General features: G+C 31.8%; 56 protein-coding genes, 1 pseudogene, 1 riboswitch and 1 other annotated feature. Of the genes and pseudogenes, 9 read left to right on the top strand and 48 right to left on the bottom strand.

Going from position 1 to position 57,671, the window contains the following annotated elements:
- Window positions 1-80 precede the first annotated feature (80 nt).
- From pyk (Q0K54_RS11375) to Q0K54_RS11360, 4 genes are all read right to left on the bottom strand, one after another.
- Entirely contained in the window at window positions 81-1,511 is a 1,431-nt protein-coding gene (gene pyk / locus Q0K54_RS11375; RefSeq protein WP_294581384.1) for a pyruvate kinase, read from the bottom strand.
- A 271-nt stretch (window positions 1,512-1,782) separates the two neighbouring features.
- Window positions 1,783-3,063, bottom strand: a complete 1,281-nt coding sequence (locus Q0K54_RS11370) for a galactokinase family protein (protein WP_294581382.1) — start codon at window positions 3,061-3,063, stop codon at window positions 1,783-1,785.
- Window positions 3,063-4,076 carry an aldose epimerase family protein gene (locus Q0K54_RS11365; RefSeq protein WP_294581381.1) on the bottom strand — a complete coding sequence of 338 codons (1,014 nt, stop codon included), beginning with the start codon at window positions 4,074-4,076 and terminating at the stop codon, window positions 3,063-3,065. Before Q0K54_RS11365 ends, Q0K54_RS11370 begins: the two co-directional genes overlap by 1 nt.
- The gene (locus Q0K54_RS11360; protein ID WP_308698947.1) at window positions 4,073-5,572 is read right to left on the bottom strand and encodes a UDP-glucose--hexose-1-phosphate uridylyltransferase; all 1,500 of its coding nucleotides are present in this window, start codon (window positions 5,570-5,572) and stop codon (window positions 4,073-4,075) included. The genes Q0K54_RS11365 and Q0K54_RS11360 overlap by 4 nt, the downstream gene beginning before the upstream one ends.
- A 512-nt stretch (window positions 5,573-6,084) precedes the next feature.
- On the opposite strand from Q0K54_RS11360, the gene Q0K54_RS11355 reads away from it, so the two are divergent.
- From Q0K54_RS11355 to Q0K54_RS11340, 4 genes are all read left to right on the top strand, one after another.
- Complete coding sequence (locus Q0K54_RS11355; protein ID WP_294581378.1) at window positions 6,085-7,083, top strand: LacI family DNA-binding transcriptional regulator; 999 nt, start codon at window positions 6,085-6,087, stop codon at window positions 7,081-7,083.
- Between the two features lie 142 nt (window positions 7,084-7,225).
- On the top strand, window positions 7,226-7,651 hold the full coding sequence (locus tag Q0K54_RS11350) for a DNA starvation/stationary phase protection protein (protein WP_294581377.1): 426 nt from the start codon (window positions 7,226-7,228) through the stop codon (window positions 7,649-7,651).
- Between the two features lie 30 nt (window positions 7,652-7,681).
- Window positions 7,682-8,245 (top strand): alkyl hydroperoxide reductase subunit C, encoded by a 564-nt coding sequence (gene ahpC / locus Q0K54_RS11345; protein ID WP_294581375.1) that lies wholly within the window; start codon window positions 7,682-7,684, stop codon window positions 8,243-8,245.
- Window positions 8,245-9,846 (top strand): FAD-dependent oxidoreductase, encoded by a 1,602-nt coding sequence (locus Q0K54_RS11340; protein WP_294581374.1) that lies wholly within the window; start codon window positions 8,245-8,247, stop codon window positions 9,844-9,846. The genes ahpC and Q0K54_RS11340 overlap by 1 nt, the downstream gene beginning before the upstream one ends.
- 49 nt (window positions 9,847-9,895) lie before the next feature.
- On the opposite strand, the gene Q0K54_RS11335 is transcribed toward Q0K54_RS11340, so the two are convergent.
- Both Q0K54_RS11335 and Q0K54_RS11330 read right to left on the bottom strand, forming a co-directional pair.
- Window positions 9,896-11,887: a penicillin-binding transpeptidase domain-containing protein gene (locus Q0K54_RS11335; protein WP_294581372.1), complete on the bottom strand. Its 1,992-nt coding sequence runs from the start codon at window positions 11,885-11,887 to the stop codon at window positions 9,896-9,898.
- Window positions 11,888-11,967: 80 nt separating this feature from the next.
- Entirely contained in the window at window positions 11,968-12,885 is a 918-nt protein-coding gene (locus Q0K54_RS11330) for a DUF1848 domain-containing protein (protein WP_294581371.1), read from the bottom strand.
- 197 nt (window positions 12,886-13,082) lie between these two features.
- Between Q0K54_RS11330 and Q0K54_RS11325 the strand changes: the two genes are divergently transcribed.
- The 3 genes from Q0K54_RS11325 to Q0K54_RS11315 are packed head-to-tail and all read left to right on the top strand — an operon-like array spanning window position 13,083 to window position 15,441.
- Complete coding sequence (locus Q0K54_RS11325; protein ID WP_294581370.1) at window positions 13,083-13,832, top strand: threonine/serine exporter ThrE family protein; 750 nt, start codon at window positions 13,083-13,085, stop codon at window positions 13,830-13,832.
- A 1-nt stretch (window position 13,833) separates the two neighbouring features.
- Window positions 13,834-14,277, top strand: a complete 444-nt coding sequence (locus Q0K54_RS11320; RefSeq protein WP_294581369.1) for a threonine/serine exporter family protein — start codon at window positions 13,834-13,836, stop codon at window positions 14,275-14,277.
- Window positions 14,278-14,292: 15 nt separating this feature from the next.
- Window positions 14,293-15,441 carry a nucleotidyltransferase gene (locus tag Q0K54_RS11315; RefSeq protein ID WP_294581367.1) on the top strand — a complete coding sequence of 383 codons (1,149 nt, stop codon included), beginning with the start codon at window positions 14,293-14,295 and terminating at the stop codon, window positions 15,439-15,441.
- Window positions 15,442-15,456: 15 nt separating this feature from the next.
- Here the strand turns inward: Q0K54_RS11315 and Q0K54_RS11310 are convergent, their stop codons facing one another.
- From Q0K54_RS11310 to Q0K54_RS11290, 5 genes are all read right to left on the bottom strand, one after another.
- Window positions 15,457-17,007: a hypothetical protein gene (locus Q0K54_RS11310; protein ID WP_294581366.1), complete on the bottom strand. Its 1,551-nt coding sequence runs from the start codon at window positions 17,005-17,007 to the stop codon at window positions 15,457-15,459.
- 30 nt (window positions 17,008-17,037) lie between these two features.
- Window positions 17,038-19,428, bottom strand: coding sequence for a phenylalanine--tRNA ligase subunit beta (gene pheT, locus Q0K54_RS11305; RefSeq protein ID WP_294581365.1), 2,391 nt, complete (start codon window positions 19,426-19,428; stop codon window positions 17,038-17,040).
- 4 nt (window positions 19,429-19,432) lie between these two features.
- Complete coding sequence (gene pheS, locus Q0K54_RS11300) at window positions 19,433-20,470, bottom strand: phenylalanine--tRNA ligase subunit alpha (protein ID WP_294581364.1); 1,038 nt, start codon at window positions 20,468-20,470, stop codon at window positions 19,433-19,435.
- Between the two features lie 31 nt (window positions 20,471-20,501).
- Window positions 20,502-20,704, bottom strand: a binding site (T-box leader).
- Window positions 20,705-20,776: 72 nt separating this feature from the next.
- The gene (locus Q0K54_RS11295; RefSeq protein ID WP_294581363.1) at window positions 20,777-21,493 is read right to left on the bottom strand and encodes an RNA methyltransferase; all 717 of its coding nucleotides are present in this window, start codon (window positions 21,491-21,493) and stop codon (window positions 20,777-20,779) included.
- Window positions 21,490-22,155 carry a M48 family metallopeptidase gene (locus tag Q0K54_RS11290; protein ID WP_294581362.1) on the bottom strand — a complete coding sequence of 222 codons (666 nt, stop codon included), beginning with the start codon at window positions 22,153-22,155 and terminating at the stop codon, window positions 21,490-21,492. The genes Q0K54_RS11295 and Q0K54_RS11290 overlap by 4 nt, the downstream gene beginning before the upstream one ends.
- A 59-nt stretch (window positions 22,156-22,214) precedes the next feature.
- Here Q0K54_RS11290 and sspI point away from each other — a divergent pair, with 59 nt between their 5' ends.
- A complete protein-coding gene (sspI, locus tag Q0K54_RS11285; RefSeq protein ID WP_294581361.1) occupies window positions 22,215-22,415 on the top strand; it encodes a small acid-soluble spore protein SspI in 201 nt (66 codons plus the stop codon).
- A gap of 11 nt (window positions 22,416-22,426) precedes the next feature.
- Here the strand turns inward: sspI and Q0K54_RS11280 are convergent, their stop codons facing one another.
- The 25 genes from Q0K54_RS11280 to Q0K54_RS11160 all read right to left on the bottom strand — a co-directional run bounded on the left by Q0K54_RS11280 (window position 22,427) and on the right by Q0K54_RS11160 (window position 48,763).
- Complete coding sequence (locus Q0K54_RS11280) at window positions 22,427-22,843, bottom strand: hypothetical protein (RefSeq protein ID WP_294581360.1); 417 nt, start codon at window positions 22,841-22,843, stop codon at window positions 22,427-22,429.
- On the bottom strand, window positions 22,836-23,678 hold the full coding sequence (locus tag Q0K54_RS11275) for a hypothetical protein (protein WP_294581359.1): 843 nt from the start codon (window positions 23,676-23,678) through the stop codon (window positions 22,836-22,838). The genes Q0K54_RS11280 and Q0K54_RS11275 overlap by 8 nt, the downstream gene beginning before the upstream one ends.
- 140 nt (window positions 23,679-23,818) lie before the next feature.
- Complete coding sequence (gene pyk / locus Q0K54_RS11270; protein WP_294581358.1) at window positions 23,819-25,255, bottom strand: pyruvate kinase; 1,437 nt, start codon at window positions 25,253-25,255, stop codon at window positions 23,819-23,821.
- A gap of 36 nt (window positions 25,256-25,291) precedes the next feature.
- Window positions 25,292-26,251: a 6-phosphofructokinase gene (gene pfkA / locus Q0K54_RS11265; RefSeq protein ID WP_294581357.1), complete on the bottom strand. Its 960-nt coding sequence runs from the start codon at window positions 26,249-26,251 to the stop codon at window positions 25,292-25,294.
- 97 nt (window positions 26,252-26,348) lie between these two features.
- A complete protein-coding gene (locus Q0K54_RS11260) occupies window positions 26,349-27,257 on the bottom strand; it encodes an ATP-binding protein (protein WP_294581355.1) in 909 nt (302 codons plus the stop codon).
- 9 nt (window positions 27,258-27,266) lie between these two features.
- On the bottom strand, window positions 27,267-28,514 hold the full coding sequence (locus Q0K54_RS11255; RefSeq protein ID WP_294581354.1) for a replication initiation and membrane attachment family protein: 1,248 nt from the start codon (window positions 28,512-28,514) through the stop codon (window positions 27,267-27,269).
- A complete protein-coding gene (gene coaE, locus Q0K54_RS11250; protein WP_294581353.1) occupies window positions 28,507-29,085 on the bottom strand; it encodes a dephospho-CoA kinase in 579 nt (192 codons plus the stop codon). Before coaE ends, Q0K54_RS11255 begins: the two co-directional genes overlap by 8 nt.
- A 109-nt stretch (window positions 29,086-29,194) precedes the next feature.
- Entirely contained in the window at window positions 29,195-30,007 is an 813-nt protein-coding gene (gene mutM, locus Q0K54_RS11245) for a DNA-formamidopyrimidine glycosylase (RefSeq protein ID WP_294581352.1), read from the bottom strand.
- A 3-nt stretch (window positions 30,008-30,010) separates the two neighbouring features.
- Window positions 30,011-32,623 carry a DNA polymerase I gene (polA, locus tag Q0K54_RS11240; protein ID WP_294581350.1) on the bottom strand — a complete coding sequence of 871 codons (2,613 nt, stop codon included), beginning with the start codon at window positions 32,621-32,623 and terminating at the stop codon, window positions 30,011-30,013.
- A gap of 12 nt (window positions 32,624-32,635) precedes the next feature.
- Window positions 32,636-35,689: a DNA polymerase III subunit alpha gene (gene dnaE / locus Q0K54_RS11235; RefSeq protein WP_374011461.1), complete on the bottom strand. Its 3,054-nt coding sequence runs from the start codon at window positions 35,687-35,689 to the stop codon at window positions 32,636-32,638.
- Window positions 35,690-35,750: 61 nt separating this feature from the next.
- Window positions 35,751-36,056, bottom strand: coding sequence for a hypothetical protein (locus Q0K54_RS11230; RefSeq protein ID WP_294581348.1), 306 nt, complete (start codon window positions 36,054-36,056; stop codon window positions 35,751-35,753).
- A gap of 68 nt (window positions 36,057-36,124) precedes the next feature.
- A complete protein-coding gene (locus tag Q0K54_RS11225) occupies window positions 36,125-36,370 on the bottom strand; it encodes a TIGR03905 family TSCPD domain-containing protein (protein ID WP_294581347.1) in 246 nt (81 codons plus the stop codon).
- Between the two features lie 11 nt (window positions 36,371-36,381).
- Entirely contained in the window at window positions 36,382-37,698 is a 1,317-nt protein-coding gene (gene rlmD / locus Q0K54_RS11220; RefSeq protein ID WP_294581346.1) for a 23S rRNA (uracil(1939)-C(5))-methyltransferase RlmD, read from the bottom strand.
- 103 nt (window positions 37,699-37,801) lie between these two features.
- Complete coding sequence (locus Q0K54_RS11215; RefSeq protein ID WP_294581345.1) at window positions 37,802-39,703, bottom strand: penicillin-binding transpeptidase domain-containing protein; 1,902 nt, start codon at window positions 39,701-39,703, stop codon at window positions 37,802-37,804.
- A 45-nt stretch (window positions 39,704-39,748) separates the two neighbouring features.
- Entirely contained in the window at window positions 39,749-41,887 is a 2,139-nt protein-coding gene (locus Q0K54_RS11210) for a penicillin-binding protein (RefSeq protein ID WP_294581344.1), read from the bottom strand.
- Complete coding sequence (locus tag Q0K54_RS11205; protein ID WP_294581343.1) at window positions 41,884-42,186, bottom strand: hypothetical protein; 303 nt, start codon at window positions 42,184-42,186, stop codon at window positions 41,884-41,886. Before Q0K54_RS11205 ends, Q0K54_RS11210 begins: the two co-directional genes overlap by 4 nt.
- On the bottom strand, window positions 42,179-43,123 hold the full coding sequence (gene rsmH / locus Q0K54_RS11200; protein WP_294581342.1) for a 16S rRNA (cytosine(1402)-N(4))-methyltransferase RsmH: 945 nt from the start codon (window positions 43,121-43,123) through the stop codon (window positions 42,179-42,181). Before rsmH ends, Q0K54_RS11205 begins: the two co-directional genes overlap by 8 nt.
- A gap of 9 nt (window positions 43,124-43,132) precedes the next feature.
- Window positions 43,133-43,564: a division/cell wall cluster transcriptional repressor MraZ gene (gene mraZ, locus Q0K54_RS11195; RefSeq protein WP_294581341.1), complete on the bottom strand. Its 432-nt coding sequence runs from the start codon at window positions 43,562-43,564 to the stop codon at window positions 43,133-43,135.
- A gap of 201 nt (window positions 43,565-43,765) precedes the next feature.
- A complete protein-coding gene (gene rpmF / locus Q0K54_RS11190) occupies window positions 43,766-43,933 on the bottom strand; it encodes a 50S ribosomal protein L32 (RefSeq protein ID WP_294581340.1) in 168 nt (55 codons plus the stop codon).
- Window positions 43,934-43,946: 13 nt separating this feature from the next.
- A complete protein-coding gene (locus Q0K54_RS11185; RefSeq protein WP_294581339.1) occupies window positions 43,947-44,465 on the bottom strand; it encodes a DUF177 domain-containing protein in 519 nt (172 codons plus the stop codon).
- A gap of 95 nt (window positions 44,466-44,560) precedes the next feature.
- Window positions 44,561-44,803, bottom strand: coding sequence for a stage VI sporulation protein F (locus Q0K54_RS11180; RefSeq protein ID WP_294581338.1), 243 nt, complete (start codon window positions 44,801-44,803; stop codon window positions 44,561-44,563).
- 40 nt (window positions 44,804-44,843) lie between these two features.
- Window positions 44,844-45,848 carry an NAD(P)H-dependent glycerol-3-phosphate dehydrogenase gene (locus Q0K54_RS11175; RefSeq protein WP_294581337.1) on the bottom strand — a complete coding sequence of 335 codons (1,005 nt, stop codon included), beginning with the start codon at window positions 45,846-45,848 and terminating at the stop codon, window positions 44,844-44,846.
- Window positions 45,849-45,859: 11 nt separating this feature from the next.
- Window positions 45,860-47,164, bottom strand: coding sequence for a ribosome biogenesis GTPase Der (gene der / locus Q0K54_RS11170; RefSeq protein WP_294581335.1), 1,305 nt, complete (start codon window positions 47,162-47,164; stop codon window positions 45,860-45,862).
- 1 nt (window position 47,165) lies between these two features.
- On the bottom strand, window positions 47,166-47,834 hold the full coding sequence (gene cmk, locus Q0K54_RS11165; RefSeq protein WP_294581333.1) for a (d)CMP kinase: 669 nt from the start codon (window positions 47,832-47,834) through the stop codon (window positions 47,166-47,168).
- Window positions 47,835-47,875: 41 nt separating this feature from the next.
- Window positions 47,876-48,763, bottom strand: coding sequence for a hypothetical protein (locus Q0K54_RS11160; protein WP_294581331.1), 888 nt, complete (start codon window positions 48,761-48,763; stop codon window positions 47,876-47,878).
- Between the two features lie 111 nt (window positions 48,764-48,874).
- Here Q0K54_RS11160 and Q0K54_RS11155 point away from each other — a divergent pair, with 111 nt between their 5' ends.
- Window positions 48,875-49,054, top strand: coding sequence for a ferredoxin (locus tag Q0K54_RS11155; RefSeq protein WP_294581329.1), 180 nt, complete (start codon window positions 48,875-48,877; stop codon window positions 49,052-49,054).
- A gap of 37 nt (window positions 49,055-49,091) precedes the next feature.
- Here the strand turns inward: Q0K54_RS11155 and Q0K54_RS11150 are convergent, their stop codons facing one another.
- The 12 genes and pseudogenes from Q0K54_RS11150 to Q0K54_RS11095 all read right to left on the bottom strand — a co-directional run.
- The gene (locus Q0K54_RS11150) at window positions 49,092-49,451 is read right to left on the bottom strand and encodes a methylglyoxal synthase (RefSeq protein WP_294581327.1); all 360 of its coding nucleotides are present in this window, start codon (window positions 49,449-49,451) and stop codon (window positions 49,092-49,094) included.
- Window positions 49,451-50,101, bottom strand: a complete 651-nt coding sequence (locus Q0K54_RS11145; RefSeq protein ID WP_294581325.1) for a Gx transporter family protein — start codon at window positions 50,099-50,101, stop codon at window positions 49,451-49,453. The genes Q0K54_RS11150 and Q0K54_RS11145 overlap by 1 nt, the downstream gene beginning before the upstream one ends.
- A gap of 64 nt (window positions 50,102-50,165) precedes the next feature.
- Window positions 50,166-50,279, bottom strand: a riboswitch (FMN riboswitch).
- Between the two features lie 55 nt (window positions 50,280-50,334).
- A complete protein-coding gene (locus Q0K54_RS11140; RefSeq protein WP_294581324.1) occupies window positions 50,335-50,952 on the bottom strand; it encodes a hypothetical protein in 618 nt (205 codons plus the stop codon).
- 74 nt (window positions 50,953-51,026) lie between these two features.
- A complete protein-coding gene (locus Q0K54_RS11135; protein WP_294581323.1) occupies window positions 51,027-51,521 on the bottom strand; it encodes a zinc ribbon domain-containing protein in 495 nt (164 codons plus the stop codon).
- A gap of 86 nt (window positions 51,522-51,607) precedes the next feature.
- A complete protein-coding gene (locus Q0K54_RS11130) occupies window positions 51,608-52,822 on the bottom strand; it encodes a S1C family serine protease (protein ID WP_294581321.1) in 1,215 nt (404 codons plus the stop codon).
- A gap of 102 nt (window positions 52,823-52,924) precedes the next feature.
- Window positions 52,925-54,148, bottom strand: a complete 1,224-nt coding sequence (locus tag Q0K54_RS11125) for a cell wall metabolism sensor histidine kinase WalK (protein WP_294581319.1) — start codon at window positions 54,146-54,148, stop codon at window positions 52,925-52,927.
- The gene (locus Q0K54_RS11120) at window positions 54,141-54,815 is read right to left on the bottom strand and encodes a response regulator transcription factor (RefSeq protein WP_294581317.1); all 675 of its coding nucleotides are present in this window, start codon (window positions 54,813-54,815) and stop codon (window positions 54,141-54,143) included. The genes Q0K54_RS11125 and Q0K54_RS11120 overlap by 8 nt, the downstream gene beginning before the upstream one ends.
- Window positions 54,808-55,764: a PhoH family protein gene (locus Q0K54_RS11115; protein ID WP_294581315.1), complete on the bottom strand. Its 957-nt coding sequence runs from the start codon at window positions 55,762-55,764 to the stop codon at window positions 54,808-54,810. The genes Q0K54_RS11120 and Q0K54_RS11115 overlap by 8 nt, the downstream gene beginning before the upstream one ends.
- The gene (locus Q0K54_RS11110; protein ID WP_294581312.1) at window positions 55,765-56,685 is read right to left on the bottom strand and encodes a sporulation protein YqfD; all 921 of its coding nucleotides are present in this window, start codon (window positions 56,683-56,685) and stop codon (window positions 55,765-55,767) included. It lies immediately after the preceding gene.
- Window positions 56,682-56,873 carry a YabP/YqfC family sporulation protein gene (locus Q0K54_RS11105; RefSeq protein WP_294581310.1) on the bottom strand — a complete coding sequence of 64 codons (192 nt, stop codon included), beginning with the start codon at window positions 56,871-56,873 and terminating at the stop codon, window positions 56,682-56,684. Before Q0K54_RS11105 ends, Q0K54_RS11110 begins: the two co-directional genes overlap by 4 nt.
- A 94-nt stretch (window positions 56,874-56,967) precedes the next feature.
- Window positions 56,968-57,153 carry a 30S ribosomal protein S21 gene (gene rpsU / locus Q0K54_RS11100; RefSeq protein WP_087302092.1) on the bottom strand — a complete coding sequence of 62 codons (186 nt, stop codon included), beginning with the start codon at window positions 57,151-57,153 and terminating at the stop codon, window positions 56,968-56,970.
- A 129-nt stretch (window positions 57,154-57,282) separates the two neighbouring features.
- Window positions 57,283-57,671: pseudogene (locus Q0K54_RS11095) on the bottom strand (3-deoxy-7-phosphoheptulonate synthase); the annotation flags it as partial.

Genomic DNA, 57,671 nt, shown 5'->3' with positions numbered 1-57,671 from the left:
CTTATCAATATTGAAAATAAAAGACTTTAAAACTATTAAACATTCAAAAAAAGACAGACCGCTTAGATCTGTCTAATCAATTATTTTACTTTTATTAATTCTAAGTAGCTAGTATCGCCACCAATTCCTGGTTTACCACCAGTAACTAAAATCAATTGACCTGGTTCAATTCCATTTTCTTTTGCTAAAATTTCTGCATATTCAATCATTGTAGCTCTAGTTTGCATGTATTTACATTTAACTGGTAAAACACCCCAGTTAACAGCTAATGATCTAGTTGTTTTCTCTTCTGGTGTAGCAGCAATAATCAAAGACTTTGGACGATAACGAGACATCTTACGAGCTGTAAATCCACTTTCAGTAAAGGCAATAATTGCCGCCACGTTAAATTTAGAAGCAATTTCAGCTACTGACATACAAACAGCTTCAGAAGTATCTTGAGGTGCTGTTCTAACTGCCTGACGATGTAAAGAATCATAATCAAGACTACCTTCAGTTTTTAAAGCAATTTTATTCATTGTCATAACGGCTTCTTCTGGATATTTACCAGATGCTGATTCTCCTGATAACATGATAGCATCAGTACCATCAAAAATTGCATTAGCAACGTCACTAACTTCAGCTCGAGTTGGACGAGGATTTTGTTGCATACTTTCAAGCATTTGAGTTGCTGTAATAACTAGTTTTCCTTTATCCTTACATTTTTTGATGATCTCTTTTTGAATTAATGGAACATCCTCAGCTGGTACTTCTACTCCTAAATCACCACGAGCAACCATGATACCATCAGCCATCTTTAAGATTTCATCCATGTTTTCAACACCTTCGCTATTTTCAATTTTAGCGATGACTTGAATATCAGAACGACCATTTTCAATTAATAATTTCTTAACATCAATAACATCTTGTGCCCGTCTTACAAATGATGCAGCGATAAAATTAAATGGTTGTTTACATCCCCAAGTGATATCATCAATATCTTTTTTAGATAAATAATCAAATCCTAACTTAATTCCTGGAACATTAATTCCTCGTTTATCTTTAACAACACCATTGTTGGCACAAACACAAACAATATCCTCACCTTCAACATGGTCAACTAATAACTCAACTTGGCCATCATTGACTAAGATGAAACCACCAGGTTTAACATCTTTATATAATTCTTTATATGTGATTGTAAAACGATCACTAGTTCCAACGATATCCTCAGTTGTAATAACCGATACTTGACCCTTTTTAAATTCAGTTTGTCCCCCAACAAAATCACCAGTTCTAATTTCAGGTCCTTTTGTATCTAACAAAATTGCAACCTTACTGCCTAATTCCTGATTAATTTCAGTAATCAATTCTATTTTCCTTAAATGCTCCTCATGAGACCCATGTGAAAAATTTAAACGCATGACATTCATACCAGCTTTAACCAGTTTAGTCAACATTTTTTTGTTGTCAGATGCTGGTCCAATGGTACAAATAATTTTTGTCTTACTTATTTCACTATTTTTTAACATACCAATTTACCATCCTTCTTCTCAATTTCGTACAGTTCTATTATAACCCAAACCTAGGATAGTTGCGAGATTTTTCCGTATTTTTTCACTTAAAATTAGGATATTTCTTTATAAAAATGATGATTTTATCAAAGCTATTTTAAACTAAAGTCAATTTAAACAATCAAAATTCAAAAATAGATAATGAAAATGAAGTTGCCATGAGACAACTTCATCAATAAATAATTTTAATTATTTTATCTATCTGTTTAATAACGATAATTTAATTCTGTTAATCAATTACTTCTTTTCCACCATATTTTCGAACTTTTAAAATATGACAAGAGCCTTGACCAAAGACCTTTTCAATTTCCATTTGATATTTTGATACAAATTCATCCTTAACAAAAGCCTGAATCGTTCCAGCGAAACCACCACCATGAACTCGACAAACTCCATTATCTTGTAAAATTCTTTCAGACATTGCCAGTCCTAAAGAAACACTTTGATTAAAGACATCACTATTGGCATAGACGTTTTGTAAAAATTTATATGAACTATTTCCTGATTCTTGAACCAATTTTTTAAATAAATCAAAATCACCGCTATTTAATGCTGCAACTTCACGATCAACCCGTTTATTTTCTTCAAATAAATGAATAGCTCTTAAAACTGCTCGATCATTATTAATTTCTCGAACTTTGGCAATACTATCAAAAAATTCTTGCTCATCGACATCACGTAAAAATTCTTTTCCAAAATAATTGGCAACCTGTTTCATTTCTAAAGGAATTGCAGCATATTCATTAGTTAGATCAGCATGTGATCCTTTAGTATCTACAATACATAAACTATGTCCAAATTTTGAAAAATCAACATCTACTTTTCGAACTACTGGTTTATCAACATCTTTAAAATCAATATTGATCAAACTACCAACGGAACTGGCGCATTGATCCATTAAACCACATGGTTTATCAAAATAAACATTTTCAGCATATTGTCCTACTTGAGCGATTACGACTGGGTCAATTGTCATTTGATTATATAACCCTGAAATAATTGTTCCAATAATAGTTTCAAAAGCAGCTGAAGATGAAAGTCCAGCTCCCATTAATACATCACTAGTAATAAAAGCATTAAAACCACCAATTTGATATCCTAATTCCTGTAAACGAGCTAATACACCGCGAATCAAAGCTTCAGAAGTTCCACTTTCTTCAACTTTTTTCTTTAAATCAGCTATTTCAATTGGTGCTATATCAAAATCATCAGATAGTACTTTTACACTTTGATCAGTTTTTCCTACAATTGCGATAGCATCCAAATTAACAGCTGCAGCTAAAACACAACCGTGTTGGTGATCAGTGTGGTTCCCACCTACTTCACTTCGACCTGGGGCTGAATAAATAGCAACCTGAGTGTCTCCATATAGTGAAATATATTTTTCGATTGCCTGGACATAACGATTTTTTTGATACTCTAGTTGACTTTCATCAACATATAAATCAATCAGCATTTCATCATATTTATTATCTTTTAAATCATTAATTATTTGTGTTGCTTGTTTCATTATTTAACCACTTCAAATGTATATGTTGTCCATTCATCATATACATCTCCTTTCTTTAAAATTGTACTAGGATTTTCTTCAAGGTTGATGGCATCTGGTAAATTTTGGGTCTCAATACACATCGCATAACGTTTTGGATAACTGATACCATATTTTCCAATTCTTCCATCTAAATAATTAGCACTATAAATCTGCGCACCTGGTAAACTAGTACTAACAGTCAGTTTTCTTTGAGTCTTTGGATGATATAAGACTACTTGATCATGATCTTGGTTAAAAATAAACGGATGATCATAACCAGCACCTAATTTTAATTGTTCATCCTCTAAATCAATTTGATTACCAATGCGTCTTAAAGTTGTAAAATCAAATGGCGTATTTTTTAAATCATTAAATTTACCAGTTGGTAAACCATCTTGATCAATACAAGCATATTTATCACTATGAACTAATAAGTGATGATCATAAATATCTTCTTTAGCCCCAGATAAATTAAAATAAGAATGATTAGTAATATTAATAATGGTATCTTGATCACTAGTTGCCCGATAATTAACTTTTAATTGATTATCTTTTAATGTATAAATAGCTTTAAAATCTAAGTTTCCCGGATACCCTTCTTCCTGGTCTTTTGATAAATAAGCAAATTCAACTGTATTATCATCTATTATCTGATAATCAAAAATCTGATATGAAAATCCTTTAATACCACCATGTAAACAATTTGGTCCGTTATTAATTGGTAATTGATAGGTTTTACCATTAAGTGTAAACTTTCCTTTACCAATTCGATTAGCTGTTCTTCCAACCAAAGCTCCTAAATAAGCATCTTTAGTTTGATAGTCAGAAAAATTATCATAACCTAAAACAACATCATCAATATTTCCATCTTTATCTTTCATTAAAACTTTGATAATTGTACAACCATAATTAGATACTACTACTTCCAAGTTATCATTTTTTAATTGGATCAAATCAATTTTATCATCAATTTTATCAATTATTTTTATCATACTTCCTCCTCTATAACCGTTGCTACAAAACTAGTTAATGCATCGATACCACGCTCATCCATCTTAAATACACCAGCATCCTCTAAAACATTAACAAATTTAATGGCTACTGCTTCTTTTAAAATCTCATCGACATTCTCTTCATTGATTTGGTAATCATTCATTAATGTAATAAACCATGGATAGTGCTTTTCCAATTCTGGATAGTTTTTAATTTCTGCTTTTTGTAATAGACATTCTTTTAATAACAACAATTCATCTTTCAAACGAGCTGGTAAAATTGCTAATCCCATTACTTCAATTAAACCAATATTTTCTTTTTTAATATGATGAGATTCAGGATGTGGATGAAAGATCCCATCTGGATATTGATCGCTGGTCCGATTATTTCTTAATACTAAATCCATTTGATATTTGTTCCCTTTTTTACGAGCAATTGGGGTAATGGTATTATGAGGGGTCGTACCAGTATGAGAAATTATATCCAGTACTGGTGCATTATATTCTTTCCAGGCATTAAGATATTTCATTGCCAGTTCTACTAATCTTTCTTTAGTATCACATGTAATTCTAATTGTTGAAAGCGGCCAGCGAATTACTTCAATGACCGTATTGCTGTTATCTCCCAGCTCAAATGTTTTTAATACTTCAGCTTCCTGGATCGGAAACTCATAATTTCCACCTTGATAATGATCATGGGTTAAAATTGAACCGCCAACAATTGGTAAATCAGCATTAGAACCAATCATATAATGAGGAAATAAATCTAAAAATGACAGTAGATTTTCAAATGTCCCCTGGTTAATTACCATTGGTTTATGTTCCTTATTTAAAACAATGCAATGTTCATTATAGTAAACATAAGGAGAATATTGCAGGTAATAATCCCCATTGGCCAGTTGTAACGGAATAATTCGATGATTTTGTCGTGCCGCACGATTCAAATCACCACGAAAACCAACATTTTCCTTACATAACAGACATTTAGGATAACCAGTAGCTTTTACTTCCTTAGCTTTAGCTATCTCCTTAGGATCTTTTTCTGGTTTTGATAAATTAATCGAAATTTCAAAATTACCATATTTGACATAACTTTTCCAGATAATATTTTTATCTGTACGACTTTTACGAATATAGTTTGAGGCAATTGACAATCTATAATAATAATCAGTAGCCTTTTTAGGGGCAACAGCATATTTTTCTTTAAATGTTTCTATCACAAAATGGGGTCTTGGCATTACGCAATTCATGATGCGAGTATCAAATAGATCCCGATTAGTAATCGTATTTTCTAATTTACCGTTAGCGACAACATAATCTAGCATATTTTCTAAAATAGGTGTAGCTAGTGGTAATGGCTCATTAACTTCTTCATAATGAAACTCATCTAAATCAAATAAGTCTAATAATAAATTCACTGAATAATCCATTTCATCTTCAGTTATCATCTTTTCATCTAAAGCAAACTGGATTAAACGATTGATCTCATAGTTGATTGATATCATGTTATTCCTCCCTCATCTTTCCTTTATATTGTAAACTATCACTAAAATATTGTCAATTATTTTTACTAAATATAACTAAATGTTTACTAAAAATATTGACTAAAATTTACTTTATCGATATAATAAAAGTACCTGGATATCAAATAATAATCATTTCATAAAATAAATCATCAGTAACCCACTAATTCCTAGAACAAAACTTTCATAAACTGCAGAAATAGGGTATAATACCACTGTTAAAGGAGGGAAATCTTAAACTAATTGCCACTAAGAGGTTTAAGTAAAATAATCTTATTATTTATCTATACAATCTTTTTTATAATTGCAACCAGCTTTTTATGATAAAATGTAAAACCAGTATAAAAACAACCATCTTATACTGGCATTTTTGCCAAAGCAACTTTTAACTATTAACAGTAATCTGATGACAAAACTAAAATAAGGAAAGGAGGAGCTGCTTTACAGAGTTGCTATCAGCTCTATTTTTAAGCAGCGATAAATTAATGGCCACGATTAAAGATGTCGCAAATCTTGCTAATGTATCTAGTGCTACAGTTTCGAGAATCCTAAATAACGATAAAACTTTATCAGTTCCTGAAGAAACTAAACAGGCAGTTTTAAATGCGGCTAAAAAGCTCAATTATACTAAAAAAAGAAAAGCTAACAAAAGTGAATTTGTCTTAGGGATTGTTCAATGGTACTCATTACAGCAAGAAATTGATGATCCTTATTATTTACAAGTTCGTCAGGGAATCGAGAATTTTTGTCTTCAAAATAATATTAATGTAATTAGAACTTTTAAGACTGATTTTAATTATTTAGATGCCCTAAAAAATGTTGATGGACTAGTTTGTATTGGAAAGTTTAGTAATGATGAAATCGTTAAATTCAAAAAAATTACTAATAAAATTGTATTCCTTGATATGATCAGTAATCATCAAAATGACACTACAATTACATTGGATTTTAAACGAGCAATTACTGATGCTCTGGATTATTTACGTCTTCTTAATCACCAAAAAATCGGATTTTTAGGAGGAAAAGAATATTTAGACGATAATACTATCTATCCTGATCCTCGAAAAAGTGTGTTTATTGATTATTGCGATAAACACGGTATTACTTATCAACCTTATATTTACGATGAGGAATTTACGACGGAATCTGGTTATACGATGATGGTCGAAATGATCAATAAAAAAGATTTACCAACAGCTATCTTCTGTGCCAGCGATCCCATTGCCATTGGTGCTTTAAGAGCTTTACAGGAGCATAATATTAAAGTACCAGAAGATATTTCCATCATCGGTTTCGATGATATCAAAGCTGCAAGCTTTACTAATCCTCCTCTAACTACCGTTTATGCTCCGGCAACACTGATGGGAGAGTATGGAGCTAATGCTGTATATCATATTTTAAGTAAATATACTTCTCCTTCACCAATGAAAATTATCCTTCCATGTTTTTTAATTGAACGGGAGTCATGTAGCAAAGTTGATTAGAGTTCTTTAGAACTCTTTTTTTGTTTAGCAAAAAAATAATAGTGCATAATAATTGTGTCGAGATGTTATTAATGCTAAAATACAGATAGTTAGATTAATCTAACATTTATCGACGATCATTTTAAAGCAAAGGAGTGAGAAAATGGAAAAAAAATTGAATACTTTATTAGCTGACTTAGTAGTTGAATATCATAAATTACAGAATTTTCATTGGTATATAAAAGGAAAAGATTTCTTTACTATCCATGCTAAGTTAGAAGAATATTATAATTACATCAATGAAGCAATCGATGAAATTGCTGAAAATATTTTAATGATTGGCTTCCAGCCAGTGGCTTCTTTAAAAGAGTTTATGGAATTGAGTAAAATTGAAGAAGCTAAAGATCAACAATTATCTTCCAAAGAAATCTATAATACAGTTTTAAAAGATTTTAATTATCTATTAGAAGCAATCAAAGAGATTAAACAGCTAGCTGATAAAGAAGATAATTATTTAATTTCATCATTAATGGATGATTATATTGGTAATTTTACAAAATCAATCTGGATGTTAAATCAGGTTGTTTAAAAAATAATATTAATAAAGGAGAAAAAGAAAATGTCATTAATAGGAAAAGAACTAACAGATTTTGAGGCTCAAGCCTTTCATGAAAATGAATTCAAAACAATTAAGAAAGAAGATTTATTAGGAAAATGGAATGTTTTATTCTTCTATCCAGCTGATTTTACATTTGTTTGCCCTACAGAGTTAGAAGACTTAGCTAACAAATACGAAGACTTCCAAAAAATCAACTGCGAAATTTATTCAGTATCATGCGATAGTCATTTTGTTCATAAAGCATGGCACGATACATCTAAAACAATTCAAAAAATAAAATATCCAATGCTAGCTGATCCAACAGCTAAATTGGCTAAAGATTTAGATGTATATATCGAAGCTGATGGAATGGCTGAACGCGGCAGCTTTATCATCAATCCTGAAGGAAAAATCGTTATGTATGAAGTAATTGCTGGTAATGTTGGACGTAATGCTGATGAGCTGTTCAGACGAGTTCAGGCGTCACAGTTTGTTTACGAACATGGGGATGAAGTATGTCCTGCTAAATGGAAACCTGGTGAAGAAACACTTAAACCATCATTAGATCTAGTAGGGTTAATTTAATGAATAGCTTATATGATGCAATAATAGTAGGTGGCGGTCCCGCTGGACTGTCAGCTGCTATTTATTTAGCCCGAGCTAAATTTTCAGTTTTAGTAATTGAAAAAGAAACAATTGGCGGGCAAATTACGATTACTTCAGAAGTAGTAAACTATCCAGGAATCTTACAAACCAGCGGGAAAGAACTAACTGAACAAATGCGCCAGCAGGCTCAAAATTTTGGTGCTGAATTTTTAATTGCCAATGTTAACAAGTTAGAATTAGAAAGCCCCGTTAAAACTGTTATTACCAATAAAGGACAATATCAGGCTGTTGGAATTGTTTTAGCCACTGGAAGCCACCCTAGAAAATTAGGCTTCCCAGGTGAACGAGAGTTTCAGGGACGTGGCGTTGCTTATTGTGCTACTTGTGATGGTGAATTTTTCACTGGCAAAGATGTTTTCGTCATTGGTGGTGGTTTTGCAGCAGCAGAAGAAGCTGTCTTTTTAACTAAATATGCCAAAAAAGTCACTATTATTATTCGTGAAGATGATTTTACCTGTGCTAAACAAGTTAGTGATAAGGCTAAAGAACATCCTAAGATCGATATCCATTATAATACTGAAATCGTAGCCGCCAGTGGTGGCAATCAATTAGAAACAGCCACATTCATTAATAATAAAACTCAAACTACCTGGCAATATCAAGCACCAGATAATGATTCTTTTGGGATTTTTGTCTTTGCCGGATATGAACCAGCTACGAGCTTGTTTAAAGAGCAAGTTGCCTTAAATGAAACAGGTAACCTAATTGTTGATGCTAATCAAAAAACTTCAATTGATGGTGTTTATGGTGCAGGTGATGTTTGTGTAAAAGAATTAAGACAAGTCGTTACTGCGGTTAGTGATGGGGCTAAGGCTGCTACTGCTTTAGAAAAATATATTCCAAATATCGTTCAGGCAAATGATCTGGCTCCAAAAAAGATTCAGCTACAAACAACAAGTTCTAATCAAGAAGAAACTGATGAAGCTGATGGCTTTATTACTAGTAACATCAAAGCTAAATTAAAACCAATTTTTGATAAACTGGAAAAAAATCTAGTATTAAAATGTTATGATGATAATAGCGCACTTGCTCAAGAAATGCTGGGCTTTATCAAAGAACTAATCCCGCTAAGTGATAAATTATCATATGAACTTATCGATAATAGCAAGCTTCCAGCAATCAGCTTTTATGATGAAGACAGTAACTATCTTAACATTACTTATCATGGTGTTCCCGGTGGTCATGAATTTAATTCATTTATCATCGCTATTTACAACACTGCTGGCCCTAAACAACCATTAGATCAGAATATAATCAATCAAATTAAAATGATTGACAAGAAAATTAACATCAAAGTTGCAGTTTCCCTTTCTTGTACAATGTGTCCTGAAGTAGTCATGGCTACTCAAAGAATAGCTGTTGAAAATCCTCATATTGAAGCTGAAATGTTTGATTTATCTCATTTTCCAGATCTTAAAGACCAATATCAAATTATGTCTGTTCCTTGTATGATCATTAATGATCAAGATGTTTATTTTGGAAAAAAAGATATTGATCAAATTGTTGGTTTATTAAAATAATATTACCAAAAAAAGACAATGGCCTAAAACCCATTGTCTTTCTATCTTTTTAACGATATAAATAATTATTTAATGGTGTTTGCATATGTTCAACAACATATCCACTACCACCACGATCTTTAACATCTTCAACCATTGTTGTAATTAAAATTGGATTATCACTGTTAGTAGTCATCACTGTAAACCAACCAATTTCACTACCAGTTGTATCATCTTGAGAACTTTTAATTTCACCAGTCCCCGTTTTTCCAGCTAATTCAATATCACTATGATAAATTGCATGACCTGTTCCATTACTATCACTAATAACTCCAATTAAATCATCTTTAATCGTATTAGCAGTCTTAGCGGTAAAAGCATTTTCAACCCAAGGGCTATCTGGTTCATTTCCCATAACTAAATAAGGAGCCACAATTGTTCCTTCGTTATAGAAAGCCGTATAGATAGATGCTAACTGTACTGGATTCATCAGTAACTCTCCTTGACCATAACCACTATCAGCTAATTGTTGATCATCAAAATCTCCAGCTTCATTTTGGTACTGTGATTTAGTTAATGCTAGTTCAAATGGAATTTTAGAACCAATTTGTAATTTATCATAACCAGCAATCAAATCATCAGAACCAATATTTGTCGCTGCTTTAGCGAAATAAACGTTATCCGAATAAATTAACGCATTTCTTAAATTATTAGGCGTTGGAGCGTGTAATGTTGTTACATAATAATTACCCCAGCTAGAATCTTTTTGCCAACGGTCTTGTGCCTGAAGATCTTCATTGGCATCAATGGCTCCAGAATCTAAGCCGATAGCTCCAGTAATTGGTTTCATGCTAGAACCAGGAACAAAAGTAGCCCGATAACGATTAGTCAACGGTTTACTGGCATCATCATTTAAAGCCTGCCATTGTTCATTAGTATAACCTAAAATAAAATCATTACTTGAAAATGACGGTGTTGATACTAAAGCTAATATTTCACCAGTTTCTGGGTTCATGGCAACTGAGGCACTTTGATCATTTTGATATTCGTTATACAATGCCTGTTGTAATGAAACATCAATTGTTAAAGTAATATCTTTTCCATCAGTTACTTCTTTTTTAGCTACTGTTTTAACTAAATCATTATTTTCATCAACGATTCGAATCTCTTTGCCATCACTACCTCTTAAATCAGCTTCATAAGCGGCTTCAATACCACTACGTCCAATTAAAGAACTTTCACTATAACCTTCACCTTCATGATTTTTTAAATCTTCAGCTGTTACTTGCTGCAAATATCCTGTTAAATGGGACGTGGCCTGCCCATAAGGATAATAACGAACCGTAATTGTATTCGCTTTAACACCAGGAATAGTAATTAGCTGACTAATTAAAGCTTGCCCTTCACTATCTCTAGCTACTTCTTTGATTGGTACAAATGAATCGTCTTTGATCCATGAAGCTGACATTTCATCACGAATATCATCACTAGTTATTCCTAACATTGAAGCAATCCGATCATAATCAGCTTCACCATTTAACTTTCCTGGAACTAATCCAACTGAATAAGCTTCACCCTGAGTAGCCAGTTCTTGACCATTACGATCTAAAATACGTCCCCGGCTGGCATTATCAGTTAAGATCCGAACCCGATAATTACTTTCTAATCCTTCTAAAATTAATCCTTCATTATAAACCAGTTTATCATCTACAACAGTAACCTGATTGTTAGAAGTAACTTCACCGGCAACAGTATCCATCGTTAAACTATAATCAACTACATCATCTTCAACGCTATTGATTACCAAATTAAAATTGCTAGCTTCGATACCATTATAAATATTGGCGTATCTTTCTTCAAATGTATCTTGATCAACATTGGAATCATCGCTTAACATTTCATACATTTGTGAATAATCTTTCTTACTTAAGAGATTAAAATAATCCGTCACGTAATCCTCAGCACTTTTACCACCGATAAAAATGAAAAGAACAGCAGCGACGATCAAACAAACGACTACAGCCCCAATAATAATTAAATTTCGTTTATTCTTTAAAAACATCTTCTTCCCTTCCTTCCTTTTTCAATTATAGCATAGCGATTACTATATTATATAGTAGATTGCTGTAATTTAATCTTTGTTTAAATTTTTAATTGAATTTGCCGATCAATATTAGAAGTTACCTTTCGATTAACCACTTTATCCTCACTTGTTGGCCAGCCGATAAGTAAAGGGCTATTTTTATCATGTTGTAAAACATTATGATAAACATTTTGCTTATTTGCATAACAATACTTACAGCCATTTAAACAGCTATTGTAAGCACCGATATCGATACTGGCAACACAATGACAATGTTTTCTATTTTGATTCTTTTTGATCTTTAATTTTCCGCCGATCAACTCTTCGAGATAATGACGATCTAAACAACTGCCATGCTGGATTCCAAATTGTTCTAAATGATATTTTTCACTGCAAGTTTGTATCTTTAAATGATATTTATTGGCAATTTTTCCTAACTTTGCTGCCAAATCCATAACATCAGCTGCATTTATTTCATCAAATAAACCAGAAATATTTTGATAAATATCAATAAAGCTAATAATTACTATTTCCGTGTATTGATATAAAAGGGCACACATCTTATCAAACATCTTATAATGAAACTCTTTGGTATAACGGGCATTTAATAAAATGGGATCATAACGCCAAATCACCCGTTTTTTTCCTAACATAGTACTTAACTTTCTAAAAGTTTTGATAATTTCTAATTTGGGTCGCAAATTTGTTTCCAGATCATTATCATATGGAGTAATGGTTACCATAAAATAATACTGATATTTCAATTGATCGATTTCTTTTAAATATGGTAACATTGGCAATGGATCTTTAGTCATAAAACTAATACAATCAACTACCTCATGGCTAAGATTAATTTTACTTACCAGATGTTCGTTATATGGATTACGTACCATAACCATGCCAGCTTTTAAACGATTAATCAGCCACTGGGGATACATTGCACAGATATCACTGCGGCTTGATACTTGTAAAATCATTTACTCTCATCCATCTTCTTTCATTAAAACCTCCTCCATCATCACTGGCAAGTCAAATTATAGCATAAATAGTTGTGAATAGAAATCTACTATCATTAGAATCAGTCTCTTTGCATGAAATGTTTAAATTTTTACAATAGTTTATGCTATTAAAAAAATTATTTTCATGATATACTCTTGAATGATTGAGGTGAAATATGGAAGATAAAAAACTAATCGATTCAATTGGAGAAATTGGTCGTTTATTACTTAAATACGGAGCAGAAATCTATCGAGTAGAAGAATCATTAACTAGAATGTGTCAAAGCTATGGTTATGAATTTGTCAATGTCTTTGCTTTGCCATCTTATTTTACATTAAGTGTAAAAAACAATAATGACTTTTCATATACATTATCAAAACGAAGTCGACAAAATCGGATCAATCTAGATAAGATCTATGAATTAAACAATCTAGTTCGCTATGTTTGTCAAAATAAACCAGATATTAGTTATCTACAAGCAGAAATTAAACGAATCAATAATATCAAAACTAATTATTATTTAGTCTTTTTGGGCTATGGTATCGGCAGCGGCTTCTTTACGACTTTTTTTGGTGGTGGCTTAAGTGAAACAATCGTCGCATTATTTATTGGGTTTATCTTGTATTTTTTTATTTTATTGATGGAAATACTCGAGATCAACAATCTAGTCAGTACCCTGCTTTCAAGTATGCTGATTACGTTTTTAGCTATTGTTGCCCGAAACTGGGGATTAACAATCAATAGTGATGCGATAATTATTGGCTGTTTAATGATTTTAACTCCTGGTGTTGCGATTACTAATAGTTTTCGAGATATTATGGGTGGTGATTATATTTCAGGTACAGCTAGAATGTTAGAGGCCTTATTAATTGCGGTTTTTATTGCTATCGGTGCTGGAACAATGACAATGATCTTAGGAGGATAAAATGTTAGGAGTTATTCAATGTTTAAGTGCTTTTATTGCTTGTATTGGTTTTGGTTTTATTTTTAGAATTCATTACCATCCTAAATTTAGTATAATTGCGGCATTAGGTGGTTCAATTGGCTATGCTATCTATTTAATCTGTTTAAATTTTGCCAGTGAAATGACCGCGTATTTTTTAGCAATGAGCGTTGTTGCTTTTTTTGCTGAAACGGCAGCGCGAATTTTAAAAGCTCCGGCAACCATCTTTTTAATTATAGGCTGTTTCCCGCTAGTTCCAGGACGAGGAATTTATACCACAATGCTTTATAGCATCCAAGGAAACAGTGAATTGTTTTTAGATAGTTTCTTAAATACAATTGGTATATCCCTTAGCCTGGCCTTAGCTATTTTAGTTGTATCAACAATTTTTAAAGTTATAAAAAAACTTACTTATAAATCAGCTTAACATAGGAGAACGATCATGAAAGTATTAGGTCTTGTTGTTGAATATAATCCCTTTCATCTAGGCCATCTATACCATTTAAACCAGGCTAAAGCATTAGTGGCTCCAGATGTAACCATTGCTATAATGTCTAGCCATTTTACACAACGTGGCGAAGTAGCAATCAGTGATAAATGGACTCGTAGTCAAATTGCCATTAAAAATGGTGTTGATTTAGTTATTGAATTACCATTTGTTTATAGTGTTCAAAGTGCTGACTATTTTGCCTATGGATCGATTGATCTGTTACATAAATTACAAGTCAGTGATATTGTTTTTGGCAGTGAAACTGGTGATATTGAACAATTTATCAACATTGCTAAAACAATAAAAGAGCATCAAGAACAATACGATTTATTAGTCAAAGAACAAATGCAACTTGGTCTTCGATATCCTGATGCCTGCAATCAGGCTTTGTCAATTTTAATGCACCAGACAGTTACTACCCCCAATGATTTACTGGGATTAGCATATGTTAAAGAAGTAATTAACCATGACTATCCAATTAAGCTACATTGTATTAAACGGACCAATAATTATCATAGCCTGGCAATTGAATCAATTAGTTCTGCCAGTGCTATTCGCCATGCTTTAAAAAACAAGCAGCCGATTTCCAGTCAGCTGTTAAACTATCAGGACTATCAAGAATTTTATTTTTTCGATGATTTATTTCCTTATCTTCGCTATAACATTCTAACCAGTTCTAAAGAAAATCTGCAGCAAATCCATCTAGTTGATGAAGGAATTGAAAACCTGCTGACTCAAAAAATCATCAATGCTAAAAACATGGATGAATTAGTCACTAGTCTTACTTCTAAGCGCTATACTAGATCCAGAATCCAAAGAATGCTGGTTCATATCTTAATGAACAATACTAAAGATATAATTAACCAGGCAAAACAGATTGATTATATACGTATTTTAAAAATGAATCATAGAGGACAACAATACTTAAACCATATCAAAAAAAGCTGTCAATATCAGCTCGTAACTAATTTTTCGAGCTATCGTCATCCAGCTTTAGATTTAGAATTTAAAGCCACTAAATTATTATCATGTCTATCAAAAAAGCCCCAGCAGTTGATCGAAGCAGAATACAAAAGCATACCAATAATAAAATCGGAGTAATTAGCTACTCCGATTTTATTCTAACATCTCAATTATTTTAGGATCAAAGTCCATCGATTTAACAATAGCAATCGCATTTCCGGTACTGCAAATTCCATCTTTGATCAAGTAATCAAAAACAATTTCATCATTTCTTTTAATATCATTAAAACAATAATTAGCAACATTTTCAAAATCCTTGGTTAAAGATATATCATGAGTCGATACAATCGTTAATGAATCTAAACTAAATAAAAATTTTAAGATACTATGAGCAATAACTAGCCGTTCAGTTTCATTAGTTCCTTTTAGTATTTCATCAATCAAAACTAAACAACATTCACTTTTAGCACGGTTAGTAATCTTTTTCAATCGTTTGATTTCCTGAACATAAAAACTATAACCATTTTCTAAATCATCTTTCATATGAATTGAAGTAATCAAAGCAAATGGATAATATTGAAACCGCTCACTAAATGCAATATTCATTGCTTTGGCCAGTAATAAATTTGCCCCAAGCATCTTTAAAAAAGTTGATTTTCCTGAAGCATTACTACCAGTAATTATCGCATTATTATCGATTACAACCGAGTTTTTAACCGGATTTTTAATCAATAAATGATAACCATTTTTTATGATGATCTTTTTTTGATCAAGTACTTGCGGAATACTAGTTTGATAAAGGGTCCGAACGGTCATCACACTAATACTCGTATCTATTTGACCAATAAAATCATACAACTGTAATAGTTCTTCATTAATTTTATCAATTTTAGCTTCAAGACAAGCTGTTTGAATAACATCAATTAATAAAATTGCCTTAATTAAATCTAATAAACCAATAATATTAATAAAAGAAATACAGTTAAAATAATAGCTTAATTTAAATGATTTCTTTAATTCTTTAAGTACCTTTTTTAATTCTTGTTGCTTATCTTCGGGATAGAGCTTTAACTGTAATAATTTTTCACTGCAGACAATGATATCCTTGATCGAACCAACTTGTAAACTAACTGTTTCATAGCGTCCGTTTAATTGAAAATTAATTAAAATACAGGCTATTGTAATGACTACTGGGATATAAAAATATTGATGATCAATGATCCCTAATCCTAAAAAGATTAAATTAATAAATGGTAAGATAATAAATAATAATTTAAAACGATAGGGATATTTTAACAACTTCTCTTTCAATGATAATATTGGAACATATTCTTTATCTAGTTTTCTTAAACAGTAGATAGCTTCTTTTAATTTATCTTGATTAACCAATCTTTCGATAATTAATTCTTGAATTTTAAAATCATTAGAATGCCTAAAAAAACAATTATACAAATATTCATTACCAATCGGACTTAAAGTATAGTTGATCATTTTTAATAATTGTGGCATTTCTAAATCTTGAAAGGTATTTTCATCAATTGCTACCTTTTGATTTAACTGATAATATTCTTTTGTCAACTCACGATACTGAGTAACTGGTGCCTTAGTAAACTGCTGATATAAATAATTTTTGTAAATAATTCGAATAACTAATTTAATTAAGACAATTAATATAACAATACTTACTATTAATAAAATAATCATCTTTAAAAAAGAGGTATTTCAAAAATACCTCTATCCTCTAAGTACGGCCTGGAAATCTTTAGCTACTGCAGCTAAGATTTTTTCCATTGCTGCATTAACAGTTGCTTCATCAAGTGTTCCCTTAGGATCTTGGAAAACTAAATTTATGGCAACTGATTTTTTACCAGCTTCTACATGTTCACCTTCATAGACATCAAAGATGTTAGTTTCTTTAACTAATTGCTTGCTGGCTTGAACAATTTTACGACATACATCATAAGTAGGAATATCTTTGTCCATAACCAATGCAATATCTCGGCTAACTGATGGATACATTGGAATATCTTTAAATTTAATTTTACTAGTTTTTAAATTTAATAAAGCAGTAAGATTCAATTCAACAATATAAACATCCTTAACATCATATTTCTTTTCCATTAATGGATGAATATTACCAACTACCCCAATAATTTCTTTACCAATTTTAATATAAGCAGAGCGTCCTGGATGGAAAGCCTGATTATCACTTTCAACTGGAACCAATTTATAACGAGATTCTTCAATTCCTAAATTTTTGAAAATAGTTTCTACAAATCCTTTAACTAAATAATAATCAGCCTGATAAGAAATCTGTTTAAAAGCTAAACCATTATATTCACCACAACAAGCAATCGCCAGATTTTGTAACTCTGTATCTTTTGAATAAGTTCCTGATAATTCAAATAAGTTAACATCTTTAATATTATGAGATTGGTTATAATTAATTACCTGTAATAAAGATCCAATTACTGATTTTCTAGTAACACTTCTTTCTTCACCAAGCGGCATCGCTAACTTAATTGTCTCATTATGATGGAACAAATTAAAGTCATCAACATCATCTGGGGAAGTTAAAGTATAAGTAATAGTTTCATGTAATCCTTGATCTTTTAATAATGTCCGTAAATAATGTTTTTTGGCTTGAACATCAGTCCGTTTACCAACAGTCATTGACATTTCTGGTAATGTTGCTGGAATCTTATCATAGCCATAAATACGGGCAACTTCTTCAATTAAATCAGCCGCCATAGTAATATCTTTACGATAAGTTGGTACTAAAACTTTAAAACAGTCATTATCTAAAGTGTATTGGAATTTTAAAGAACTAAATACTTGCGCAATTTCTTCAGTAGTAATCTTTGTTCCAAGCAATCCATTAACTTTAGCTGTAGTTACTTCAACATAACGGTCAACTACATTTAAATCTGTAGTAACACTTTGGTATACTTCTTTAGCATCAGCTAATTCAACTAATAAATTAGCACATCTTTCAAGTACATTTAATGAATTAGCTGTATTTAAAGCTCCTTTGATATAATGCTGTGAAGCATCAGTTAATAAATTTAAACGACGAGCAGTTTCTCTTAAAGCAGCACCATTGAAAGTAGCCGCTTCAATAACAATATTAGTCGTATTTTCATCAATTTTAGTACTATCGGCTCCCATAACCCCAGCGATACAACCAATACCATCATCAGTAGAGACAATAATATCATTTGGCTCAATTTTATATTCTTCACCATCTAACATTACTTCATTGCAATCAAAACCAGTTTTAACAACAAAAGACTTTTGTTTTAATTTATCATAATCATACATATGAATTGGTTGCCCTGTCTCTAACATCACAAAGTTAGAAATATCAACAACATTATTAATTGGTTTAATGCCACTAGCGATTAAAGCATTTTGTAACCAGACTGGTGATTCTTTCGTTGTAACCCCTTTTACTAATTTAGCTCCAAAGAATGGACATAAATCGGTTTCAACTGCCACAGTGATTCCGGAACCTTCTTTACCAGTTGGTTTAATTTCAGGTAAGGTAACATCACGATTTAAAATTGCCGCTACTTCATAAGCCAAAGATGTTAAAGCCATGCAATCAGAACGATTAGGTGTTAAACCGATTTCCAAAATTGTATCTTTTAATCCCATATATTCTAATGGATCACTTCCAACTGGTGCATCAGCATCTAAAACATGAATTCCATCTTTATCTTCTGGTTTTAATAAACGCTGATCAAGTCCTAATTCAGCAATTGAACAAATCATCCCGTTAGATTCTTGACCACGAATTTTACTTTCTTTAATAACAAAACCATTTCCTAAGTCACAACCCGGATTGGCAACGATAACTTTTTGCCCGGCCGCTACATTAGGAGCTCCACAGACGATTTGTTTAATTTCACCTGGTCTTACTTCGACTTGACAAACTTTTAAATGATCACTATCAGGATGCATCGTACATTCTTTAACATAACCAATTGTCATATTAGTCCCATGAGCTAACTGATGCATTCCTTCAACCTCTAAACCAACTGCTGTAATCTTATCGGCTAATTCTTGAGGATCTTGATCATCAACTTTTACATATTTATTTAATAAATTTAAACTAATATCCATTATTCTACTCCTTTCTACCAAATTGATTTAAAAATCTAATATCATCATTATAGAAATAACGAATATTATCAATACCGTATTTCAACATGGCTACCCGTTCGATCCCAATTCCAAAAGCGAATCCTTGATAGACCGTTGAATCAAAACCACACATGTCTAATACCCGAGGATTAACCATTCCGGCTCCTAAAATTTCAATCCATCCAGTATGTTTACACATTGAACAACCTTTTCCACCACAGTTATGACATGAAATATCTACTTCTACTGATGGTTCAGTAAATGGAAAGTATGATGGACGGAATCTAATTTCCCGTTTTTCTCCAAATAATTTACGAGCAAAAACTTGTAAAGTTCCTTTCAAGTCAGCCATCGTAATATTTTTATCAACTACTAAACCTTCACATTGCATAAATTGATGTGAATGAGTAGCATCGTCATCATCACGACGATAAGTTTTACCAGGACAAATTACTTTGATTGGGCCCTGTCCTTTAGCCGCCAATAAAGTGTGCGCCTGAACTGGTGAAGTATGTGTTCTCATTAAAAGACTATCATCAATATAAAAAGTATCTTGCATATCACGAGCTGGATGGTCTTTTGGCAGATTCATTAATTCAAAGTTAAAGTAATCTGTCTCTACTTCAGGACCTTCAGCTATTTGATAACCCATTCCTAAAAATAGCTCTTCTAACTCAGTAACAATCGCTGATAGAGGATGAATTGTACCTTGATCTAATTTATATCCTGGCAAAGTAATATCAATTTTTTCACGATTGATTTTATCTAAAATTGCCTGATTTTCTAGTTTTTCTTTAGTCACTTCAACTGCTTTTGAAAGCTCTTGTTTAACTAAGTTTGAAGTTTGACCAAATTTTTTTCTTTCCTCAGGTGCCATATTTTTCATTGATTTCATAGCTTCTTGAATTGGTCCTTTTTTACCTAAATAATGCACCCGAATATCATTTAATTCTTTTAAAGACTGACATGATTCTAATTTAGCTAATGCTTCATCTTTAATCATCAATAATTTATTTTCCATTATTTCCCTCCTAAAATAAAAAATCGTTCCCAATAGGAACGATTATCTCGCGGTACCATCCTAATTCATGATGCAACAGCATCATGCACTTAATTAACTTTAACGCAGTCACTACGGCGATGATTAGTCGCACTCCAAGGTGAATTCAATAATGCCGTTGTAGAAGAATTTCAGCCATTTTTCTTCCTCTCTAAAACAACTTTCTTATCTACTAGTCCTTATCAACGTGTTTTTTTGAATACCTTGATATTATAACTTGTTTACTTATTTTTGACAACAATTTTCTTGAAAATCATCAAGGAAAAACTATCTAAAATGATACATAAAAATACTTCCAGCAATCGCAACATTCAAAGACTCAATCTTTTCAATTGGGATATAGCCAATTTGATCACATTTAGCCAGTATTTCAGGATTCATTCCATTGCCTTCATTTCCAACAATAAAAGCCATCTTTTCACTTTGTTTAATTAAATTAATATCTTTACCATTTTCTAAAGCACTGCCAATAACAGTCACTTGTTTTTGGTGTAAAATATCAATCACTTCTTTTAAATTACCATAAATACAGCTTAAATGAAAATTAGCCCCCTGCATAGCCCGTAAGACTTTATCATTATACAAATCAACACTGTTATCAGATAAAATGACCTGATCAATACCAAAAGCCAGAGCGGTTCTAACTAAAGTACCCACATTACCAGGATCTTGGAGATCATCTAATAATAAATAACGTTTACCATCTACTAATTGATTAATCTTTGGCAACAGACATTTAGCCATGATCTTAGCTGGTGATTTAGTAAAAGCTAATTTAGCCATTACATTTTCACTAACTTCGATCACTTCAAGCTCACTATCAATTTTTTTAGTGGTAATCAAAGATACAACCTGATTTGTTTTAAGGGCTTCTTGGACTAAGTGTTCCCCTTCAATTAGATAGTATCCACTTTGATGACGGTATTTTTTTTGCTTCAGTTTAATTAATTCTTTAATTTTATTATTACTAGTAGACGTAATCATATTCCGACCTCCTTTAATTTCCTTTGGATAATTTGATAATCCGGTATGCGTTTAGCCACTTCTAAATAAAATTTAGCTGAATGATTGGCCTGGATGAAATGACATAGCTCATGAACGATCACATAATCAATTAATTCATAGTCTAAATGAACTAAAGCCAAATTAAAACTGACTTTGTTTTGCCCAGGATAACAGCTTCCCCAGCGGGATTTATATTTTTTTATTTCAATTTTTGGCATTTTTAAGTTAAATGAATTTTTAAGCCAATAATCTATGCGACTTGTTATATATTTAGTTAAAACTGCTTTTAAATACTTTTCCACATTTTTTTGAACTTGATGATGATAAACGATTAGTTGCTTATCTTTAACAACTACCTGATTTTTGTTTAAATCATGGACTATGATTTGATAATATTGACCAAATAAATATAAATAGCCATTATGACAATAGTTAAATTTACTTTGATAATTATCTAAGTATTTTACCAGCTTATCCGCATTAGCTTTTATCAATTTTTCAATTTCCGCAATAGTAAATAAAGGTGAACAACTAACAATAATCTGACCGCTTTTTACTTTCAGGTAACAGCGTTTTATTGGTTTAATATTTAACTGATATTCATATATTTGTCCCTTTAATTCAATTTGTCTAATTTCCATAATTACCTCAGTATAAAACCTCGCAAATATTCCAATAATATAATTGAGGAGTGATTTTAGTGGATATCCGGAATGCTTTATTAAGTAAACTTCATAATAGTACTTTCGATGAACTTAAAGAAATTATTAATAGTGGCATCGCTTCTAAAGAAGAAGCCATCTTACCAGGTTTAGGAGTATTATTTGAACAATATTATAATTCATTAAATAATTTGCAAAAAGATACGATGATTGAATCAATTTGCCATTTATTAAAATAGACTCTATGAGTCTATTTTTTGATTCTTTCTTTAATTATTTCTTTAATTGAACGAGCAAACATAAATACTAATAATAAAACAAAATTAACTTTAAACAACAGATTAAAATCAATTAAAATAATTACAACTAAAACGGCCAAAGGAATAACGCTGCCAAAAGGAACTTTAACCTGTTTACCAATGGTTTTCTTGATTATATCAATTATCGTTTTATAAATTTCAAATAATAAATAATTTAAGATCCATAAAAGTAAAAAGTAAATAGTGGTATAAAAATTATCAGTAAAAATTCTTCTTAAAGCACTTATAAGTGAAATATGATAATAGTCAATTAAACTATAACCAAAACTAATTAAAGTAATCAATAGTGTCGCTAAGGCATTACGTAGTAAATATACAACGATAAAATCTTTCTTTAATTTATTCATTAGAATCACCCGCTTCTTGAATATTTAAATCAATGGCAAAAGCAAAACGATCTTCATCGTTGCTTAAAATTACAACAACACTCAATTTTTTCTTAGTTAAATCAATTTCACTATCATCAAGCAAATAAGTTCCATAACTGTCTCCATTAATATAATCCTTACTAGCCCCACTAACTTTAGTAAAAACTACATAATTTTCATTATCATCCAAATCGCCATTTTCATCTTTTAAATACCGATATTCTAAAGAAACATTAGGATAATTTTCCATAATATGATCGATTGAAGTTGTTAAAGAACCTAAACGAATCATTGACTTAGAAACGGCAGCATTTTCAATTCGATATTCTTTGTTAGAACTTTCAAGTCTTAATAGTGGTTCAATTGATAAATCTAAATTCATAGTATTATCACCATTAGTGATTGTTAAAGTGGCAGTGGTTATATCATCTAAGGCAAAATCAGCTGAAGATTCTTGATATGTAGAAAAATCATAACTAGTAAGATTTTGATCATAATTCTCTAGTGCAAAATTCATATTAAAAGATTGATTACCATCAGATAAATCTAAACTAAAACCAGTTGGTTGAGTCAATAAACTAGGATCATTAAAAACTATCTTTCCTTGATCAATCAAAAAATCATCTTGATCTAAATACACTTCTAAGTTATCAACACTAATCTGTTCATTAGAGCCAGATAAAACATAATCAAAATAAATAACCCCTCCATAAGTTTGGAATTGAAAACTATCATACATAAAATATAATGTAACAGCCACAATTACCGCACATATCAGACTAATGATTAAATTTTGTCGTGCTTTTTTTTCCATATTTATCACCGAAAACATTATAACCTATTTTATTCAAGATAGAAAGAAAAAATAATCGCCAGGCTTCGACAATCAATTTACTTAAAATAAAAAGCTAAAGCTGCTTTAACAGCTTTAGCCCATAAAACTATGATATTTAATTACTTAACAGTAATTAATTCTAAGTAGCTTGTAGCCCCGCTTACACCTGGTGTACCAGCAGTGATCAAGATTTGTTCACCTGGTTCAACACCATTTTCTTTAGCTAAAATTTGAGCATATTCAATTTGAGCTGAACGATCTTCCATATGTTTACATACGACACCTTTAACACCCCAGTTTAATGCTAATGAACGAGTAACTGGTTCATAAGGTGTTGCAGCGATAATCATAGATTCTGGACGATAACGTGATACTCTTTTAGCAGTGAATCCACTTTCAGTGTAAACAACAATTGCAGCTACTTTGAATTTAGATGCAATTTCAGCTACAGACATACAGATAGCTTCAGAAGTATCTACTGGTGCTGTTCTGATTGCTCTTCTTAATAATGCATCATAATCTAATGTTTCTTCAGTTTTTAAGGCAATCTTAGTCATTGTCATAACTGCTTCTTCAGGATATTTACCTTGTGCAGATTCACCTGATAACATGATAGCATCAGTTCCATCATAAATAGCGTTAGCAACGTCACTAACTTCTGCACGTGTTGGACGTGGATTTTCTTGCATACTATCAAGCATTTGAGTAGCTGTGATAACTATTTTTCCAGCTGCACGACATTTTTTGATGATTTCTTTTTGGATTAATGGTACATCTTCAGCAGGTACTTCTACCCCTAAGTCTCCACGAGCAACCATGATACCATCAGCAACTTTTAAGATTTCATCCATGTTTTCAACACCTTCGCTATTTTCGATTTTAGCGATGATTTGGATTTCAGGATGACCATTTTCAATTAATAATTTTTTAACATCTAAAACGTCTTGAGCACGTCTTACAAATGATGCAGCAATAAAGTTAACACCTTGTTCACAACCAAAAGTGATATCAGCGATATCTTTTTCAGATAAATAATCGAATCCTAATTTAATTCCAGGAACATTGATACCACGTTTGTTTTTAACTACACCATCATTAGCGCAGACACAATAAATGTCTTCACCTTCAACATGGTCTACTAATAATTCAACTTGACCATCGTTAACTAAAATGAAACCACCTGGTTTAACATCTTTATATAATTCTTTATAAGTGATAGTGAAACGATCACTAGTTCCTTCGATATCTTCAGTTGTAATAACTGATACTTGTCCTTTTTTAAACTCAGTCTTTCCCCCAACAAAGTCCCCAGTTCTAATTTCAGGTCCTTTTGTATCTAATAAAATTGCAATGTTTTTATTACATTCTTTGCTAAGTTTACGAGCTAACTTAATTCTGTTTCCATGTTCTTCAAAATCACCATGTGAAAAATTTAATCTAATAACGTTCATTCCTGCAAGAATTAATTTACGCATCATTTTTTCATCTTCACTTGCAGGACCAATTGTACAAACTACTCTTGTTTTTTTCTTTCTTTCTTTTAAAGCAAATACCATACCTATTACCTTTCCTCACTTTTTTATAAATTTATATTAACGAATCTTTAATAAATCTTCGTAAATATCATAATCAACAGCACGTTTATGTGATAAAACTTCAGTGATTGGTAAACCTTTAATTTCACCATGTACTTCACTTACACATAAACCACCTTTTCCAGCTTCTAATAATTCAACAGCAAAAACACCCATACGAGACGCTAAAACACGATCACGTGCTGAAGGACGTCCCCCTCTTTGCATATGTCCTAAAACATTTGCTCTTGTTTCAAATCCCGTACTAGCTTCAACTTTTTTCGCTAATTCATGAACATCAGTAATATGTTCTGTGATTACAACAATAGCGTGTTTTTTATCTGAGGCTTTAGCAGCTTTTAAAACTTCCATGATATGATCTTCATCATATCCTATTTCGCTAGTAATAACCATTTCAGCTCCAGCTGCAATACCAGCGTTAATTGCCAGGTCACCACAACGACGTCCCATTACTTCTAGAATAGTACAACGTTGATGAGAACCAGATGTATCTCTTAAGCGGTCTAATGCATCGACAATTGTATTCAAAGCTGTGTCAAATCCAACTGTAAAATCAGTATCAGGAATATCATTGTCAATTGTACCAGGAATACCAATACAGTTAACACCCATCTCAGTAAGTTTTAAAGCACCGTTATAGCTTCCATCTCCACCGATAACTACTAATGCTTCCATTCCAACTTTTTTCATTTGTTCGATAGCTTCTTTTCTAACTTCAGGATCTTTAAATTCTGGGAAACGAGCTGATTTTAAAATTGTTCCCCCAAGATTAATAATATTACGAGTACTATGACGATCAAATTTAATAAAATCGCCTTCATGTAATCCTTTGTATCCTAAACGGACACCATAGATTTCAATCCCTTTGTTCAAGCATGCTCTAGCTACAGCACGAACAGCCGCATTCATCCCTGGAGCATCGCCGCCAGAAGTTAATACACCAATACATTTAACCATTGTTTTTCCTCCTTTACCTCGTATTAATTTCCTAGTCATTTTAACATAAATATTCTATTGTTTCCATCTAAAATCCAATATTTTTACACTAATATTACTATCTCAAATCCCTCCCTTTGAGTTCAACAGCAGTGCTAATCGCTTTCATTCTTGAAATTAACCGTTCAACGTTTTCTTTATCACTAGCTTTTAAAGTATAAATCTTTTTAAGACGTTCTAAAGAATAACCGCTAGTAAAGAAAGTTGCCTTTTGATTTTGAAGTCGATAGGCAATTACTGATGATAAAATTTCATCACGTGACCACGGAGTAACATTTTCACCACCAACATCATCAATAACTAGATATTCAAGTTTTTTCATTAACTCAATCGAATTATTAATTCCCTCATTTCCAAATGAAGCTTTTATATCCATTAAAAATGTCGGAAAATGAATATAACCACACTGATATCCTTTAGTCACTAAACATCTAATCAAAAATCCCATTAGTGTACTTTTACCAGTACCACCACTGCCATATAAATATACACCTTTAGCACCTGGCTCTTTTATATAATCACTTAATATTTTAACAACTGCTTTTCCATTACTATCTGGATCTTTAATAATCGTTAAATCACTGGGCTTAGTTAATAATATTTTACTGCTGACATTTTTAAGTAAAATATCACTTAATATTTTTTGATCAGCATAATATGCCTGACCAAAACTACACGGCTGCAATGACAAACTAACTTCCCCGTCATGATAATTAAAACAGCGAACCATCCCTTTAGAAATCTTGGGACAAGATTTCAATGATCGACATCCGAGACATTGATTTAAATCTTCTTGATAATCTAAAAACTCAATCCAGTTTTCTTCAATATCTCTTCTGGTAAGATTAAACCGTTTTAAAACTTTAATAATATTATGATCTTTCATCAGTTCATTAATACTATTTTCTTTGTTTTTCTTAAAATTTTCATCATTAGTAAAAATATTAAAATCCCGGATATTTTCCATTTTATCCTCCTATTCAAACTGACTTAAAAATTCATCTAATTCATTATCATCAACACTATCATTTTCTACAAGATTATTTTCACTGCTAGTCTCTTCCACTTCTAAATTACCACGTCGATATTTTAAATACACTTTAGCTTCATCCATAGCATCTTTGACGGTTTTAATTTTCTTTCTTTGCCACTGGGAAGCTCGTGCTTGCATAAATGCTCGGGAAATAACATTATCACATTGTGATAACGTTAGCTCAATTAAAACATTCATTACTCCTGGTTCTAAATATAATGAAGTCATAATTGATTCAACGATTTGTAGATCATGTTTTAATGGTTCCCGACCACCTTGCTTATCTTTTAATAATTGATAAGGCGTTACACTTTCTAAATATTTAATATGGTTATTCAATGCCTCATCATTAGAACTGCTTTGATGGATTACTGGCTGATGATGATAAATTTCGTTAAATGTTTCAGGTACTTTTAAATCATAATAATCACGACATTTTTTTATTAGCTCATCATGATTGATTTTATCATTTAACATTGCCTCTTTAACTAATCTTTGCATATCTAATACATTGATTCGATAGAACATTCCTAATTGTTCGATTAATTCTTCATCATCTTTAGTAATACTTGAAGCTTTAATTTGATAGTCTTTTAATCCCTGATAAAATAAATCAAGATCATAATCACTATTAATATTGCCATAATCGGTTCCAAAATAATCTTTTTCAACTAAATGATTAGTCTGATGCGTCAAATCAAGATCAAAGACATCGGTAAACTTTGCGGTAATATTTTTAAATCCATCATGACGATAACCTGATGATTTAAAACATATTTTAGTTCTTTGAAAATCTTCATGTCCTAAGCGCTGTTTTAATAACGGTGCTAAAATCGCATGATTAAAAAATCTAGCCGGTGTTAATGGTGTTTTCAATGCATAACAAAAAATACGTTTATTTTCTGTTTCTTTTAGATATTTACTGATTAGACCAATAGCCTCTAATTTTAAACTGGCGTCACTGATTTCATCTAAAGTCATATTAGTAATTTTACTTAGCCGATGATGTAGACTAGCTGCTTTAGTTAATGATAATTGATCTAATTCACTATACAAGGTTAGATACAGACTGCAAGCCTGATTACCAATCAAGGGCTGATACAATAAATTAATTGTCTTTTGATGAATGTTATCAAGTGGATAAGTAGCTGTAACTGTATATAAATCAGAAATCATTAATTTATTATTCATTGACATTACCACTTAGCAAACTATCCACTTGTTTAAATAGCTGATCAGGCGAACTATTATTATCTAAGACAATATCTGCCCGTCTTTTTTTCTCTTCGATATTAATTTGATTATTAATTATTATTTTAGCATATTTTTCATCAATATTATCGCGTTTCATCAATCTTTTTACTTCTTCTTGATAATTTAAATAAACCACGATTACCTCATCACAAAGATACTCTAGATGGCTTTCATATAATAATGGTATATCTAAAAAGATAACATCGTCATTTTGGTGTTCACTAATAATCTCTTTAATTCTTTTAATTACATAAGGATGAACAATAGCTTCTAAATCGGCTTTAGCCTGTTTATCATTAAAAATTATCTTACCTAGAGCTTTGCGATCGATCGTGTCACCGGTCAAATTAAAACGCACTTTAGTTTTATTAATACAATCATCATCAATTGTCAAGGCATCATAAGCCAGTTTATCACTATCAACAACCAGATAACCTTTTTCTTTTAGATAATTAGTTACAGTACTTTTGCCAGTTGCAATGCTTCCAGTTATTCCATAAACTTTCATTGAAATATACTCCTTATAATCTTATCAATATTAGCTAACTAACCAAAAAACTTATAATCTAATTTTAAAACTATTAATTGATTAAAACAATGTAAATTTGGTTAATTTTTTATTCTTTTCGTATTTGACAATGCGGACAATAATACGTTCCCCGCCCTTTTATTTTAATCTTGCTGATTGGCCCATTACATATTGAACAGGTCTTTTGCATATGTACTTTCAACTTAACCTGAAATAGTCCATCAATTCCATTAGCTGAAAATGAATGTATTGTTGTTCCCCCTTGTCTAATTGCTTCATTTAAAATATCGCAAGATACTTTAATTAACTCAGCAACTGTTTCTTTTTTTAAATTACAAGCTGGGGCATTAGGATCCAATAATAAAGCAAAACAAATTTCATTAGCATAAATATTACCAATTCCGGCTAAAATACTTTGATCTAATAAAGCATTCTTAATTGGCTGTTTACACTGCTGGAAACGCTGGTATAAATCATCAGCATTGGCAAAAAACGGTTCCGGACCTAATTTAGATAATGGTGGCTCATTACGATAATTATCCAAGCTGACTAATTTAATCCGACCAAATTTACGCGTGTCATTATAACGTAATTGTTTGCCATTATCGAGATTAAAAATAATATGGTCATGTTTATTTAATGGTTCAGTTTTATCAACATAATGGTATTTACCTTCCATCCTTAAATGGGATACAAAAGCAATATCATCAAGTTTAAAAATCAAAAATTTTCCCAGACGATCAATATCGTTGATTGTTTGATTGGTACAAGTATTGATAAATGTCTCAAGATCATCTTCAATGATCTTAGGATAAATAGCTTCGATTGATTCAATCTTTCGATGAATAACTAGCTGTTTTAAAGTATTACGAACAGTTTCAACTTCTGGTAACTCTGGCATCTTTTATTTTAGTTCATACCAGTTAACGGCATAACTACCTTCAGCTTTTAATTCGACATTCATTTTGATTGCACTGCTCATTCCTTTTTCCACTAGTTCCATTACTTCATCTAATTCATCTTGATAAACATCAAAAATCAACTCATCGTGAACTTGTAAGATCATTTTAGATTTTAGCTGATGTTTTTTTAAAAGCTGATCCACTTTGATCATTGCTACTTTAATAATATCAGCAGCTGAACCCTGAATTGGGGTATTCATGGCTAATCTTTTTCCCAATTCCTGACGCATATAATTTTTTTCGTTGATTTCTTTGATAAATCGTTTACGATTTAACATCGTTGTAACATAACCATTTTTCTTACAAAACTCTATATTATTATCCATATATGTTTTGATTTCTGGATAATTTTCAAAATAACTGTTGATAAACTCCCGAGCTTTAGAAACGCTGACTCCAATTTGTTCAGCTAATCCAAAATCTGACATTCCATAAATGATCCCGAAGTTAACAGCTTTTGCATTTCGTCTCATTGTACTGTCAACCTGATCTTCCGGAACATTGAAAACCTCACTGGCAGTATGACGGTGAATGTCTTTATCTTCGTTGAAAGCTTTTATTAACGATTTTACATTTGCCAGATGCGCTAAAACCCTTAATTCAATTTGTGAGTAGTCAAAAGAAACTAAATAGTCATTTTCAGGAATAAAGGCCTTTCGAATTAATTTCCCTTCTGGTGTTTTAACTGGAATATTTTGTAAGTTAGGATCAGTTGATGATAAACGTCCTGTTTGAGTTAAAGCCTGATTATAGATTGTATGAATCTTTCCATCAACAAAGATTTGATCTTGCAAGCCAACAATATAAGTTGAATATAGTTTTGATAATGTTCGATATTTCAAGACTTTTTCTACAATTGGATGGAATCCTTTGATCTTATTTAAAATTTCAACTGACGTTGAATATCCGGTTTTGGTCTTTTTCCCATTAGGTAATCCCAAATCGACAAATAAAACTTCACCTAATTGTTTTGGTGAGGCAATATTAAAATCTTTGCCAGCCAATTGATGGATTTCTTGTTCCAAAACGGCAATTTGATTACCAAATTCTGCCTGCAGTTCTTTTAAAACATTCAAATCAATTTTAGCTCCCTGATATTCCATATCCGCTAAAATTTTGGCCACAGGCATTTCGACATCTTTATATAACTCATATTGATTTTCGTGTTTTAATTTTTCAATTGCCTGATCTTTCAACACATAAATTGCTTTAGCCTGTTTAATTAAATGATCAGCAACTTTACTGGTTTCAGGAACTTTTTTCTTAGCTCCTTTACCATACACTTCTTCATCATAATAAACATCATAATAATCATAATATTCACATACACTGCGAATTTCATCTTTTAAGCTTGGATTTAAAATATATGATGCCAGCTGTAAATCAAAAACATAATTTTCAATCATTAAGCCATGCCACCTTGAAGCATTGATAGCTTTTTTGATATCATAGCCATATTTTTCAATTTTATCAGAAGCAATAAACTGTTTAAAATTAGCACAATTCAATGCATCTTCTAAACCAATATAATAAGCTTCGCTATCATTATAAATGGCAAAACCAATAATAATTGAACGATGATAATTACTATCAAATACCCCAGCAACTAATGCACTATCACGTTTGATCACTGGTAACTTAGAAACAATTTCGACTTTAACTTCTTTAACTGGTTCTGCTTCTTCTTTACTTAATGACATTCTTTTTAATAATGAATTCATACCATAGCGACGATAGAACTCCGCTAATTCATTATACTCATACCCAGTATAACGATAATCTTCAACATCAACATCTATTGGTACATCTTTAATAATTGTCGCAATCTTTTTAGATAATAAACCTTGATCAATATTAGTTCGAATCTTTTCTCCCATCTTTCCTTTTAACTCATCTAGATGGTCATTAAGATTTTCTACTGTATGATATTGTTTTAATAATTTTAAAGCTGTTTTCTCTCCAACTCCAGGAATACCAGGAATATTATCAGACTTATCTCCCATCAGGCCTTTTAAATCACGCATTTGATCAGGAATCAAACCATACATTTCCTTAAATTTAGCTGGTGTAATTTTTTCTAATTCACCTACTCCTTTTTTAGTTAAATAAACACTAATTTCATCAGTAACTAACTGCAGCATATCTTTATCACTAGTAACAATACTAACTTTAAAACGCTTTTTACTAGCCTGCGTAGCAATAGTACCAATAACATCGTCACCTTCGTAACCTTCTACTTCCTGATATTTAATGCCATGAGCAGTTAAATATTCTCGAATCATCGAAAATTGGCAGACTAACTCATCTGGAGTAGCGCTACGCGTTCCCTTATAAACTTCAAATAAATCATTTCTAAAAGTCTTTTTCCCATAGTCAAAAGCAACTACTAAATATTCGGGATTACCTTTTAAGACACTTTCAAGCATATTGGCAAAACCAAAAACGGCATTAGTAGGAATACCGTCTTTATTAGTCATTAAATTCCCCATTGCTGCAGTGGCATAATATGCGCGATACAACAATGAATTTCCGTCAATTAATACTAATTCTTTCATCTACATAACTCCTCATCGTACATTTTTAGCTTGGTTAATTATTAACGAAATCTTATCACGGTAGTTGACTCTACCTTGAATCAAATAGATTTCACCACGAACAATGACATTTTTCAAGGCCTGAAAATTAGAAGCAAAGATCACTCCATCAACTGCTCCAGTTTCATCATTACCATCAACAAACGCCATCTCCTGTCCTTTTTTATCAATTGTCATCTTAACTCGTGTAACATTTAAGATCACATACACATTTTGATTAATATGCTGATCCAATTCATTTATATTAGTAATTCTAACATTTATCTTCTCTTTTATCAAAGCAATTGGATGCATCGATAAATAAACTCCTAAAACCAGCTTTTCTTCTTCTAAGACCTTCATTTTATTATCTTTGACGATCGTTAAAATTGGAGGTTCTTCAATTCCTATTGTGTTTTTCAATTGCGCATATTCCATGATTTTAGGAAGGTTTTCTTTGATTGTCGTTCGATTTAATTTAAATTCATCAAAAGCCCCCGCCATAACTAAGCTTTCAAGCATCTTACTATTTAACTTGCTTGATTCCATCCGAGCCATAAAATCAAAAATATCCGTAAACAAACCGTTTTTTCTTTCAGCAACGATGGCCTGATATCCAGCATAACCAACATTTTTGATTGCTGTTAAAGAATATCGGATATTTCCATCTTCAACTTTAAAACGATTGGTTGAATAATTAATTGATGGTGGTAAGATCTTAATCCCTAATTTCTTTCCTTCTTGAAGACAGCTGATTTTATTAGAATCACTGCTTTGACCATTTGAGAGAACTGCACTATAAAATTCTAATGGATAATTAGCTTTTAAATAAGCTAAATAATATGCTACATAACCATAAGCAACCGAATGGGCTTTATTAAAGCCATAATTGGCAAATTGTTCAATAATATTATAAACTTTCTCTACTTCTTCTTCACTAAAACCATTAGCCAAACCACCTTGGATAAACTCTGATTTCATCGAATGCATTAAACTGGCAGTCTTTTTAGACATTGCCTTTCTTAAAATATCGGCTTTAGCCAAAGAAAAACCAGCTACCCGTTGGGCTACTTGCATGATTTGCTCCTGATAGATCATGATTCCATAAGTCGATTCTAGAATTGGTTTTAAACATGGAAGCGGGTAGGTTATTGGCTCTTGACCATTTTTACGAGCTAAATAAGCGGGAATATTGGCCATTGGTCCAGGTCGATACAAAGCAATTGCCGCAATTAAATCATCAAGATTATGGCATTTCATCTTTACTAACAAATCTTTCATTCCCGGAGACTCTAATTGAAAAATCCCATAAGTTTCACCCCGTGAAATCATATCATAAGTTTTAGCATCGTTAAAATCAATCTCATTAATATTAATTTTAATATGATGATTAGTTTCAATATCACTAATAATATTAGCAATCATCGTTAAATTCTTTAGTCCCAAAAAATCCATTTTCAACAAGCCTGCTTCTTCAATATAATCTTTAGAATACTGCGTAACAATTCCATTATTCGGTCCTTTAACTAGTGGAACGATCGTATCTAACGATTCATCTGATAATACTACACCAGCAGCATGAGTAGAAATATTTCGCGGTAATTTTTCAACCACAAAAACTGATGGCATGATTTTCGATAGAGCGGGATCTTTATTGACCATGTTTTGAAAATTATATGAAGACTGATAAACATCTTTAGCACTCTTACGATTCTTAGGTCCAGTCGGAATATTTTTAGCTAATAATTCTAACCGTGGTAAAGGAACTTTCAACACCTTTCCTAAATCTTTAATAGCAACTTTGGGCCCATAAGTTGAAAAAGTAACGATCTGGGCAACATGTTCATGACCATATTTTTCCATGACATAATTAACTACTTCATCACGACGATCATCTTGAAAATCAACATCAATATCTGGCATACTGATTCGTTCTTCATTTAAGAATCGTTCAAACAACAAATCATACTGCAAAGGATCGATATTAGTTATTCCTAATACATAAGCAACTAAACTTCCAGCTGCTGATCCCCGGCCCGGTCCAACTAAAATTTTATTTTTCTTGGCATAACGAACATAATCAAAAACAATTAAAAAATAATCATCAAAACCCATTTTATTGATTATTTTTAATTCCTTCTGTAATCTTTCAAAATATCGATGGGGAACCGTTTGATTTTTAAACCGTTTTTTTAATCCCACCAAACATAACTGCCGCAAATAATCACTAGCTTTACCATGATTTGGTACTGAATATTTAGGCAAATGCATCTTATTTAATGGAATTGTGGCATTACATAAATGAATAATTTGATTAGTATTTTCAATATATTGATGATCAAATAAACTCTCCATTTCATAACTTGATTTTAAATATAATTGATCAGTAGCAACTTGATGATTGATATCCAAAGTCATTCCTTTACATGATGCCTGAAGCAAATCTAAAGTGTAAGCTTCTTCTTTATTTAAATAACGCACTTCATTAGTGACACATATTGGCACTTTAGATAATGAAGCTAAAGCAATTAAGCGCTGATTAAGTTTTTTTTGCATGGCCAAATGATGATCTTGAATACCAATCATAAAATGTTTAAAAGTTCTTTTAAACATTTCAACATATTTCATCGCCTGAGAATCTAATTCTTTTAAAACTAAACGTTCAATAATTCCTTCTTGACACGCTGAAATAACAAACAGATGTTCCTGAAATAAAGCCAGGTGTTCTAATGGAATCGCTTTTTGATCACTTAAACAAATCTCACTAGTTATTTTAACCAAATCAAAATAACCAACAGTATCTTTAGCTAGCAATAATAAAGAATAGACTTCATTTTCAATCAAAACACTAGCTTCTAAGCCAAAGATTGGTTTAATTCCATATTTTTGACACGTTTTTGAAAACTCAATGGCTCCAAACATATTATCTTTATCAGTTAAAGCTAGTGCCTCAAAGTGGAGATCACTAGCTTGTTTAACTAAGTCTTCAATTAAAATAGTACTATTTTGAAAACTATATGAGCTATATACTTGTAAATGTCCTAGCATCATCTGCCACATCCTTTCAACTAGTACTATTATACCACTAAATAATGTATTTAAAAAGCCATTACAAAACCGCTCGAAATGAAAATAAAATTATCATTATTGATACATATAAAGATAAACATAAATAAATGGTATCAAAAATAGCCCAAGCTGGATAGTTTAATAAATAGATGCGATAAGCATACAAAATCAACACATAATAATGGTATTGTACTTGTAAGACACAAAATTTCCTTTGCCAGCCAATGATGACGATTGATAATAAAGCGGCTATGAAATGAAAAGGAATGATCCACATATAACAAAGTACCTGCATTAAATAGATAACACCGCACATCAGCTGCAATTTCTTGATTTTAACTAACATCCTATCACCTAAGATATTATATGTTGATTTTCTTGGAAAAATGAAAAGAAGTGGAAAAGAGCTTTCCACTATCCTAGATTTTCTTTTAACGCTTTAGCTAATTGGGCCGGACAGCTAGTTGGTTTATTACCACAACGAATATTTTCTAATCTGGCAATAACTTCTTTAGCATCCATTCCCCGACAAAGGGCCGCCACACCTTGAGTGTTTCCAGAACACCCACCAACGAATTTAACATTATTGATGATTCCATCTTCAACATCAATTAAAATTTGACGTGAACAGACACCATGAGGCTGATATTTGATTTCCATAATAAATCCTCCTATTTACTTTTTCTTATTAATTTTACGATCGTTGTCATATAAGTATTATGACAAGAACTATCTAAACCAGCAATTTGATCAATAACATAGTTTTTATCTAATTTAGCCAAATCTTTAGCTAGTGATGAATGCGATTGACTTATATAAATCACATTTTTAAATTTAGCAATCTTAATTGTATCAATCAATCTATCACTTAACTTTAACCGATCTCCATGGATGATCAATGTGTCATAAGTCTTCTTTTTAGCATAGCTAACAACTTTATCATCTACATGACCACAGACAAATTTAACATTACTACGGTCTAAATATTTAGCATTCAATTTAGCATCTTCAATGTGATAATTTTTTGCATCAATTGCTACTACATCTTCTTGATCTAAATTAAGTTCCAAGAATCCGACACCACAGTTAAGAGAAATAATTTTTTGACTATTTTCCACCATTTTAGTAACAACTCGATTTTCCTGCCAGATCATTCCCTGATTTTCAGGTAATTTGCTTTTAATTCCAATTAAATACTTCTTTTGATCATGGATCATTTCTAAACGAGTAGAGCCATATAACTTGGTATAACCAGATTCATCAAAATTTTGATATCTTGAAGTATTGACTGACATAAAGATTCCGGCAATTTCATCAATTTGACTAATTTGATTGACGATGTTTTCTTTAAGTCCATCACGACCAGTAATAAAGACCACTTGAATCTTGCCATCAATTAGCTTCATCTTCAAAAATCTTAATCCGGTCTTAGCTTTATCATCATAACTTTTACATTTATTTTGATTTAAAATCTTTTCAATTTTAACTAAACACTGATTAATCATTCGATGATGTTTAATACATCTAGTCATCAACGTTAAATACTTACTTTCACGCTGATAAATTCCAAAAGTCAACTGTTCATTAAAAGTTACTACTGGTAAATTAACACTAGTAACATACCCTTCCGTTTCTTTAGCACCAGAAACCCCCAAAAACATTTTTTTAGAAACATTATATTCAGTATATTTCTTTAATGATTCTAAAATAGCATCTTTTTTAACTTGCAATTGACTTTGATAATTCATATGCATTAAATTACATCCCTGGCAATTTTCATACATATGACATGGTGCTTTGATTCGATTAGGTGATGGTTGTAATACTTTTAGTAATTTACCTTCACTATAACCTTTGTTTTTTTTGTTGATATCGACTACAACTTCTTCACCAGGTATTGCCCCGGGAACAAAAACGATTTTACGATCTAAATAACCAATTCCTTCGCCATTAATTCCAACTTTTTTAATTGTAATTGTTTTTTTCATCCTACAAATCTCCTTTTTATCTAAAAGCTATGACTTTCATTAAATAAATCGTTTATTACTCTAACATTATTCATTGTAAAATTCAAGCAAATTTTAATTCTAACTATCCTAGCATCAAAACAATCGTTGAACCCTCGGGAACTACTTCCCCCACTCGAGGTAATTGATCAATTACCTGATCACCTTCACCAATAAATTCAAATTGCAACCCACTGCTAGAAACTTCAGATTTTTTCATTCCTACATAATTTTCAACCTTTATTATTTTAGTATCTAAATAATTATAAGTTTTTTCCCGTTGACTAGTAACCTTTTCAATCCCCATACTTGGTAAAATATCTACTAACATCTTGCGAGCAATTGGCGCAACGGTCGTACCACCATATTGAACACAGTTTTTAGGATTATCCATCGCAACATACAAGACAATCTGCGGATCATCAATTGGAGCAATCCCAATAAATGATAAAATATAACCTCCATCAATATAACTACCGTTAACTGCTTTTTGTGCCGTTCCCGTTTTTCCACCAATTCGATAACCATCGATATAAGCATTGCGACCCCCACCATCGGTCACTACTGTTTCTAAAGCATCACAGACTTTTTTGGATGTTTCTTCGCTGATTACCTGACGAATTGCCTGTGGTTCTTGACTGTAAATAATATCATTAGAGTAATTATTAATAATTTTATCAACGATATAGGGTTGATATAATGTTCCTCCATTAACACAAGCACAGACAGCACGTACTAACTGAATCGGTGTAATGGAAATTCCTTGACCAAAAGCAACGGTCGCCTGTTCCAATTCATTAAAATTATCATAACTAAACATGATTCCTTTAGATTCGCCTGGTAGATCGATTCCAGTTGTCTGCGTCAAACCAAAATCTTGAATATAATTATATAATTTATCTTTACCTAAACGACGTCCGATTTCAACAAAACCGGGATTGGATGAATTTTGTAGTACTTCGCGAAAAGTCTGCAGGCCATGTCCACCTTTTTTCCATGACTTGATTCGTGCTCCCGATACAATTTCATATCCTTGGTCATAATAAGTATCTTTATCCATATCGAATAAGTTTTCATTTAAAGCAGAAGAAAAAGTAATGATTTTAAAAGTAGAACCTGGCTCATAAGTTTTCCAGATCGGAATATTTTGATTATAGACATCAGGATCAGCATTTTGGTAATCATTAGGATCAAAATCCGGTTTACAGGCCATTGCTAGAATTTTACCAGTATTTGGATCCATCGCTAATGCCCAAATCCCATCGGGATTATAAGTATCATAAGCATTATCTAACTCTCTTTCAACAATATCCTGAATAGTACCATCTATTGTCAACTGTAGATTAAAACCACTAGTTGGGGCATTATAAACACTAGGATATAATGAAATTGGATTACTTTTAGCATCCATAAAATAGTTAATACTGCCATTACTGCCATCAAGATAGCTATCATATTTTAACTCCAATCCTAATAAACCTTGATTATCAATTCCGACAAACCCTAATGTTTGAGCTAGATAACTGCCTCCTGGATAGTAACGCTTGCTATCCTTGATTAAATATACTCCTGGTAATTTTAAACGATCAATTCGAGCTGCTACCTCATCATCTAATTGTCTACCTTCAGGAGAGATTCGCTGAATCGAAACATTTTTACTTAATTTTTCCTGCAGTGTTTTAACATCAACATTTAAAATATCAGCCAGCTTATTAGCTGTAGCCACAACGTCTTTAATTTGACTAGGTACAACAACTAACGATGCAGTTGTCAAATTCGTTGCTAAAACATCGCCATTACTATCAACAATCAAACCACGGTTAGCTTCTACTGGAAAACTGCGCTGCCATAAATCAACCGCTCGATTATAAATATTAACACGATCGATTATTTGAATATAACCAATTTTTAAAATAATTGCCACAACAATTAAGGCCGTGACTAATTTAACATATTTAATTTTTCTTTTAGTTAATTCATAAATCATTTAACCACCTAGTTAAATATATGAAAAAAGTAAGATCCTTAGACCTTACTGAATTGCAACCGTCATTGTATCACCGGCATGGAGAATGGTTCCTTCAGGAACACTTTGACTGGCAACTTGTCCCGATTCACCTTCAATTGTAATATTAATTCCTGATAATGAAGCGTAAGTTGAAACATCTTTACGTGACCATCCAGTAAAATTAGGAATAGTAATATCCGCTGATTCTGTTTTCAAAAATACACGATCATTTTTAGTTACCTGAGTAGTAGCTTCAGGATACTGTTCTAAAACTGTCGAACCATTACCGATAATTTGAACATTGATTGATTTTGATTCTAATTTTGATTTAACAAAATTAGCACTTTGATTAGTAAATGAATCTAATGTATAGTCTTCACTTGTCGTTGTTGTTGCTGGAGCATTATATGAAGATACAATTGATAATGCCGTTGGCATTATATTTTTAATAACATTAGCCTGATGAGTTGTCGTATCATTATCAGGTCCCTGAAAAACAATATTAACAATAATTTGTGGATCTTCATATGGTGCCATTCCCATAAAAGACTTGGTATAGTTAGTTGTTGAATAAGCACCATCTTCAACTAATTGACCAGTACCAGTTTTTCCAATAACTTGAACTCCATTATCTAAAGCAAACTTCTTACCAGTACCGGTAGCATCAGTTACCACACCTTTTAATAAATCACGAATTTCCTGAACTGTTTCCGTTGAGAAAATTTGTTTTGAATACTGTGTTTTAGCTGAATAAGTAACCTCATTATTATTTTTATCAACAATTCGATCGATTAAATATGGTTCAACTGTTTTACCATCATTAGCAAAAGCACTGTATGCTTTTAATAACTGTAATGATGTAACCGTCGATCCTTGACCAAAACCAGTTGTCAAATAAGCAGCACGACTATCATCACTTTTATATAGAGCTACCCCAGCTACAGCATCAAAACCATCAACTTCACTTTCCTGGAATAAACCTAAATCTTCATAGACCTGTTCTACATCTTCACGATTTGTATAACCTCTTTCCAGTAAGTTACAAATAGCAACGTTACTAGAACGATAAAAGCCTTCGTTAAATGTAATCGTACCCCAGCCAGCACCATTATTATGATCGCGAATCGGACGACTAGCTCCATAGTCATATGAACCTGATTCATAAGTTGCTTCACCACTATATAGACCACTTTCGATTGAACTGGCATAAACAAAAGTTTTAAAGACAGAACCACATTCATAAGCCGTATCAAATAAGAAATTTTTATAATCAGAAATATTTCGTTCATTTGGATTAAAAGATGGATAAGTTGACGTTGCCAGAATTCGCCCCGTCTTGGCTTCCATGATTGTACAGCTAGCTTTATTAGCCCCAGCTGCCGCTGCTTCTGTAGCTAATTGATAATCTAATTCACGTTGTAATGAACTGTTGATCGTCAAATAAATATCCTGTCCATCAACTGCATCTTTTTCCTCTAAAATACCATTAGGCAAAATATAACCTTTAGAATCTTTTTGATAAACCTTATAGCCATCTTCTCCAGCTAAAGTATCATCATAAATAGCTTCTAATCCCATTTCACCCACTAGTTTTTTTACGCTGTTTTCTTCTGAAGATTTTGCGTAACCAATAATATAACTACAAAAATCACCAAAAGGATAGTTACGAGAATTACTATCTTCAAACTCTAATCCTGGTAAATCCGTATCTTCAATTTGTTTTTTAACACTGGCACTTAAATTGCTGCCATAGGTACCAAATTCGACCTGATATACTCCGGCATCAGCTTTTTCTTGCATTTGGGCTGCCATAGTAGTTGGATCCATCCCAATAATGGGTCCAATAGTATTGGCTGTAGTTTCAATATCTTGGACATAAGCGGCTTTATCACTAAAATTAATTCGATCACTAGACAAAACCGCAATCAATTTATATTTTTTTACATTAGTGGCTACCACTTCATTATCACTAGTAAAGATTTCGCCACGCTGAGCATATTCGACCGTTTCTGCCTTGCCTCTTGATTTAGCAAAAGCGGCAATATCTTCTCCACTAATTAAATGTTTACCAGTAATTCCTAAATAAACAATATTAGCAACTAGTGAAAAAATAACTAAAGCAAAGACTACATAAGCAATCTTTGCACTTTTAAACTGTTTCATTGTTCTGGCTCAACTGTAGTAGAGGCAGCTACAGCATCATTACTATATGTATATCCTTTTGAAGTGGCAACGGCGTTCAACCGCGAAAAAGATGCCAACTCCTGCTTTTGCATTTCTAAACTATCAATATCATTTTTTGCTGTTTGGATTTCTTCTTCTAGAACCTGAATATCACGGTTAAATTTCGATTCCATTGATTTAACCCCAATAATTCCAAAGACAAAAATTACCATGGTAATCACTAAAAATCTTTGGGCAAAAGCTTCAAATTTTGTTCTTCTTTTTTTCTTTTTATGCATCATTTTCGACCACCCTTTCTATTATTCGAAGTTTAGCTGAATGCGCTCGATGATTTTGCGCTAATTCACTTTTGCTAGCTGTAATTGGTTTTTTATTGATTAATTTGAATTTTGGTTTTAAATAATCAGGAATAACCGGTAATCCATTCGGTACATCTTTTAATTTAGCAACATCATTAAAAGTATATTTACAAATTTTATCTTCTAAACTATGAAAAGTAATAACTGCTATTCGCCCATGTAAATCGATTAAATCCAAAGCATCCTTTAAAGCTTTATCAAAGACATTTAACTCATCATTTACTGCTATTCTTAACGCTTGAAATGTTTTTTTAGCTGGATGTCCTTTCTTTTTTAAAGCTGCTGCCGGTAATGCTTCTTTAATAACATCTACTAATTCAAAAGTAGTAACAATCGGCTTAATCTTGCGTTTTTGTTCAATTTTACGAGCAATTTGCTTAGCATATTTTTCATCAGCATACTTATATAAAATTTCCACTAATTTTTCATATGGCCACTCATTGACGATCTTATAACCATCAAGGGGATTGGATTTATCCATTCGCATATCTAAACGAGCATCATGATTATAACTAAATCCTCTTTGGCCATCATCAAATTGAGGTGATGAAACCCCTAAATCAAAAATGATCCCATCTACCTTAGTAATTCCAACATTATTTAATTCAGCTTTTAAATTGACAAAATTAGAGTAAAAAATAGTAAAGTTATTACTAATAACCTCTAATCTTTTTCTAGCTGCTTCAATTGCAATTTGATCCTGATCAAAACAATAAAGATGACCGGTAGTTAATTGTTTCAAGATGGCAGCACTATGACCACCGCCACCTAAAGTACAATCAACATAAATTCCATCTTCTTTAATATTTAATCCAGCAACTGCTTCTTCTAATAATACACTCGTATGTTCAAACATATTTATCACCTATAAATCAAAGTCATCTAATGATTCACTTAACTCATCAAAACTATCAATTCTGCTTTCATAGTATTTGTTCCAGCGAGCTAAATCCCAAATTTCTATATGATCACCGGCACCGATAATCATACATTCTTTTTTCAAGCCACCAACATCTCGTAAAAAAGATGAAATATTAACTCTTCCTAATTTATCAAATACTAAATCATCAGCTAGTGTCGTTACTAACCGAACAAAGTCCCGGACTTTTTGTTTAGTTGTCGGTAATTTTTCGATTTTACTGTAGTATTTATCCCACCCTTCAGTGGTATAAACTGCCAAACAACCGTCCAGACCTTTAGTGATAACTACCTTCTCGCCACATTGTTCACGTAGTTTTGAAGGAATAATAAGACGCCCTTTGGCGTCAATATTATGCTTAAATTGCCCCTTAAACATCAGTTATCACCCACTTCTTAACACCCATTAACACAAATTAACACTTCTTACCACCTATTATATACTCTATTTCCCCGTTTGTATAGCATTTTCTTGATTTTTGTTATTGCCAAAAATCATGTCAAAATAAAGTATTGGCAAAAAAAGACAAAAAAAGACACTATCAATTAATAGTGTCTCATCCGTTTTATTTTCTTAATCTTATAAAACTTTTTGTCCTTTATAAGTACCACAGTGTTTACAAACACGATGTGCTAACTTATATTCACCACATTCTGGACATACAACTACAGCTGGTGCTGAAAGTTTATCATGTGTTCTTCTTTTGTTTCTTTTTGTACTTGATACTCTTCTAAATGGTACTGCCATTAGTATAACCCTCCTATTTATCTTTGAAATAATCTTTTAATTTAGCTAACCTAGGATCAATATAATCTTCTTCATTTTGATCGCTAGTAGTGTTATCTAATATTCGCCAACCTTTTCCTTCAGATTTAATATTGGCATTGTCTTTTACAACGCGCATTGGTACTTCTAACATAATGTTTTCAAAGACCACTGGTGTAAGATCGACAATATCTTTTTTAACCTCGTGAACATCCTCTAGAGGATCAGGTTTATCAAAAGCAAACACCTCAGTTGAATTAATTTCAAAAGGATATTCGACATCTTCCAATGTTAAAGCACATGGCAAGATCATCGTTCCTTTGATATTAAGATCTACATAAAGGCGTTTATCATTTGAATCAAGATTTCCGGTTCCTGTAACAACAATGTCCTTCAAGTCATTAATTTGAGCATACTGGTCAAACACCTCTGAAGGAAAAGTAATTCCTTCCTCAAAATCAAATTTTCCGTGATGCTTAACAATCCATTGTAAATTGTACTTCAAAATAATCACCTTTCCATAACCGCAATGACAATTATATATAAAATAACACCATAAGTCAACACAAAAAATGTTTGTTTTTTCTTTGTTTTTATCGCTATATTTTATTAAACCATTCGATTGATATCTCGAGGGACTTTATTATTTTTAATCATTGTCACCAGTTTATCGACTTTATTAGAACTAATCGGCTTATTTGTCACCTTGGCAACGCTGATAATAAAATCTCGGATATCTTTTTCATTATTTAGATCTTTAGTTTGTAAGTCATTGGCTAATTTTAATATTTCACTTTTATTAACGTTGGTCTTTTTAACCACTTTATCTAAAAAAACATCTTCATCATTCATTTATATCACCAATATATAATATGATATAAATCAAATAAAGTTACCCTTCAATTTTAAGCTCACGTTTCATTAATTGTTGGATCTCACGTTTAGGTTCATGATTTTTATATAAAACATTGTAAATAGCATTAATTATCGGTAATTCAATATCAGGATATTTTTTAGCATCTTCATAAATTACCCGACAAGTTCTAATTCCTTCACAAGTTTTAGTGTTGTTTTTCATAAATGATCTGGCATCATTTGATTTTCCAATTGCTACTCCCGCCTGGAAATTACGCGAATGAACTGATGAACAGGTAACGATTAAATCACCCACTCCCGTTAATCCCATGTAAGTTTCTAAACGACCACCTTTTTTGGTTCCATAACGGACCATCTCTGCTAAACCTCGAGTAATTAAGGCAGCTTTAGTATTATCACCATAACCTAAACCGCTTAACACACCGGCCGCTACTGCGATGACGTTTTTTATTGCCACCCCATATTCAGCACCTACTTCATCGTTTAATCGATAAACCCGAAAATAATCATTAGAAAATAACATCTGCACATCACGAGCCATTTCATCATCAAGTGAAACAGCACAGACAGTAGTTAACATTCTAATTACAACTTCTTCAGCATGACTAGGACCGATTAAAGAAACTACCGGATTAATTAAACTTTCATCTAAAACCGAGCGAATCGTATCTGACATACGCATATTGGTTCCTAGATCAAACCCTTTAGCAGCATTAATTACCGTAATTTTTTTAGTAATATATGGCTTAACTTTTTCTAGTGTTTCCTTAACAAACTGAGTAGGAATCGTAATCAACAAATAATCAATATCCTGCATCGCTTCTTGTAGATTATTTGTCGCCTGTATCTCTGTTTCTAGATAGACATCTTTAAAAAATTCCTGATTTTGATGATTGATATTAATATCATCAATTTGATGTTGATCAATTCCATACATGATAATTTCATTTTGATTATCAACTAGAACCCGACTCAATGCCGTTGCCCAGCTACCAGTCCCCAAAACGGCTATTTTACTCATCTTTATCCCTCCTAATCACGTTTTCGACAAATAATATGTATTGGAGTTCCTTCAAACCCAAAAGATTCTCGTAAACGATTTTCTAAATAACGTTTATAACTAAAATGTAAATACTGAGGATCGTTGACAAACAAAACAAAAGTTGGAGGACAAATACTAACCTGGTTGGCATAGAAAATTTTTAACCGTCCGCCATTAAATGTCGTTGTCGGATTTATTGCCTGAGCATCTACTAAAACGTCATTTAAGACACTAGTTTGCACACGTTTATGAGAATTTTCATAAGCTTCTTGAATCAGTGGGAATAACTGATTAACTCGCTGATGAGTTTTAGCTGAAGTAAAGATAATTCTTGCATAATCCAAATATTTAAATTGTGTCCGCAATTCTTTTTCAATTTTAGCCATTGTTTTATCATCTTTTTCAACTAGATCCCATTTATTAACAACAAGAATAACCCCTTTACCGGCTTCATGAGCATAACCGGCAACATGCTTATCTTGTTCAATCACACCGCTATCACCATCAACTACCGCTAAGATAACATCACTTTTTTCAATTGCGCTCATGGCCCGTAAAATTGAATATTTTTCAACATTTTCATAAACTTTTCCTTTTTTACGCATTCCAGCTGTGTCAACTACTCGATATTTTTGGCCATCTTTTTCAAAAACAGTATCAATAGCATCTCTAGTAGTTCCGGCAATATCAGAAACGATAACTCGTTCTTCTCCTAAAATAGCATTAGTAAGTGATGATTTTCCAACATTAGGACGTCCAATAATTGAAAAACGAATTTCATCTTCATCGAATTCATCTTCCGTCAGATCCAGCTGTTTGATTATTTCATCTAATAAATCACCAATTCCAATTCCATGGCTACCTGAAACCGCTATTGGATCACCTACTCCTAAACTGTAAAACTCATAAATATTATTTCGATAGACTTCATCATCAATTTTATTAACTGCCAACAGTACTGGCTTTTTTGACTTTTGAAGAATTCTAGCTACATATTCATCTTCACGGGTTACTCCTTCTTGACCATTGACAACAAAAACAATCAAATCCGCTTCTTCAATAGCAATTTCTGCCTGCATCTTGATTTGTTTAGTAAAAGATGCATCTTCTAATTCAATCCCACCTGTATCAATAATTCGAAATTCTTTTGTCAGCCAAGTAGCTGTAGCATAGATACGATCTCGCGTAACTCCGGCAATATCTTCAACAATGGAAACTCTTTCTCCGACGATTCGATTAAAAATAGTTGACTTTCCAACGTTGGCCCGACCAACAATTGCAACAATTCCCGCCATATTATACCTCCTTTTGTTTTTGAACAATTAATTGCATGATAGCATCACTAACCTGCTGTAAAGTCATGTTTGATGTATCTATTTCAATAGCATCGTCAGCTTTTTTCAACGGTGAAATTTTCCGATGCATATCTTGATAATCACGCTGTTCAATTTCTTGTTTAATTTTTTCTAGATCTGATGGCAAACCACGTTTTATATTTTCTAGATACCGTCTCTTTGCCCTTGTTTCACTGCTGGCAACTTGATAGATTTTTAAATCGGCATCAGGTAATACTACTGTTCCAATATCCCGACCATCTAAAATCACACCGCCTTGACCAGCCATTTGTCTTTGTAAATAGACTAGATATTTCCTAACTGCCTGATAGGTCGATACTACACTTGCTGCCATTGACACACGGTCTTCACGAATCTTATCAGTAACATTTTCTTGGTTTAAAAACACCTGGTTCCCACTTGTCAATTCAATTTTTATTTGATCAAGAACAGCCGTTACTTTAGATTCATCACGTAAATCAATATTATTTTCTAAGCAATAATATCCAACACTGCGATACATAGCTCCAGTATCGATATAAACATAATCCAGTTTTTTAGCAATCATCTTAGCAATCGTACTTTTCCCAGCCGCACTTGGTCCATCAATTGCAATTGATATTTTTTTCATAAAATCCTCCATTCTTTAAAAAAACTAAGGTTGTCCTTAGTTTAGAAAAATAATTGATATCCAATCATAGCACATAATCCCACAAAGACAATTACTAAAAAAATGATAATGTAATTTAAAATTGTGGCTACTCGGTCACTTTTACTTTTAGTTTCTTTATCATCTATTTCTTCTATTTCATCATTTTTTTGATCGAAGTTATTTTCTTCAACCTTTATATTTTTATCATTAGCTTCTTTTCTTTGACTTAAGGCTTTAGCAACTTCACGTTGATCTTTTTCTTTAATTTGGCGCAACATATCTTCTAGTGATTTAGTTTGTTCAATTGAAGTTTTGCTTGCTTCGTTTAATGACTCTTCATCCAACTCATCATCTTCAAAGCTTTCAATAAAACTTTCCTCACCAATTGCCATCTTAGCTTTTTTTACATCTTCTTCTGGTGACATACTAGCTAAGCGTTCTAATAATGTCATTTTCTTTTTATCAGAAGTGTCTTTTTCTTCGGTTTTTAATTCTGTTTCATCATTGACAAAAAAACCTTTAGAAAACTCAGAAGTACTGACATTATCAAATTTATTTAATCGAATAACTTGTTTTTCAGGTTCTCTTATTTTATTTAAAATATCCATTCTTGTATTATAATGAGTTGCTTTACCAACACTAGACTTGGCTGAACGTAAAGCCCGATTTAATTCTTCACTGCTTTCTTGACGCATTTGAGCAAATGTTTTAGCCTCTGTCAGTGTATCTTCAATATCCGGTTCATTTCTTTCACTGCGGAATGCCCGATTTACTGATAACAAAAAATCATCATCTTCAACCGATTCACTTTCATCAATATTATCGGTTTGATTTTCACGATTTATTCCAACTTCGTCTTTAATTCCTTCTCTTAATTCGCGATATTTGTCTATCCGTGAATTACTCACTTAGAATCACCCTTTCGTCGTACATTATAACATACTTTTTCAGTAATTTATTTATAAATATTGGAAAATAAACTTTTTTGAGTTATAATAGTTTAAGAAGGAGGAATTACAATGGCTAAAATTACAGTAAACGATTCTTGCATTGGATGTGGTGCTTGTACTGGAATCGCTCCAGATGTATTTGAAATCAACGATGAAGGATTAGCAAGTGTTATCAACGATAGCGATGTAGATGCTGCAAAAGAAGCTGCTGAAAGCTGTCCTGTAGAAGCTATTTCTGTTGAAGAATAATGATATCAAAAAAGCCAGTTTGCTGGCTTTTTTATTTTTATAGCATTTTTAACAGTGCTAGAGCGGTAGCTTTATTGGAAGCCAATGGAATATAGTGAACATCACATAAGCGCATCAATGCACTGATATCCGGTTCATGAGGTTGCGCTGTTAACGGATCTCTAAAAAAGAATACCAAATCCATTTGACCAGTAGCAACCATGCTTCCTATTTGCTGGTCCCCACCATAAGGTCCCGAAAGAAAACGATGTACTTGAAGATTGGTATTTTCCATAATTTTTTTACCGGTCGTTCCCGTTCCATATAAATTATGTTTAGCAAACAATGCTTCATTATCTTTTACAAAATCAATCATTTCATCTTTCTTTTGATCATGAGCTATTAAGGCAATATTCATTATTTAAACTCCTCCTTAAACCTTGATTCAATCGGTCTTACTATATAATAAACAATAGCAGAAATAACTCCTTTAATAAAGTTAAATGGAAAATAAATAATAAAAATTGCTTGTCCATATGGTGATAAGAAATTCAAAATACCTGGAACTGAAATATTAGTTCCATATTGTTGATTAAAAGCTGCAATATCAACTGTAAATGGCAACTGCGTAAACCAGGTTGGTCGCTGCATTAAATAAGTTGGTGTTACAAATAAATAATTTAAAATAAACATGATCATGGCAAAAACAAACATCGTAATAAACATATTAACAATATAAGTTACCAGAGCATTTTTCAATTTTAAATATCGTGATAAAAAATAATAGACACAACAAATTGAAAGCGATGCAATTAAAGCGGTAATTTGCCCAATGGCAATTGGCCCTACCGGACCTTTAAATAAGATTGAAATAAAGAATTTACAAACACATACAAATAAAGCTGTCTTAAATCCTAACATCGAAATTGCTACTAATACCACAACTTCAGATAAATCCAAATTCAGCCATGGGGCAAATGGATAAGGAATTTCAATCAATCCCAAAATCATCCCCAAAGCAGCTAATACCGCTGCCAAAACTAGTTTTCTTGTCTTAGTACTTTCCATAATAATTTCTCCTTAAAAACAAAAATATCATGAAAATACTAATCTCCATGACAAAAAGGCATATAAATGTCGTTCTTTCATCCAGACTATACTGTCGGTATAGGAATCACACCTATTCAGCTTGCGCTCGCGGACTATCACCGCCGGTCGGGAATTACACCCTGCCCTGAAGACGTTCTTTTCTTAAACACTATAGCATAGATAGCTATTTAAAACAAATTATATGCTTATTTTTATATTCCTAACATTCGTGATAAAAAAATACTCTCAAGTTCATCATGATTTACCTTGATCAAATCATAAATATAATCTAACTGCTGCCAAGATAAACAATATTTATCAGCCATTTTGATAATAAAAGTTTTTTTAGGATCATCAACTATTTTTTTATCCATAAAAAGCATTTCTAAATCAAAATAAATTTGATTCATCCAGATATCAGATAATACAGATTTTAGCTGTTCTAATCGTTCTGGATCAATTTTTTGATATTCCAGTGGTTTGGTAGTTTGGCTGATGATATGTTCAAAAACATAGAGAATACAATCATTGGGACTCTTTAGATCAGCTAATAATTCAACGACATTTTGATAGATTTTTTGTTGCTCAAACAAAATATTTAAAACATAAGTAACAAAAACACCCTGATCATCTTCTTGATCATATATAATCTTTTTATTTTCTTTAACCAGTTTTTCCATTGACTTAATAAACTCACATACATATTTTTGAGACTCTGGTAAAATACTTAATTCACCATCTTTTATCATTAAATCTAAATTTGTTTCTAATTGATGATCTTCAAGCTGTCTGACTAATTTAGCTACTAGTTGTTTTATTTGCCAATTCATGATTTTTCCCCTTTTTATTAATTCTAATAGTTTAACCACAATTAAGTCAATAACAAAAAAAGCCAACAAAACTGTCAGCTTACTCGTTTATTATAAAGATAAATTAATAATGTGCTAATAAACAAACCAGCAATTGCCACTATCATCAAATATGCTCCCATCGATAAATGAGCAATACTACCAATAATACTTTTTACACCATTTAATTCTACCAGCATAAAGACAACTGTTACAATGGCAACGCATAGAGCTAAAAGATCTTTTTTAAAATAGACAAGCCCACTAATTAGCAAAGCTAAAATAATAAAGATAATAAAATCACTGCCCGCATTTGCTATACTAATACCATAATATCCAACGGAAACAAATGGTAAAAAACAAGCCATAATTAAAACAATAGATGAAATAAAAGTAACTAATGTTATTAAACTAAATGATCTACCGGCAATTTTTATTTCCTTTAAATTTAGTTTAGAAATTATGTCTCGGTCATTAACGATTAAATTACCACATTCAGGACAAAAGAGTGCTCCTGGTTCTAACTCCTTACCACATTTTGGACAATACATACAATCCTCCCTCAAAAATAGTTTATTTATATTATAAAATAACTTCCAATAAAAAACAATAAGAGCCCTCATGGGCTCTTTAATAATTACTGTTCAGCTAAAGTAACATCAACTGTAATTTCATTACCATCACGATTAACAACAACAGATACTGTATCACCTGGTTGTTTAGAATATAATTCTGTTAAGAAACTACGATAAGTAGTAATATCAGTACCATCAAATTTAACAATAACATCACCTTGTTGGATACCAGCATCACTAGCAGGACCACCACTTGTTACATTAGTAACATAAATACCATCAGTTAAGTTAGTATTAATTCGATAAAAACGTAATTGATATGTTGAATAATCTGATAATGAAACTGCAGAAATACCAATGAATGGTCTAGTTACTTTTCCATCGCTAATAATTTGATTTACATTAGTAATTACATCATTGATTGGTAAAGCAAATCCCATACCTTCAACTGATTCATCAGAAAATTTCATTGAAGTAATACCTACTAATTCACCAGCAGCATTGATTAAAGCACCACCGCTGTTACCTGGGTTAATAGCCGCATCTGTTTGAATAACACTCATGTCCCAATCATCAGTACCATCGTTATTAGTATCCACAGATACTGTACGATCAGTACCACTAACGATACCTTGAGTAACTGTACCAGCATATTCAATTCCTAACGGACTACCAATTGCTAAAACTGTTTCCCCAGCTTCTAGTAAACTAGAATCGCCGCAATCAATTGCTGTCATATCAAAATCGGCTGTTAATTGTAATACTGCAATATCACTATATGTATCACCACCAACAATTGTAGCATCTACTGATTCTCCATTGGCAAAAACGACTTGAACTTCGCTAGCTCCACTAACTACGTGTTCATTAGTAATAATATAAGCATTGTTTCCATTTACCTGATAAACAACACCACTACCGCTACCACTAGCTTGACCATTTTGATAAACAACAACTCCAACAACACTGTCAGCTACTTTTTGAATAACTTCTGTTAAATCACTTTTAACATCATAATTAACTGTTTCAACTTTATTTGATGAATTTGATGAAGAACTACTGCCATTATTATCCATAACAACAGTAAATAAGAATATATTCATCGCTAATGAAGCAACAACTAAAACAGTTATAACAATTTTAAATAAGCCATTCATGTTACTATTTTTTAAATTAAAACGATGTTTATGTTTGTTATTTTGGACATTTTTTGGTGGATCTTGATATTCCCCTTCCCTTTCATTATTAATTTCATTAAATGGATCTCTTTCTTCCATATTTACCACTCCTTTTTTCTACACGATTATAATATAAAATTATTTTGTTCAAATTGTTTTTATATTGTGTGAAACATTGTGATATCTGTAAAATAATAATGTCTATCTTAAAATAGGTAAAGTCACTGTAAACGTAGTACCAATTCCAGGAGTACTATCAACATCGATCATTCCATTATTTAACTCTACCATTTTTTTGACGATACTGAGTCCTAAACCTGTTCCGGTTTTATTTGAACGAGAACGTTCAACTTGATAAAAGCGATCAAAAATGAAAGGAATATTTTCTTTGGCAATACCTATACCTTCATCTTGAACAATAATCACAAAATTCTTTTCATCATTCGTACATTTTATTGAAATAACTCCAGAATCAGAATACTTTATTGCATTAGAAACTAAATTATTTAAAATAGTCTTTATCGTAGCTGGATCCAACATCAATTCTTTGGCAACTTTTTTTGTTTGATAAACTAACGATAAATGTTTATCTTTAGCTAATGGTTCAAATAATTCAACTGTCTCTTTTACTAAATTACTAACATTAATTACCATAGGATTCAAAGTAGCTTCTGGTCGTTCTAATCTTGATAATTCAATAATATCATCAAGAATGTTTTTCATTCGATAGCTTTCTTTCAATAGTATACCCATAAATTCATTAAATGTATCTTTATTTTGAACGCCTTCTTTTTGCAAGATTTCAACACTGCCAATAATAGCGCTCATTGGCGTTTTCAACTCATGAGATATATCTGATAAAAACTGTTTTTGCATCCGTTCAACTTCTTTAACTTGAGAAACGTCAGTAAATAAAATGATTGTTCCTTCAAAAGCCGCTTCATCTTTAAAAATTGGTGTCGCCTCGACATGATAATAACTTTTACCAATTGCCACCGCTGCTGTAAATTTACGTTCAAAAATATAACTTTGATCAACGATATTTAACAATTGTCCCGAAAAAATATCTTTATAATATTTACCCCTTAAATGTTTGATATTGAAAGCACTACGAAAACGTTGATTGGTAAACATGATTTTTCCTTCTTTATTAACAAAAATCATTGGCAAATTCATAGTTTTAATCAAAGAATTTAATATTTTATAATTAAAATCTTTTTCACCTTCAACCTCATGAATTTCATTTTCTTTTTCACGACGATAAAACTTAATCTGCTTTTTAAAATCATTTTCAATATTATAAATAATGACCAGCATTACGATCATAAAAAACGTAATAAAAATATAACTATGATCAGGACGAACTAATGATAATATTAGAACAATCAAAAAAACACCAAACACTTTTAAATAGTTTTTAAGCATCTTTTTTCACCAGTTTATATCCTACCCCTCTAACCGATTTAAAGCAGGCCTGACTTTCTTTTAACTTGGTTTTCAGTTTAAAAACATGTATATCAACTAATCTAGTATCACCATCATAATTAAAATTCCAAATATTCATCAATAATTCCTGACGTGATAAAACCTCTTCCTTATTATCAATAAACATCTGCAACAAATCATATTCTACTTTAGTTAAATTAATTAAACTATCACCAACATAAACTTCATGTTTCGCTAAATCCATCTTAATATCTAAATATTGGATGATTTCTTTAAAGTGCTTATGATAACGTCGCAAATGGGCTTCAATTCTGGCAATCAAGATATTAGCCTGAAATGGTTTCATTAAATAATCATCCGCCCCAGATTCCAGACCTTTAATAATATCATCTTGATCACTGCGAGCCGTTAAAATAATCATTGGCTTAATATAACCACGATCACGACACTCTTTGATAATTTCAACCCCATCCTTATAAGGAAGCATCCAGTCAACTAACACTAAATCATATTCATTATTCAAAATTTGCTCACAGGCATCTTTACCATCATACAAACTATCAACTTCATAACCTTTATTATTTAATTCATGACATAAAATCTTATTGATGGAAACATCATCTTCAATGATTAATAGCTTATTCATCTTTACCTTCATACCTTTCAATAATTCTTTGAACTACTGGATGTCTAACAACATCTAATGCCGTTAGATTTACAAAAGCGATTCCTTTTACTCCCTTTAAAATCCGTAAAGCTTTAATTAAACCAGATTCAACCCCTCGTGGTAAATCTATCTGGGTTACATCACCAGTAATGATCATTTTTGAATTAAACCCTAAACGAGTTAAAAACATTTTCATCTGATTATCAGTCGTATTTTGGGCTTCATCTAAGATAACATAAGCATCTTCTAACGTTCTTCCACGCATATATGCTAGCGGGGCAATTTCAATAACGCCTTTTTCAATCAAACGTTCCGTCTGTTCAACACCTAACATATCATGTAAAGCATCATATAGTGGTCTTAAATATGGATCGACCTTTTCTTTTAGATCACCTGGAAGAAAACCAAGATTTTCACCGGCTTCGACAGCAGGTCTTGTTAAAACAATCTTCTTTACTTGATTATTTTTTAAAGCATCAACTGCAAAAACTACTGCCAAATATGTTTTACCGGTTCCAGCAGGACCAATTCCAAAAACAACATCATGCTTTTTTAAAGCAAAATAATAGTCTTTTTGTCCCATTGTTTTAGGATAAATCATCTTACCACTAGCAGTCTTTGTGATTTTAATATTATACAACTCATTAATATGACCTAAATTATCCTGATCAACTAATTTTAAAGCGTAAACAACATCACGACGACTGATAGTTATTCTTTTTTCAACTAATTCAATTAAAGCCTGTAAAACTTTTTTAGCTTTTATGAAATTTTCCTCATTATCCCCGCTAAGTATTAATTCATCACCTCGCAAAGAAATACTAACTCCTAAAGTGTCTTCAATCAGCTTTAAATTTTCGTCATGATTGCCACTGATATTATTGAGCTGTTCAATGCTCAATTGTTCTAGTTTTATTTGTTCACTCATCTAAATCTCCTCTTTAGTTGCAATATTTTCAATTAATATATATTGTACTTTTAGTACTCGCTTGTTGTCAATTATATCATAAGAAATTACTTTTTCTCTATCTATTTTATCAATTGCTCCTAGTTTACCGCGAATCGAATATAATAAATAACTAAACGCCGCTCCCTCATCCATCTTCTTTGCATCAATTGCAGCTTCATAAGTTTCATACGTATAAGCCATGACCTTTCCCTCAGTTGCAATGATCTTGCTTTGACCATCGGTAGCAGTAATGGTATTAGAAACCAACAAATCGCCTTTTTTTACATACTGATTTACAGCAACCATGATATTACCACTACTAACATTGATTTTTTGAATCACCCCGTCTTTACTAGCATAAATATTTTGAAAATTCTTTTTTTCTTCTTTAGCCGAGACACTGTTGGTGTATTCAACAAACAAAACACCGCCTTCCTGGTAAATGTTCAAATAATCAACTTTACCATTAAACCCCGCTTTTAAATCATCATAAAGATCATTTAATTCCTGATATGATTTCTTTAAATCACCAATTCCAATCTTATTTTCATGTAAAACACTTTCAACCATTTCATTAGTCTGCAAATTATTACCAGTAATTTCAATTTTAAATATGAACTGATTACAGATAATTAAGGTAATAGCAAAAGCAGCAGCACCAACAAGATTCATTTTTTTAAATAATAAAATAATGATGTAGTAAATAACTCCAATACTTTTAATTAATGTTAATGAATACTTTTTTACTTTTAAACGCTGATAAATCGGGATATAAAATCGATATGTATCTTTAGCAACTCTTGTTAATTGAAAGATAACAATTCGATCTTGTTTAAAACTATTTAGTAATAAAACAATGTCATCACAAATTACCTCATATAAGTCATAGCCAAACTTCATGAAAATTTTAAACTCCTTATTTTACCAATAATAACTATCTCTTCATGACAAAAATAGCGAATTTCCAATTCTTGTCCTGTGATTTGTAATAATTGTTGTGGTAATTTGATTTCGACAAGATTGTTTTGTAATAATAAAATACCCTGATAGTTTTTAATACTAATATAATTATTATCGATATAGATCATGCTATCACCTAAATAATTATATGATTATTTTTAAAGTAAATGTCAAAAATATTAAAAGGTAAACAAAAAAGGGCTTAAATCAAGCCCCCAATTTTTATCTTCTTCCTTTTTTGTTGTTTTTTCTTGCTGCTTCAGATTTTAATTTTCTTTTTAAACCTGGTTTGACATAAAACTCTCTTTTTCGAGCCTCCGCAAGGGTTCCTGTTCTAGAAACTTGTCTTTTAAAACGACGTAAAGCATCATCTAAAGATTCATTTTCTCTTACTACAGTTTTTGCCATCGAACTATTCCCCCCTTTAACTCTAAACTACGTACCTATTATATATAGATTTTTTAATAATTGCAAGAAAAATATCAGTATTTTAGCCAACTTTAACAAATTTTATTCATTACTGGCAAATTATCCCCATTATAGCTTTTTACCAACAACTGGTGCAATTTGAGAAATTTGTTGTAATAATCGGTCATATTTCTCTGGTCTTAATGATTGTGGCCCATCACATAAAGCTTTTTCTGGATCATTATGAACTTCTACCATCAATCCATCTGCTCCTGCGGCTATGGCTGCCTTGGCCATTGGTTCAACTAACCACCATTTTCCTCCAGCATGACTTGGATCCACTACTATTGGTAAATGTGTCAATTTCTTGATTACTGGGATTGCCTGTAAATCTAATGTGTTTCTAGTATAGCTTTCAAATGTTCTAATTCCTCGTTCACATAAAATGACATTTGGGTTACCACTAGCCATGATATATTCAGCTGACATGATCCATTCTTCGAATGTAGCACTCAATC

It is taken from the genome of uncultured Thomasclavelia sp., assembly GCF_944324745.1.
Classification (GTDB): Bacteria; Bacillota_I; Bacilli_A; order Erysipelotrichales; family Coprobacillaceae; genus Thomasclavelia.
This window is presented reverse-complemented; position numbering and strand designations above follow the sequence as displayed.

What these genes read in the sequence shown, in the direction of transcription:
- dnaE (WP_374011461.1), bottom strand. Translation starts at nt 35,689, where the DNA reads ATGCTAGGACATTTACAAGTATATAGCTCATATAGTTTTCAAAATAGT.
- Q0K54_RS11215 (WP_294581345.1), bottom strand. Translation starts at nt 39,703, where the DNA reads ATGATTTATGAATTAACTAAAAGAAAAATTAAATATGTTAAATTAGTC.
- Q0K54_RS11325 (WP_294581370.1), top strand. Translation starts at nt 13,083, where the DNA reads ATGGAAGATAAAAAACTAATCGATTCAATTGGAGAAATTGGTCGTTTA.
- pyk (WP_294581384.1), bottom strand. Translation starts at nt 1,511, where the DNA reads ATGTTAAAAAATAGTGAAATAAGTAAGACAAAAATTATTTGTACCATT.
- Q0K54_RS11370 (WP_294581382.1), bottom strand. Translation starts at nt 3,063, where the DNA reads ATGAAACAAGCAACACAAATAATTAATGATTTAAAAGATAATAAATAT.
- rpsU (WP_087302092.1), bottom strand. Translation starts at nt 57,153, where the DNA reads ATGGCAAAAACTGTAGTAAGAGAAAATGAATCTTTAGATGATGCTTTA.
- rlmD (WP_294581346.1), bottom strand. Translation starts at nt 37,698, where the DNA reads ATGAAAAAAACAATTACAATTAAAAAAGTTGGAATTAATGGCGAAGGA.
- Q0K54_RS11135 (WP_294581323.1), bottom strand. Translation starts at nt 51,521, where the DNA reads ATGTATTGTCCAAAATGTGGTAAGGAGTTAGAACCAGGAGCACTCTTT.
- polA (WP_294581350.1), bottom strand. Translation starts at nt 32,623, where the DNA reads ATGAAAGAATTAGTATTAATTGACGGAAATTCATTGTTGTATCGCGCA.
- Q0K54_RS11260 (WP_294581355.1), bottom strand. Translation starts at nt 27,257, where the DNA reads ATGGAAAATATCCGGGATTTTAATATTTTTACTAATGATGAAAATTTT.
- Q0K54_RS11115 (WP_294581315.1), bottom strand. Translation starts at nt 55,764, where the DNA reads ATGAGTGAACAAATAAAACTAGAACAATTGAGCATTGAACAGCTCAAT.
- Q0K54_RS11105 (WP_294581310.1), bottom strand. Translation starts at nt 56,873, where the DNA reads ATGATCTATATCGATAATAATTATATTAGTATTAAAAACTATCAGGGT.
- cmk (WP_294581333.1), bottom strand. Translation starts at nt 47,834, where the DNA reads ATGAAAAAAATATCAATTGCAATTGATGGACCAAGTGCGGCTGGGAAA.
- rpmF (WP_294581340.1), bottom strand. Translation starts at nt 43,933, where the DNA reads ATGGCAGTACCATTTAGAAGAGTATCAAGTACAAAAAGAAACAAAAGA.
- pheS (WP_294581364.1), bottom strand. Translation starts at nt 20,470, where the DNA reads ATGGAAAATAAATTATTGATGATTAAAGATGAAGCATTAGCTAAATTA.
- Q0K54_RS11255 (WP_294581354.1), bottom strand. Translation starts at nt 28,514, where the DNA reads ATGAATAATAAATTAATGATTTCTGATTTATATACAGTTACAGCTACT.
- Q0K54_RS11210 (WP_294581344.1), bottom strand. Translation starts at nt 41,887, where the DNA reads ATGAAACAGTTTAAAAGTGCAAAGATTGCTTATGTAGTCTTTGCTTTA.
- Q0K54_RS11155 (WP_294581329.1), top strand. Translation starts at nt 48,875, where the DNA reads ATGGCTAAAATTACAGTAAACGATTCTTGCATTGGATGTGGTGCTTGT.
- mraZ (WP_294581341.1), bottom strand. Translation starts at nt 43,564, where the DNA reads ATGTTTAAGGGGCAATTTAAGCATAATATTGACGCCAAAGGGCGTCTT.
- pheT (WP_294581365.1), bottom strand. Translation starts at nt 19,428, where the DNA reads ATGGATATTAGTTTAAATTTATTAAATAAATATGTAAAAGTTGATGAT.
- Q0K54_RS11125 (WP_294581319.1), bottom strand. Translation starts at nt 54,148, where the DNA reads ATGCTTAAAAACTATTTAAAAGTGTTTGGTGTTTTTTTGATTGTTCTA.
- Q0K54_RS11280 (WP_294581360.1), bottom strand. Translation starts at nt 22,843, where the DNA reads ATGAATAAATTAAAGAAAGATTTTATCGTTGTATATTTACTACGTAAT.
- Q0K54_RS11230 (WP_294581348.1), bottom strand. Translation starts at nt 36,056, where the DNA reads ATGTTAGTTAAAATCAAGAAATTGCAGCTGATGTGCGGTGTTATCTAT.
- Q0K54_RS11320 (WP_294581369.1), top strand. Translation starts at nt 13,834, where the DNA reads ATGTTAGGAGTTATTCAATGTTTAAGTGCTTTTATTGCTTGTATTGGT.
- Q0K54_RS11350 (WP_294581377.1), top strand. Translation starts at nt 7,226, where the DNA reads ATGGAAAAAAAATTGAATACTTTATTAGCTGACTTAGTAGTTGAATAT.
- Q0K54_RS11310 (WP_294581366.1), bottom strand. Translation starts at nt 17,007, where the DNA reads ATGATTATTTTATTAATAGTAAGTATTGTTATATTAATTGTCTTAATT.
- Q0K54_RS11275 (WP_294581359.1), bottom strand. Translation starts at nt 23,678, where the DNA reads ATGGAAAAAAAAGCACGACAAAATTTAATCATTAGTCTGATATGTGCG.
- Q0K54_RS11365 (WP_294581381.1), bottom strand. Translation starts at nt 4,076, where the DNA reads ATGATAAAAATAATTGATAAAATTGATGATAAAATTGATTTGATCCAA.
- ahpC (WP_294581375.1), top strand. Translation starts at nt 7,682, where the DNA reads ATGTCATTAATAGGAAAAGAACTAACAGATTTTGAGGCTCAAGCCTTT.
- pyk (WP_294581358.1), bottom strand. Translation starts at nt 25,255, where the DNA reads ATGGTATTTGCTTTAAAAGAAAGAAAGAAAAAAACAAGAGTAGTTTGT.
- Q0K54_RS11140 (WP_294581324.1), bottom strand. Translation starts at nt 50,952, where the DNA reads ATGAATTGGCAAATAAAACAACTAGTAGCTAAATTAGTCAGACAGCTT.
- Q0K54_RS11330 (WP_294581371.1), bottom strand. Translation starts at nt 12,885, where the DNA reads ATGATTTTACAAGTATCAAGCCGCAGTGATATCTGTGCAATGTATCCC.
- Q0K54_RS11145 (WP_294581325.1), bottom strand. Translation starts at nt 50,101, where the DNA reads ATGGAAAGTACTAAGACAAGAAAACTAGTTTTGGCAGCGGTATTAGCT.
- Q0K54_RS11205 (WP_294581343.1), bottom strand. Translation starts at nt 42,186, where the DNA reads ATGCATAAAAAGAAAAAAAGAAGAACAAAATTTGAAGCTTTTGCCCAA.
- Q0K54_RS11175 (WP_294581337.1), bottom strand. Translation starts at nt 45,848, where the DNA reads ATGAGTAAAATAGCCGTTTTGGGGACTGGTAGCTGGGCAACGGCATTG.
- Q0K54_RS11290 (WP_294581362.1), bottom strand. Translation starts at nt 22,155, where the DNA reads ATGGAAATTAGACAAATTGAATTAAAGGGACAAATATATGAATATCAG.
- coaE (WP_294581353.1), bottom strand. Translation starts at nt 29,085, where the DNA reads ATGAAAGTTTATGGAATAACTGGAAGCATTGCAACTGGCAAAAGTACT.
- Q0K54_RS11110 (WP_294581312.1), bottom strand. Translation starts at nt 56,685, where the DNA reads ATGAAGTTTGGCTATGACTTATATGAGGTAATTTGTGATGACATTGTT.
- Q0K54_RS11225 (WP_294581347.1), bottom strand. Translation starts at nt 36,370, where the DNA reads ATGGAAATCAAATATCAGCCTCATGGTGTCTGTTCACGTCAAATTTTA.
- Q0K54_RS11150 (WP_294581327.1), bottom strand. Translation starts at nt 49,451, where the DNA reads ATGAATATTGCCTTAATAGCTCATGATCAAAAGAAAGATGAAATGATT.
- Q0K54_RS11130 (WP_294581321.1), bottom strand. Translation starts at nt 52,822, where the DNA reads ATGGAAGAAAGAGATCCATTTAATGAAATTAATAATGAAAGGGAAGGG.
- der (WP_294581335.1), bottom strand. Translation starts at nt 47,164, where the DNA reads ATGGCGGGAATTGTTGCAATTGTTGGTCGGGCCAACGTTGGAAAGTCA.
- pfkA (WP_294581357.1), bottom strand. Translation starts at nt 26,251, where the DNA reads ATGGTTAAATGTATTGGTGTATTAACTTCTGGCGGCGATGCTCCAGGG.
- Q0K54_RS11315 (WP_294581367.1), top strand. Translation starts at nt 14,293, where the DNA reads ATGAAAGTATTAGGTCTTGTTGTTGAATATAATCCCTTTCATCTAGGC.
- Q0K54_RS11355 (WP_294581378.1), top strand. Translation starts at nt 6,085, where the DNA reads ATGGCCACGATTAAAGATGTCGCAAATCTTGCTAATGTATCTAGTGCT.
- mutM (WP_294581352.1), bottom strand. Translation starts at nt 30,007, where the DNA reads ATGCCAGAGTTACCAGAAGTTGAAACTGTTCGTAATACTTTAAAACAG.
- Q0K54_RS11340 (WP_294581374.1), top strand. Translation starts at nt 8,245, where the DNA reads ATGAATAGCTTATATGATGCAATAATAGTAGGTGGCGGTCCCGCTGGA.
- Q0K54_RS11180 (WP_294581338.1), bottom strand. Translation starts at nt 44,803, where the DNA reads ATGAATGATGAAGATGTTTTTTTAGATAAAGTGGTTAAAAAGACCAAC.
- Q0K54_RS11120 (WP_294581317.1), bottom strand. Translation starts at nt 54,815, where the DNA reads ATGAATAAGCTATTAATCATTGAAGATGATGTTTCCATCAATAAGATT.
- rsmH (WP_294581342.1), bottom strand. Translation starts at nt 43,123, where the DNA reads ATGTTTGAACATACGAGTGTATTATTAGAAGAAGCAGTTGCTGGATTA.
- Q0K54_RS11295 (WP_294581363.1), bottom strand. Translation starts at nt 21,493, where the DNA reads ATGATTACGTCTACTAGTAATAATAAAATTAAAGAATTAATTAAACTG.
- Q0K54_RS11335 (WP_294581372.1), bottom strand. Translation starts at nt 11,887, where the DNA reads ATGTTTTTAAAGAATAAACGAAATTTAATTATTATTGGGGCTGTAGTC.